38 protein-coding genes, 1 tRNA gene, 1 pseudogene and 1 riboswitch (1 of these 41 only partly in view) are annotated in these 42,872 nt (G+C 39.0%); of the genes and pseudogenes, 15 read left to right on the top strand and 25 right to left on the bottom strand.

Annotated features, from left to right (window positions below; all coding sequences use genetic code 11):
• Positions 1-377 precede the first annotated feature (377 nt).
• The 4 genes from selD to ACW2QC_RS12030 all read left to right on the top strand — a co-directional run bounded on the left by selD (position 378) and on the right by ACW2QC_RS12030 (position 3,372).
• Positions 378-1,421, top strand: coding sequence for a selenide, water dikinase SelD (gene selD, locus ACW2QC_RS12045; RefSeq protein WP_457544221.1), 1,044 nt, complete (start codon positions 378-380; stop codon positions 1,419-1,421).
• Positions 1,422-1,449: 28 nt separating this feature from the next.
• A complete protein-coding gene (mnmH, locus tag ACW2QC_RS12040) occupies positions 1,450-2,502 on the top strand; it encodes a tRNA 2-selenouridine(34) synthase MnmH (RefSeq protein WP_457544220.1) in 1,053 nt (350 codons plus the stop codon).
• Between the two features lie 75 nt (positions 2,503-2,577).
• Positions 2,578-2,970 (top strand): hypothetical protein, encoded by a 393-nt coding sequence (locus ACW2QC_RS12035; protein ID WP_457544219.1) that lies wholly within the window; start codon positions 2,578-2,580, stop codon positions 2,968-2,970.
• 66 nt (positions 2,971-3,036) lie between these two features.
• Positions 3,037-3,372: an ASCH domain-containing protein gene (locus tag ACW2QC_RS12030; RefSeq protein ID WP_457544218.1), complete on the top strand. Its 336-nt coding sequence runs from the start codon at positions 3,037-3,039 to the stop codon at positions 3,370-3,372.
• A gap of 199 nt (positions 3,373-3,571) precedes the next feature.
• On the opposite strand, the gene ilvA is transcribed toward ACW2QC_RS12030, so the two are convergent.
• From ilvA to ACW2QC_RS11985, 9 genes are all read right to left on the bottom strand, one after another.
• On the bottom strand, positions 3,572-4,519 hold the full coding sequence (gene ilvA, locus ACW2QC_RS12025; RefSeq protein ID WP_457544217.1) for a threonine ammonia-lyase: 948 nt from the start codon (positions 4,517-4,519) through the stop codon (positions 3,572-3,574).
• A gap of 52 nt (positions 4,520-4,571) precedes the next feature.
• Positions 4,572-5,162 (bottom strand): 3-isopropylmalate dehydratase small subunit, encoded by a 591-nt coding sequence (gene leuD, locus ACW2QC_RS12020; protein ID WP_457544216.1) that lies wholly within the window; start codon positions 5,160-5,162, stop codon positions 4,572-4,574.
• Between the two features lie 11 nt (positions 5,163-5,173).
• The gene (leuC, locus tag ACW2QC_RS12015; RefSeq protein ID WP_457544215.1) at positions 5,174-6,580 is read right to left on the bottom strand and encodes a 3-isopropylmalate dehydratase large subunit; all 1,407 of its coding nucleotides are present in this window, start codon (positions 6,578-6,580) and stop codon (positions 5,174-5,176) included.
• A gap of 18 nt (positions 6,581-6,598) precedes the next feature.
• Positions 6,599-7,705, bottom strand: a complete 1,107-nt coding sequence (gene leuB, locus ACW2QC_RS12010; protein ID WP_457544214.1) for a 3-isopropylmalate dehydrogenase — start codon at positions 7,703-7,705, stop codon at positions 6,599-6,601.
• A 25-nt stretch (positions 7,706-7,730) separates the two neighbouring features.
• Complete coding sequence (locus tag ACW2QC_RS12005) at positions 7,731-9,275, bottom strand: 2-isopropylmalate synthase (RefSeq protein ID WP_457544213.1); 1,545 nt, start codon at positions 9,273-9,275, stop codon at positions 7,731-7,733.
• On the bottom strand, positions 9,262-10,296 hold the full coding sequence (ilvC, locus tag ACW2QC_RS12000; protein ID WP_457544212.1) for a ketol-acid reductoisomerase: 1,035 nt from the start codon (positions 10,294-10,296) through the stop codon (positions 9,262-9,264). Before ilvC ends, ACW2QC_RS12005 begins: the two co-directional genes overlap by 14 nt.
• A 46-nt stretch (positions 10,297-10,342) precedes the next feature.
• Positions 10,343-10,858: an acetolactate synthase small subunit gene (ilvN, locus tag ACW2QC_RS11995; RefSeq protein WP_106495150.1), complete on the bottom strand. Its 516-nt coding sequence runs from the start codon at positions 10,856-10,858 to the stop codon at positions 10,343-10,345.
• On the bottom strand, positions 10,855-12,552 hold the full coding sequence (ilvB, locus tag ACW2QC_RS11990) for an acetolactate synthase large subunit (RefSeq protein WP_457544224.1): 1,698 nt from the start codon (positions 12,550-12,552) through the stop codon (positions 10,855-10,857). The genes ilvN and ilvB overlap by 4 nt, the downstream gene beginning before the upstream one ends.
• Before the next feature lie 632 nt (positions 12,553-13,184).
• The gene (locus ACW2QC_RS11985; RefSeq protein WP_457544211.1) at positions 13,185-14,129 is read right to left on the bottom strand and encodes an MBL fold metallo-hydrolase; all 945 of its coding nucleotides are present in this window, start codon (positions 14,127-14,129) and stop codon (positions 13,185-13,187) included.
• 168 nt (positions 14,130-14,297) lie between these two features.
• Between ACW2QC_RS11985 and ACW2QC_RS11980 the strand changes: the two genes are divergently transcribed.
• From ACW2QC_RS11980 to ACW2QC_RS11970, 3 genes are all read left to right on the top strand, one after another.
• The gene (locus tag ACW2QC_RS11980; RefSeq protein WP_457544210.1) at positions 14,298-14,753 is read left to right on the top strand and encodes a hypothetical protein; all 456 of its coding nucleotides are present in this window, start codon (positions 14,298-14,300) and stop codon (positions 14,751-14,753) included.
• Positions 14,754-14,913: 160 nt separating this feature from the next.
• A complete protein-coding gene (locus ACW2QC_RS11975) occupies positions 14,914-15,483 on the top strand; it encodes a spore coat protein (RefSeq protein WP_457544223.1) in 570 nt (189 codons plus the stop codon).
• 167 nt (positions 15,484-15,650) lie between these two features.
• The gene (locus tag ACW2QC_RS11970; protein ID WP_457544209.1) at positions 15,651-17,645 is read left to right on the top strand and encodes a sulfatase-like hydrolase/transferase; all 1,995 of its coding nucleotides are present in this window, start codon (positions 15,651-15,653) and stop codon (positions 17,643-17,645) included.
• Positions 17,646-17,719: 74 nt separating this feature from the next.
• On the opposite strand, the gene ACW2QC_RS11965 is transcribed toward ACW2QC_RS11970, so the two are convergent.
• Positions 17,720-17,896: a hypothetical protein gene (locus ACW2QC_RS11965; protein ID WP_158701574.1), complete on the bottom strand. Its 177-nt coding sequence runs from the start codon at positions 17,894-17,896 to the stop codon at positions 17,720-17,722.
• Positions 17,897-17,916: 20 nt separating this feature from the next.
• Positions 17,917-19,869: an aconitate hydratase gene (locus tag ACW2QC_RS11960; protein WP_457544208.1), complete on the bottom strand. Its 1,953-nt coding sequence runs from the start codon at positions 19,867-19,869 to the stop codon at positions 17,917-17,919.
• Between the two features lie 157 nt (positions 19,870-20,026).
• Here ACW2QC_RS11960 and ACW2QC_RS11955 point away from each other — a divergent pair, with 157 nt between their 5' ends.
• Positions 20,027-20,824, top strand: coding sequence for a TIGR00266 family protein (locus ACW2QC_RS11955; protein WP_457544207.1), 798 nt, complete (start codon positions 20,027-20,029; stop codon positions 20,822-20,824).
• 46 nt (positions 20,825-20,870) lie between these two features.
• On the opposite strand, the gene ACW2QC_RS11950 is transcribed toward ACW2QC_RS11955, so the two are convergent.
• Positions 20,871-21,740, bottom strand: a complete 870-nt coding sequence (locus tag ACW2QC_RS11950) for a YitT family protein (RefSeq protein WP_457544206.1) — start codon at positions 21,738-21,740, stop codon at positions 20,871-20,873.
• A 192-nt stretch (positions 21,741-21,932) separates the two neighbouring features.
• Between ACW2QC_RS11950 and ACW2QC_RS11945 the strand changes: the two genes are divergently transcribed.
• Positions 21,933-22,103, top strand: coding sequence for a YfhD family protein (locus ACW2QC_RS11945; RefSeq protein WP_457544205.1), 171 nt, complete (start codon positions 21,933-21,935; stop codon positions 22,101-22,103).
• 156 nt (positions 22,104-22,259) lie between these two features.
• On the opposite strand, the gene ACW2QC_RS11940 is transcribed toward ACW2QC_RS11945, so the two are convergent.
• Positions 22,260-22,469: a hypothetical protein gene (locus ACW2QC_RS11940; protein WP_457544204.1), complete on the bottom strand. Its 210-nt coding sequence runs from the start codon at positions 22,467-22,469 to the stop codon at positions 22,260-22,262.
• Positions 22,470-22,611: 142 nt separating this feature from the next.
• Here ACW2QC_RS11940 and ACW2QC_RS11935 point away from each other — a divergent pair, with 142 nt between their 5' ends.
• Both ACW2QC_RS11935 and ACW2QC_RS11930 read left to right on the top strand, forming a co-directional pair.
• Positions 22,612-22,857, top strand: a complete 246-nt coding sequence (locus ACW2QC_RS11935) for a DNA alkylation repair protein (RefSeq protein ID WP_457544203.1) — start codon at positions 22,612-22,614, stop codon at positions 22,855-22,857.
• A gap of 271 nt (positions 22,858-23,128) precedes the next feature.
• Positions 23,129-25,120, top strand: coding sequence for an acetoacetate--CoA ligase (locus ACW2QC_RS11930; protein ID WP_457544202.1), 1,992 nt, complete (start codon positions 23,129-23,131; stop codon positions 25,118-25,120).
• Between the two features lie 152 nt (positions 25,121-25,272).
• Here the strand turns inward: ACW2QC_RS11930 and ACW2QC_RS11925 are convergent, their stop codons facing one another.
• On the bottom strand, positions 25,273-26,172 hold the full coding sequence (locus ACW2QC_RS11925) for a LysR family transcriptional regulator (RefSeq protein ID WP_457544201.1): 900 nt from the start codon (positions 26,170-26,172) through the stop codon (positions 25,273-25,275).
• 111 nt (positions 26,173-26,283) lie between these two features.
• On the opposite strand from ACW2QC_RS11925, the gene ACW2QC_RS11920 reads away from it, so the two are divergent.
• Positions 26,284-27,309: a YeiH family protein gene (locus tag ACW2QC_RS11920; protein ID WP_457544200.1), complete on the top strand. Its 1,026-nt coding sequence runs from the start codon at positions 26,284-26,286 to the stop codon at positions 27,307-27,309.
• Positions 27,310-27,365: 56 nt separating this feature from the next.
• On the opposite strand, the gene panF is transcribed toward ACW2QC_RS11920, so the two are convergent.
• The 3 genes from panF to ACW2QC_RS11905 all read right to left on the bottom strand — a co-directional run bounded on the left by panF (position 27,366) and on the right by ACW2QC_RS11905 (position 30,574).
• On the bottom strand, positions 27,366-28,805 hold the full coding sequence (gene panF / locus ACW2QC_RS11915) for a sodium/pantothenate symporter (protein ID WP_457544199.1): 1,440 nt from the start codon (positions 28,803-28,805) through the stop codon (positions 27,366-27,368).
• Positions 28,802-29,077, bottom strand: coding sequence for a YhdT family protein (locus ACW2QC_RS11910; RefSeq protein ID WP_457544198.1), 276 nt, complete (start codon positions 29,075-29,077; stop codon positions 28,802-28,804). Before ACW2QC_RS11910 ends, panF begins: the two co-directional genes overlap by 4 nt.
• Before the next feature lie 210 nt (positions 29,078-29,287).
• Complete coding sequence (locus ACW2QC_RS11905) at positions 29,288-30,574, bottom strand: S8 family peptidase (protein ID WP_457544197.1); 1,287 nt, start codon at positions 30,572-30,574, stop codon at positions 29,288-29,290.
• 492 nt (positions 30,575-31,066) lie between these two features.
• On the opposite strand from ACW2QC_RS11905, the gene ACW2QC_RS11900 reads away from it, so the two are divergent.
• Positions 31,067-31,139: transfer RNA gene (locus ACW2QC_RS11900), tRNA-Ala, on the top strand.
• Between the two features lie 213 nt (positions 31,140-31,352).
• Here ACW2QC_RS11900 and ACW2QC_RS11895 read toward each other — a convergent pair.
• The 8 genes and pseudogenes from ACW2QC_RS11895 to ACW2QC_RS11860 form a co-directional block, all read right to left on the bottom strand.
• The gene (locus ACW2QC_RS11895) at positions 31,353-32,627 is read right to left on the bottom strand and encodes an MFS transporter (RefSeq protein WP_457544196.1); all 1,275 of its coding nucleotides are present in this window, start codon (positions 32,625-32,627) and stop codon (positions 31,353-31,355) included.
• Between the two features lie 119 nt (positions 32,628-32,746).
• The gene (locus ACW2QC_RS11890) at positions 32,747-33,895 is read right to left on the bottom strand and encodes a winged helix-turn-helix domain-containing protein (protein WP_457544195.1); all 1,149 of its coding nucleotides are present in this window, start codon (positions 33,893-33,895) and stop codon (positions 32,747-32,749) included.
• A gap of 380 nt (positions 33,896-34,275) precedes the next feature.
• Positions 34,276-35,919, bottom strand: coding sequence for a pyridoxal phosphate-dependent decarboxylase family protein (locus ACW2QC_RS11885; protein WP_457544194.1), 1,644 nt, complete (start codon positions 35,917-35,919; stop codon positions 34,276-34,278).
• A gap of 37 nt (positions 35,920-35,956) precedes the next feature.
• Positions 35,957-36,736, bottom strand: a pseudogene (locus ACW2QC_RS11880) (sodium-dependent transporter); the annotation flags it as partial.
• A gap of 170 nt (positions 36,737-36,906) precedes the next feature.
• A complete protein-coding gene (locus ACW2QC_RS11875) occupies positions 36,907-38,100 on the bottom strand; it encodes a methyl-accepting chemotaxis protein (protein ID WP_457544193.1) in 1,194 nt (397 codons plus the stop codon).
• 54 nt (positions 38,101-38,154) lie between these two features.
• Positions 38,155-38,865, bottom strand: coding sequence for a hypothetical protein (locus ACW2QC_RS11870; RefSeq protein WP_457544192.1), 711 nt, complete (start codon positions 38,863-38,865; stop codon positions 38,155-38,157).
• A gap of 56 nt (positions 38,866-38,921) precedes the next feature.
• The gene (locus ACW2QC_RS11865; protein WP_457544191.1) at positions 38,922-39,290 is read right to left on the bottom strand and encodes a hypothetical protein; all 369 of its coding nucleotides are present in this window, start codon (positions 39,288-39,290) and stop codon (positions 38,922-38,924) included.
• 127 nt (positions 39,291-39,417) lie between these two features.
• Positions 39,418-39,504: riboswitch (cyclic di-GMP riboswitch) on the bottom strand.
• A gap of 565 nt (positions 39,505-40,069) precedes the next feature.
• Positions 40,070-40,993 (bottom strand): phosphotransferase family protein, encoded by a 924-nt coding sequence (locus ACW2QC_RS11860; protein ID WP_457544190.1) that lies wholly within the window; start codon positions 40,991-40,993, stop codon positions 40,070-40,072.
• A gap of 184 nt (positions 40,994-41,177) precedes the next feature.
• Here ACW2QC_RS11860 and ACW2QC_RS11855 point away from each other — a divergent pair, with 184 nt between their 5' ends.
• The gene (locus ACW2QC_RS11855) at positions 41,178-42,530 is read left to right on the top strand and encodes an MFS transporter (protein ID WP_457544189.1); all 1,353 of its coding nucleotides are present in this window, start codon (positions 41,178-41,180) and stop codon (positions 42,528-42,530) included.
• A gap of 24 nt (positions 42,531-42,554) precedes the next feature.
• Positions 42,555-42,872, top strand: the 5' portion of a protein-coding gene (locus ACW2QC_RS11850; protein ID WP_457544188.1) for a hypothetical protein. Its footprint extends 123 nt past the window's final position; 318 of the gene's 441 nt are visible here — the first part of the coding sequence; the start codon lies at positions 42,555-42,557; its stop codon lies beyond the right edge, outside the window.

The following is a 42,872-nucleotide window of genomic DNA, read 5'->3' as shown; positions in this document are numbered from 1 at the left end:
TGTTTTTTCCGCGAGGCAGGTTAAGTACGCGACGTCCTGGGTCTCCGATTACTCGACCCACCGAAAACATTTGTCGCAACACCTGCACTAGCACGTCCTGTGCGTCGAAGGCTGAAGCCGTGCCCGCGGAAAGCGAAGTATTCTGCCGAAGCGGAGTTCAAGCACAATCATCATTAGAAGCGGAAAAAAACGTCATGAAAGAGAATTTTCACTACTGCGCATTTTATATCAAATACGAAATTAAAAAGCAACAAACATTATGAATAGAGCCTTTTCGAACCTTTTAAAATGCAGGGAAACGGCATATAGATGTGCTGTGTGTTAAAATTAATTTATCTCGTTATATAATATCGTGTTTAATGGAAGGATGATCACAAATGGCAAACTCAATAAAACTTACTTCACTTTCATCCAAAGGAGGCTGCGGCTGCAAAATAGGACCCGCAGATTTATCCCAGGTGTTGCGTTCTTTGCCCCCAACCGTTCAAAATCCCAATTTACTTGTTGGGCTAGATACGAGTGATGACGCTGGTGTGTATAAACTAAACGATGACACAGCATTGGTGCAAACTGTAGACTTTTTCACCCCGATTGTCGATGACCCTTATTCATTTGGTCAAGTTGCTGCAGCAAATGCGATTAGCGATGTATATGCAATGGGTGGAACGCCGATAACCGCACTTAACATCGTTGCTTTTCCGATTTTCACATTAGATAAAAGCATTCTAGCCGAAATTTTGCGTGGTGCCGGTGATAAATTGGCAGAAGCTGGCGTAGCACTTGTTGGCGGGCATTCAATTGATGATAAGGAACCAAAGTTTGGACTCGCTGTTACTGGAACCGTTCATCCTGACAAAGTAAGAACCAATACTGGCGCAAAACCTGGTGATAAACTTATTTTAACGAAACCGATTGGTGTAGGTATTTACTCAACTTCAATTAAAAATGATTTACTCAGTGAGGAAGAAGTTAGCCGTGTCACAGAGGTTATGACAACACTGAATAAAACAGCCTCGGAAACAATGGGAGCATATGATGTGCATGCATGTACAGATGTTACTGGCTTTGGACTACTTGGTCATGCATCAGAAATGGCGCAAGGAAGTAACGTAGAAATCCAAATCAACGCGGGGTCAGTACCTATTTTGCCACGGGTAAAGGAACTTGCTGAATCAGGCGCCGTACCTGGTGGAACAAAAAATAATTTTGACCATGTGAAAGATATCGTAACCTTCCCTGAAACTATGGACCAAATCGATAAATGGATGCTGTGTGATGCAGTAACATCTGGCGGACTTTTCATTTCGGTTGCCGATGAAGATGCTGATTCACTCCTTTCCGATTTACTGGAAAAAGGTGTTGAAGCTGAAATAGTCGGGGAAGTTGTCGATGGAAATAGCGGACAGATTACTGTTCGATAGTTTTAATTGTAAGGAAGTGACATATTCGATGTTTCAAGATATAGCATTACAGGACCTATTCGCTTTGCAAAACAGAGAAAAACACACATTAATTGATGTCCGTTCACCAAAAGAATATCATGATGCAACGATACCAGGTAGTATTAATATTCCTGTTTTCACCAATGATGAACGGGCCGAAGTAGGTACGATTTATAAGCAGGTAGGACCAGAAGCTGCAAAAGAACGGGGACTTGAAATTTTTTCCGCAAAGCTACCTGGTTTCATTGCGGAATTCCGAAAAATTGAAACACCCAAAACAGTTTTCTGCTGGCGTGGAGGAATGCGGAGTAAAACAGCAGCAACCGTTCTTGATTTAATGGGAGTCAAAGCATCCCGATTAACTGGCGGCTTTCGAACTTATCGCCAATGGGTAGTTAATGAGTTAGATAAACAAAATTTCAAACCTAACTTATATGTGCTAAACGGCTATACAGGGACAGGTAAAACAGCAATCCTAAAACAGCTTTCCGAAATTGGTTATCCTGTTCTCGATCTAGAAGGAATGGCCAGTCATCGGGGATCCATTTTTGGACAAATCGGCCTTGAACCAAGCAATCAAAAGAAATTCGAGTCACAATTAGTCCAAAAAATGCTAGACTACCAAGATGCACCATTTGTATTTGTGGAGGGTGAAAGCAAACGGATTGGCAAAGTAACGCTCCCAGATTTCCTTTATGAAAAAAAGGAAAAAGGAATGCAACTTTTTATTGACCTACCAGTTGAGGAACGGATCAATAATATACTAGATGATTATCAGCCATGGAATTCTCCCGAAGCGTTCATTGAAGCATTCCAGATTATTAAAAAAAGGATTCATACACCGATCGCTAAGGAAATCGACGAGGATTTACAAAACGGTGATTATTCACAGGCAGTTAAACTATTGCTTGAGTATTACTATGATCCACGATACGAGTACGCTGCTCAACAATATCCGGATAGCAAAAAAGTGCATATCCATGCAAATAATGTTGATGATGCTTTGCAAAAAATTGAAGATATTATGAACCAGTCATACCCCAAGCGCGTGCAAATGTAATCTTTTGTTCATTTTCCATTCATATTCATAATCTATTCTAATAGATATGGAATTATAGTAAAGGAGAGATTACTTTTGTCTAAATATAGTAAAGTTTTACTACGATTTTCAGCTTTATTTGCTGTAATTGGTGCCTTTTTAGGTTCGCACATGGCTGGATCAGGCAGTTATCAATTCAAAACAGTACATGCGCACATTCTAGTTGTTGGGTGGTTAACCCTATTTGCATGGGCTGTATATTATAAGGTTTTCACGCCCGTTAGAACAATCATCGCTACACTACATGTTTGGTCAGCAATTATTGGAGCAGCTGGGTTAACCATTGGGATGTGGCTGTATTACTTGAAACCTTTTAATCTAAACGAAACTGTTGATACGGTCTTCTTTATCATCGGCGGATCCATATTACTATTAAGTTTTATTTTCTTCTTCATACTCACTTTTATGAAGACAGAAGAAAAACAATAAAAGCTCCAATAATGTGTTTCACGACTTCTCACAAGGGAATATCATACTCAAAAGGAGCGGATATAAATGGATAACAATAATCAAACATGGCCGGAAAAATATGATATAAATAAGCTCGTTTCCATTGAAGAGGATATTGACAAAATAATCAAAGGTGAAAAAACCTCTGTACGCCGAAATGATCGATATGCAGATCCTGGTGATTCGGTGACACTGGATGGTCATCCATTTGTTGTTGAAAAGGTTTACCCGCAAAAACTTGGTGATGTAACCGAAGAAAACGCGAAACAGGAAGGCTACAAAAGTTTGGATGAATACAAACGGGGACTCACATCTATTCATCATGGAGCAGTCTGGGATCCTAATCTGGAAGTCTGGGTACATGAGCTAAAACATGCATAGATTAACCGCTGCTTGAGGTAACCTTATTTATATATGAAGGTTACCTTATTTTTTACTACATAGAATTAAGATGACAGCCTATCCAGCAATCGATTAAACTAAGGATAAAATTTGATAAATATGGTATTTCGTGGGGACTAAACTATGTAAAATAATTAAAATGCCTGTCAGCCGACTTTACGGTAACAGGCATTTTATTTTATGCTGGAAAACGCATCTTTTCAGCCAATTGCTGAATCGTTGGCAATGTATTAATATCCATATTTCCGCCACTAACTATGATACCACAATGCCTTGACTTTATTTGTCTTTGGTATTTAAACAGCGCAGCTAAAGAAACGGCTCCGGCACCCTCTATCAACGTTTTATTGCGTTCTAGCATATAAACGATAGCAGAAGCAATTTCGTTATCTGTTACGGTAACAATGTCATCTACATATTCCCGTATAAGTGGTAAAGTATTTTTTCCAGGTTGTTTAACTGCGATGCCTTCAGCAATTGTCGATACAGCGCTCGAATTCTTTCTTTTGTTAGTGTGATAGCTCTCGTACATGGCAGGTGCTCCACTTGCTTGAACCCCGATAACTTTGATATTACGATTCACATGTTTAGCAGCAACGGCTATCCCGCTTATCAGACCACCGCCACCAATCGGGACAACGATCGTATCCATTCGATCTTCTTGCTTGAGCATTTCCATTGCCATTGTACCTTGACCTGCCATAACATCATAATCATCAAATGGATGTATATAAACAGATCCGCTTTGCATCTGTCTTTTCATGGAGGCTTCATATGCTTCTTGAAACGTCTCACCTGTAAGCACGACGTCTGCACCATAATTCCGCGTTGCATTCACCTTAGCGAGTGGTGTCTTTTCCGGCATAAATATTGTCGCATCGGCACCTAATTTAGCTGCCGCATGAGCAACACCCTGTGCATGATTCCCTGCCGAAGCAGTGATAACTCCCTTGTTTAATTGGTCTTGTGACAGTTGCATTAACTTAAAGCTTGCCCCCCTAAATTTAAATGCACCTGTTTTTTGTTGGTTTTCCATCTTAAAATAAACCTGTTTGCCAACTAACTTATTAGTCGTTGTTGATGTCAGTAATGGTGTGCGGTGAACGATGGGAGTTAAACGTACCATCGCAGTATGAACTTTTTCACCTGTTAAGCAATCCCCAATTATTTCACTCTCCTTAACATGATTCTACTGTTTTTTCGTATGCACCAATCTTATCCTCATGCTGCAATGTCAATGCTATTTCATCCCAGCCATTTAACAATTTTTCCTTATGATATACCGGAATATCAAAATGCACCTCATTTTGATCAGCATCTATTATTTGTTGATTTTCCAGATCCACCTGTAATACTAGCTTGAATACCTCTGCTTGGCGCATCCATTGATTTAGCTGTTCTTGCTTCATTTGTATCGGTATAATCCCATTTTTCAAAGCATTATTATAAAAAATATCAGCAAAGCTCGGAGCGATAACGACTTGAAACCCATAGTCCAACAATGCCCATGGTGCATGTTCTCGAGAAGATCCACAACCAAAGTTCTCCCCTGCTATTAATATGGATGCATCATCATATTTAGACTTATTTAAATCAAAATCTTCCCGCTTATTTCCATCATCATCAAACCGCCAATGATAAAACAAAAATTGACCAAATCCAGTTCTCTCAATCCGTTTTAAAAATTGCTTTGGTATAATTTGGTCTGTATCAACATTCGTACGGTTCAACGGATAAACAAGTCCTTTATGTTCTTGAATAGCTTCCATTCCTACCCCTCCTAATGAAGCACTCCAGCAAATTGGCGGACATCTACAAAGTGGCCTTCTATCGCAGCGGCTGCGGCCATTTCAGGACTTACTAAATGTGTGCGTGCGCCATTCCCTTGTCTCCCTTCAAAATTACGATTGGATGTTGATGCACACCTGCCCCCAGGTGGAACAATATCATCATTCATCGCTAGGCACATACTACAACCAGCCTCTCGCCATTCAAAACCAGCCTGTTTAAAAATGGCGTCCAGCCCCTGTTTCTCTGCTTGCAATTTAACACTAAAGGAACCAGGTACAACGATCGCTCTCACGTCCTTGTTAACTTGCTTCCCTTCGACAATTGCTGCTGCCTTTTGCAGATCGCTTAGCCTGGAATTTGTACAAGAACCAATAAAAACATGATCAATTTCAATTGAAGTTATCGGTTGATTTTCCTTCAGTCCCATATACTCCAGTGCCCGTTCAACATCTTCTTGATAATCAACTTGACTTAGGTCTGGTGTGGTTCCATTAACTGGCACACACATACCGGGATTTGTTCCCCACGATACTTGTGGTTCAATCTCTTCCGCCTTAATTGTTACAGTTTCATCGAAGACCGCTCCCTTGTCTGTTGCTAGATCGCGCCAATCATCCGCTAATTTGTCGAACGCATCCTCTTCTGGTACATGGGCTTTCCCTTTTAGAAAATCAATTGTTTTTTGATCAGGACTAATTAATCCTGCTCTCGCACCAGCTTCAATTGACATATTACACACAGTCATGCGCTCTTCCATTGATAGATTCCGAATCGCTTCACCCGTGTACTCCATGACGTACCCAGTTCCAAAACGGACTCCAAACTTAGCAATAATGGCCAAAATTAAATCCTTCGCAGTCACCCCCGGGCCCAGGTCACCTTCTACATGTACATTTAACGTCTTTGGGCGTTCTTGCCATAATGTTTGGGTTGCCAGCACATGTTCCACTTCACTTGTACCGATACCAAAGGCCAATGCGCCAAATGCTCCATGTGTGGATGTATGACTATCCCCACAGACAATTGTTTTTCCTGGCTGGGTTAGCCCAAGCTCCGGACCAATCACATGAACAATGCCTTGATCCGGATGGTACATATCTGCTAAAGCAATGCCATTCTCCACACAATTTTTCCTCAACGTTTCCATTTGCTTTTTAGAAATTTGATCATTTATGACGTCCCGGTTTCTAGTTGGCACATTATGATCCATTGTGGCATAGGTTAAATCTGGGCGCCGTACTTTTCGATTGTTCAAGCGTAACCCCTCAAAAGCTTGAGGAGAGGTTACTTCATGAACCAAATGCAAATCAATATAAATTAAATCTGGCTTTCCTTCTTCTTTGTGCACAACATGTTTATTCCAAATCTTTTGTATGATTGTTTCAGGCTTTCCCATTTTATACACCTCCATCAATTAGACATACATACTACAAATGCTATTTGAGACACTTTTTGTCGTTAGATTCTCCACCACAGTTTCTGTCATTTCTTTTGTACCTACAAGCTTCCCACCCTTCATTTGCAAATCAGCGGTATGATAACCTTGGTCAAGACAAGCATTAACAGCTTCTTCAATTTCAGTAGCTTCCTCATCCATTTGAAAAGAGTGTCTAAGCATCAGTGCGGCGGAGAGAATCATGCCTAATGGATTGGCAATACCTTTACCGGCAATATCTGGTGCTGATCCATGAACTGGTTCGTAAAGTCCAACCCCATCTGTACGTACACTTGCAGACGGCAGCATCCCTAGTGACCCTGTTAATACAGATGCCTCATCACTTAAAATATCGCCAAATAAATTTTCCGTAACGATTGTATCAAATTGAGTAGGCTGTGTTATCAGCTTCATTGCTGCAGCATCAACAAGCAGATGCTCAACTGTTACATCCGGATAATTCTTACTCTTTTCGTTAACAATTTCACGCCAAAGCCGACTTGATTCCAAAACATTTGCTTTATCAACAGATGTTAAATGTTTGTTTCTTAATCTTGCACTTTGAAACGCTTTGTCAATAATCCGTTCCATTTCACTTCGATGATAATAAAGTGTATCGACAACCACATTCCCATCTTCACGTCGTTCACTTGGTTTGCCAAAATAAAGCCCACCTGTCAATTCACGAATGATTAAAATGTCACTTCCTTTAACTACATCTTCTTTTAATGGGGAAGCATGCAGCAAAGGAGCAAAGCCTTTAATCGGGCGCAGATTAGCAAATAACCCCAGCGACTTCCGTATTCCAAGTAAACCTTTTTCAGGTCTTACGTGGGCTGGAAGGGAGTCCCATTTAGCCCCTCCAACAGCACCTAATAAAACGGCATCTGCATTATGGCATGCTTTGATGGTATCTTCCGGCAAAGGCGTTCCATATTGATCAATAGCATCTCCACCAATAGCATGCTGGTGAAATGTAAAACGATGGCCAAATTCACTGGCAATCGTGTTTAACACAAGTTTTGCCGACTCCACAATTTCTTTTCCAACACCATCACCCGGAAGTAGAATAATTTGTTTATTCATACTCTCCCCTCCATCATTAGGTTTTTTATTTTACAGCTTGCTTTTCCTTCGTTGCTTTTTGTTGAATAATATAGCGATTTACAGCATTTAAAAACGCATTTGCAGAGGCCTCGATCACATCTTGTGCGGAGCCTCTTCCATTCATTGGTTCCCCATTAATTACGAGCTGAACGTGTGATTCGGCAAGCGCATCTTTTCCGCGGCCAACAGAATTAAGTTGATAGTCTACAAGTTGCAAATTCTCTTTAATAAGGGCATCCAATGTTTTATACAAAGCCTCAACACTTCCTTGGCCAGTACACGCAGTTTGTACGGATTCTCCATCTGGATTCTGCAACACTACGGTAGCCGTTGGAATGTTAGCAGTACCATATTGGACCTGGAACATTTCTAATTGATATTTATCTACTTTTGAAGTATCTGTTTGTATCTCCATCAAAATAGTAAATAAATCATCGTCCGTCACTTCCTTTTTACGGTCAGTCAAAAGCTTAAATAAGTTGAATGCTTCTTTAAGCTTTTCATCAGAGAGTTCGTATCCAAGCTCTTTGACCTTATCTTTAAAAGCATGACGCCCCGAATGTTTCCCTAAGAATAAAGTATTCGAATTAACACCCACCATTTCCGGAGTAATGATTTCATAAGTGGCCGCATTTTTTAAAACGCCATCTTGATGGATGCCTGATTCATGGGCAAACGCATTGCGGCCGATTACTGCCTTGTTCGCTTGCACATACATACCGGTTAATTTTGTGACAAGGTCACTCGTGCGTTTAATCTCATGTAAATTCAAATCCGTTGTATATGGATAATGGTCAGAGCGGATTTTTAATGCAACGGCGATTTCCTCCAATGCTGCGTTGCCAGCTCGTTCACCAATTCCGTTGATTGTCCCTTCAATCTGTGTTGCGCCATTTTCCACTGCTGCGATCGAATTCGCTACGGCCATCCCTAAATCATTATGACAATGACAGGAAAGTCGAGCACGATCAATATTCGGTACTGTTTCTTTGATATAACGGAACATGTTGCCGTATTCAAGTGGTGTCGCATACCCAACCGTATCAGGCAAATTGATCACTGTTGCCCCGGCATCAATCACACGTTCAATAATTTGTGCCAAAAAATCCAAATCGGAACGAGAAGCATCTTCTGCTGACCATTCCACTTGAGGAAATTTCTGTTTGGCATACGTAACCATATCAACAGCCGTATCAATTACTTGTTGTGGCGATTTCTTTAATTTATACGTCATGTGAATAGGTGATGTTGCTAAGAATATATGCAAGCAAGGATCCTCAGCTCCTTTTAACGCTTCCCAACAAGCATCAACATCGGATTTTACCGCTCTTGCAAGTCCTGTAACGGATGTCTCTTTTATTGTTTCCGCTATCGTTTTTACCGCATTAAAGTCCCCTTTAGAAGAAGCAGGAAAACCCGCTTCCATCCGGTCAACTCCGAAACGTTCCAGTTGTTTGGCTATTTCCAATTTCTCTAGCTGATTAAGATTTACACCTGGTGATTGCTCGCCATCTCTCAATGTTGTATCGAAAATCTTAATTTGTGACATATGTTTTCACATCCTTTTGCTTATTTTGCAATGGCTGTTTTACAAAAGGCATTAACTCACGTAACTCCCTTCCTACTTTTTCAATTGGAAGTTGATTTTCTTTCGTGTTGGTTGCATTGAATTTAGGACGATTCGCTTGGTTTTCCAGAATCCAACCTTTGGCGAATTCCCCTGACTGTACATCTGCAAGAACCTCTTTCATTCGCTGTTTCGTTTCTTCATTAACGACACGAGGTCCAGAAACAAAATCTCCCCACTGTGCTGTATCTGAGATAGAGTAACGCATATTTTCAAGTCCACCCTCGTAGATCAAATCAACAATTAACTTCATTTCATGTAAACATTCAAAATATGCAACTTCCGGTTGATATCCCGCTTCTGTTAATGTCTCAAATCCAGCTTTAATTAAGTTGGTGAGGCCACCACATAAAACAGCCTGCTCCCCAAATAGGTCTGTTTCCGTTTCTTCTTGGAAGCTTGTTTGAAGCACACCCGCTCTTGCAGCTCCGATCCCTTGTGCGTATGCTAGTGCAAGCTCTTTTGCATTACCAGTCACATCTTGTTCTACACCGTATAAGGATGGGACACCTGCGCCCTCTTCATATGTTCTACGTACTAAATGACCAGGCCCTTTTGGTGCTACAAGGAATACATCCACATCTTCAGGTGGAACAATTTGACTAAAATGAACATTAAACCCGTGAGCAAAGGCGATCGCGTTTCCAGCTTCTAAATTTGGTTTAATACTTTCATTATACACAGCCGTCTGTAACTCATCCGGGAGCAATATCATCACTACATCTGCTTGCCTAACCGCATTAGCAACAGTTTCAACCGTAAAACCATCTTCCTCAGCCTTTACCTGGGACTTTCCTGGTCTTAGTCCAACAACCACATCATAGCCACTATCACGAAGATTTAATGCATGTGCATGCCCCTGTGATCCATAACCCACTACAGCAATTTTCTTTCCTTGTAATACCTCTTTTTGAATATCCTTTTCATAAAGTACTTTTGCCATGTTAAGCATCCTCTCTATTTTTAATAAATTTAAAGTGTTCTAATAATTAAATAGACAAATAATTAATTTCCGTAACATTTTGTTGCTGCCCTCTTAGGAAAGCAGTCATTCCTGTCTTTGTTAATTCCTTAATTCCATAAGGTCTTAATAAAGTAATTAGGGCCTCAACTTTATCTGGTTTGCCGGTTACCTGTACCGTTAAACTATCCTTACTGACATCAATAATCGATGCACGAAAGGGGGATATTACACCCTGGATTTCTGCCCGCACTTGACCACTACCTACTACTTTGATCAGGGCTAGTTCTCTGGCCACCATAGCTTTATCGGTAATATCTGACACTTTAATCACATCTATTTGTTTATTAAGCTGCTTTGTCAGTTGCTCTAATTTTTGATGATCACTCACATCAACAACTAACGTCATCTTAGATATACCCTCAGTTTCTGAACTTCCTACAGATATACTTTCAATATTAAATTGGCGCTTTGACAACATTCCTGTAACGCGATTAAGGACACCACTTCGATTCTGGACGGTAGCTGTTATAATGCGTTTCATTTTGTCACCCCGATCATTTCGTGAATCCCTTTACCAGGGGCTATCATTGGATAAACACACGCTTCCTTTACCACCCGACAATCAACAACGACAGGTCCTTCATAGGTGAATATATCCTTTAGCATATCGTCCACGTCCTCTTCACGATTAACCTTTATCCCTCGAATGCCATAACTTTCAGCGAGTTTTACAAAATCAGGATTCGTTGTAAATACCGATTCAGAATATCGCTTCTCATAAAAGCTTTCCTGCCATTGTCTTACCATTCCTAGTGCTTGGTTATTAACAATGATAACTTTGACTGGTAAATTTCTTTCTTTCATAATAGAAAGTTCTTGTAATGTCATTTGAAATCCACCGTCACCGACAATTGAAATAACTAACTCTTCTGGTGCACCTAATTGCGCTCCAATCGCTGCTGGGAAACCAAATCCCATCGTTCCAAGCCCACCAGAGGTAACCCATCTATTTGGTTTGTTAAATGTGTAATATTGTGCCGCCCACATTTGATGTTGCCCAACATCTGTTGTAACAATTGCATCACCTCCGGACTTTTGGTATATCTGTTCAATTAACCATTGCGGTGACATTAAGTCTGTTGACCGCTCATACCAAAACGGATAAGTCTGTTTACTGTTTTGTAATTTATCTAACCACTCTTTATGGTCTGGCATTGAGATTGAACTGTTTGCTAAAGCTGTTAACCCCTGTTTTGCGTCAGCAACGACCGGTATCTCAGTGTGTACGTTCTTGCCTATTTCAGCTGGATCAATATCTATATGTGCAACTCTAGCCTGTGGGGCGAAGTGTTCCAGTTTCCCAGTTAACCGATCATCGAATCTTGCTCCAATATTTAGTAATAGATCACACTCATATATCGCCATATTAGCAGCGTAACTTCCATGCATTCCGGCCATTCCTAGAAACAATGGATTGGATCCAGGGAAACCTCCCAAGCCAAGCAACGTATTTGTTACGGGTAATTGATAGGTCTCAACAAATTCCTTTAGTTCAGTCGAGGCCTTTGCAAATAAAACACCTGCACCCGCAAGCACCAATGGTTTTTTTGCCTTAGACAACGCATCTGCCAGTTTTACCATCTGTAATGAATTCGGCTTTGTTGTTGGCTGATATCCAGGTAAATAAACACCACTTTCAAATTTATTCGATGACTCCGCTGTGGATATATTCTTAGGAATATCTACTACAACAGGACCAGGTCTTCCTGTGGTCGCAATATGAAATGCCTCGTTGATAACCTTTGGCAATTCGGATAACTGCTTTACCTGGTAGTTGTATTTGGTAATAGGTGTAGTAATCCCCATGACATCAGATTCTTGAAATGCATCTGTTCCAATCACACTATTGGCTACTTGACCTGTGAATACAACCAGTGGTAACGAATCCATCATGGCATCAGCAATTCCAGTTACCAGGTTTGTTGCTCCTGGCCCAGACGTTGCAAACACCACTCCAGGTTTGCCGGTCACGCGAGCATATCCTTCTGCTGCATGAATGGAGCCTTGCTCATGCCTTGAAAGTATATGTTTAAAAGGCGCCTTACTACGATATAAAGCATCATAAATAGGTAATACAGCCCCTCCCGGATAACCAAATAGTGTATCTACCTCCAACTGTTCCAATGTTTCCATAAGTAGATCAGCACCAGTTATCGTTTTCTCTTTACTAATCATTTCTTCATGCTTTACCTCCGTTTTCACTTACACCATACCTCCTTAGCATCTATAAATTAAAAAGGCCCTTCTCACACCCAAAAATCCTCACATGTTCAGAATTTTTTGGGGTGAAAAGAGCCTTCTTTTTCACGGTACCACCCAGGTTTGCAGCATCCTTACGAATACTGCCTTACGAGGCTGTAATCAGCCTGCTTTGATAACAGGTGCACTAGGGGCACCTGGCTAAGCCTAATTAGAATTTGCCAAAACTCTGTTCAACTTAGCACTCAGGGAAGATGTCGGAATAAGATGTATTTCTAGGCTTCCAGCAACCCTAGATCTCTGTGAATACAAAATACTTAAACCTTTATTCCCGTCATCACGTTCAATATATTGTTATCGCTTGAATAATGATATTGCGAATTATCATACAACGTTTTATCAAAAGGGTCAACATGTATTTTTCATTTTTTTGATACTTTTGATAAATCAGAAATAATTGGATGCGCTTACATCGTTTGTACATTAACATCAAGACAATTTAGAAAAAAATAAAAATATTTTTTGCAAATAAAAAAGCAACGAATTCTTAAGAAATAGAATACATCACTTTTTCGTTTGAGTACTATTATCGATAAATAGCCTCCTACTTATTTTTCTTTTTGAAAATAATCTATTATACCCAGTGCACTAACTTGCATATCAACACCTAGTAATTCATAAACATCATGGCTGTCATCTACATGTAACATTTGCAAATGATTCTTTACACGTTGCAGCATTCTTTTGGCAAGTTCTTGATATCCTTTTCCTTGCCGAAAGACCTCTTCCCCTTCATGTTCGAAAATGGTAAGCCATTCTGAAGCTTGCCTTAACGCATCATTCACCTTCTCCGTCATACCAAAGTGGCCATAATAAATCCTGTCAACACCCATTTTTTGTATAAGCTCTATCGCATTACGCATTGCAACAGGGTCAAATTGATTTGGCGATGTAGAAGGCAAAAATAAATCAACACCATCACGGATTAATTGTTCATACCGGATGCCAACTGTATCACCGGTAAAAATCCCATTACTGATGGGGTCATAAATACTAAAATGATGTTTAGCATGACCAGGAGTATCAAAAAATGTTAACGTACATTCCGGGCCAATTTTTAGAGTGTCACCTTCCCCCCTAACCAGCAATCTATCCTTTGGTACAGGTACAATGGGTTCAAAAAACTTCTCAAAGCTATCTCCATAAACTTCGCGCGCACCAGCGATTAATCGTTTTGGATCAGCGAGATGCCGCGCCCCTTTCGGATGAACAACTATACTTGCATTTGGGCATTCTTTGATCATTAAACCAGCGCCACCAGCATGATCCAAATGAATATGTGTCACGATTATATATTTAACCTGATCTAACGAAAACCCAAGCATTTCCAATCCCTTTTTAATATGCTTTATCGATGGACTTGGCCCTGTTTCTACTAATGTCAATATGTCATCATCAATAACATATGTACCCGTACGTTTCGAAACACCTAAGTCAAAACCATCAATCAAGAAAATGCGTTCGTCAATTTGAATAGGTTTTTGATCGTTCATTAAATCGCTCCCTTAAAATCATCTGTTTTTTGATAATTATACAACAATTTATTCCGATGGTTAAACTATTCGCCATTATTACACCTTGGTCTAAAAATGTGTATAAAATTTCCCATAGTTAACATACTAAGGAAAATAACCCAATTAGTTATACATAGGAGGATCAAAATGAAAAAGTTTTTCTATTGTACATTTGCTTCTTTACTTATCATTACAACCGGATGTGCTTCAAACGGTGATGAGCAGTCAGAAAGAAATCAGGATCAAATCAATAAAAATAACACCGAGGACTACATCCAGACAAGTGCAAGCATTTCTTCTGAGATAAACAGCAGCATCGATAAAGTTTTAGCCACTTTGGAAGAACTGAAAAACCAAACAGAACAATCACCAGATAGCACAACAGATATTCAAGCGATCGGTAAAAAAATAGAAGAAAACTGGGATCAAATTGAAAAAAGGATAGAGGAAAAATACCCAGAATTTTATGAGGACATTGAAAGAAGCCTCTATCCTCTTATAGCAGAAGCCAAAAAAGATAGACCTAATGTAGTTATGGTCAAGCAATTAACGGACGAAACAATCCAAAAAGTAGAGGGTTTTAAAGAAGTAATTAGTTCTTAATCAAACATTTGATCAATATTAATGCAGGGTTGCCTTGACTCTTGCCTATGAATAATTTCCACTGTAAGAGTAAAAAATAACGCTGATCAAATTTTTAGGAGGTTTTTTCGTGTTAAATCAAAATCAAAACCAACAACAAAACCTGCAAAGTTCACCACAAATGCCATCACAACAGGATTACGGTGGACATGATATGTTTGATGCACATGAAGCGTTATCGACTTTAACAGGCGGACTTGAACAATACCTATTATATGAACAACACATCCAAGATCAAGAGTTAATGGCAATGGCGCAACGACATCGTGCATTTTGTACACAGCTATATAATACAATTGTGGAAACATTTAAAACGGGTCAAGATCCAACAGTAAAAACACAGTCCTACGAGATGCAGCAGAACAATAATGTTGTATATGGAATGCAACCATCAGCACCAAAGTCACCAAGTCAGTCTGTCAATGAGTTGAATGATGAATGCATATCTGGTTTTATGCTGGGGTCACTGAAATCAACTGCATCTGCATTTACTATGACAGCATTGGAAATGACCAATCCCGTCCTAAGACGTATTTTTGCTGATAGCATTCCAAATATGATTGAAATGGCCTATGAAGTATTTTTGTATCAGAATAAACATCAATATTATCAAGTGCCACAACTTCAGCAACAAGATATGCAGACATTCCAAAATAGTTTTGCACCTGTTCAAGGACAAATGCCGCATTAATGTTTTTCAAGCTACCTGTCAATTACTATTGGCAGGTAGTGTTTTTTTACCACTGTTATAACCTTTTGGTAACTTTTGTATAGCACTTGCATTAATCCTCAAATTGGTTTAAAATACCGTGAATGAGGCTATAAATTATTAATAATAAAATTTGAGGTGAAAAAACAATGAAGAATATACCTTCATCCAAAATGGGGTTCTTTTTTGTTGCGGTTATTTTACTATGGATAAAATCTTATTTAATATATGAGTTTGAATTTAATTTAGATATACAAAATGGTTTACAACAATTTCTATTATTTATTAATCCATTAAGTTCCGCATTAATTTTCCTAGGTATCGCCCTATTTGCTAAAGGAAAAAGAGCGGGAATATGGACAATTATTATCGACTTTCTAATGAGCTTTCTACTTTATGCCAATGTTGTATATTATCGCTTTAACAACGATTATATAACACTACCAACATTGACACAAACAGACAACTTCGGAAGTTTAGGTGGTAGTATTGCTAGTTTAGCAGAATGGTATGATGTATTTTACTTTTTAGATGTTATCATCCTAATTGCATTATTCGCTTGGAGCAGACATAGCTGGTCGATAAATCGCATGCCTGTTAGAAAGCCGTTAATCGTTATGGCAGTTGGCGTAATCGTCTTTACAGTAAACTTAGGCTTAGCAGAAATTGACCGGCCACAATTGTTAAAAAGAACGTTTGACAGAAACTATATAGTAAAATATTTGGGTTCATACAATTTTGCATTGTATGATGCGGCACAAAGCATCCATTCATCAACCCAACGCGTATTTGCAGACAGTAGCGATATTACCGAAGTGGAAAATTATACAAAAAATAAATATGCTGAACCAAATCAAGAACTTTTCGGTGTTGCTAAAGGAAAGAACATTATTAAAATTCATTTAGAATCATTTCAATCGTTTTTGATCGATTACAAATTACATGGTGAAGAAGTAACACCATTTCTTAATTCATTGGTTCATGACCAAAGTAAAAACTTTACGTACTTTGACAATTTCTTCCACCAAACAGAACAGGGAAAAACAGCTGATGCAGAATTTATTTTGGATAATTCAATTTATGGATTACCACAAGGGGCTGCTTTCGTAACGAAAAGTAACAATACGTATCAAGCACTTCCAGCAATACTAAAACAACAACAAAGTTACACATCAGCAGTATTCCATGGTGATAATAAATCGTTTTGGAATCGTGATGAAATTTACAAACAATTTGGTATCGATAAATTCTTTGATTCCAGTTATTATGACATGAGTGAAGACAAGGTAATTAATTATGGTTTGAAGGATAAGCCATTCTTTAAAGAGTCAATGCCAATGCTTGAATCATTAGAACAACCATTTTATTCACATTTGATAACACTAACGAACCATCATCCTTATTTAATTGATTCAGACGAAACTTCCATAGAACCTGCAGAAACTGGCGATCCTTCTGTTGATAGGTATTTCCAAACAGCTCGTTATTTGGATGAATCATTAGAACAGTTCTTTAACGATCTAAAAGAATCAGGATTATACAAAGACTCTGTTATTATGATTTACGGAGACCATTACGGTATTTCGGAAAATCACAACAAAGCAATGAAACAAATTACTGGTGAAGAAATTACACCATTCAAGAGTGCTCAGCTTCAACGTGTACCATTTATGATTAAAGTTCCTGGTGTTAAAGGGCAAGGTATCAATCATGAATATTCAGGAGAAATTGATGTAATGCCAACGTTACTTCACCTAGTAGGAATTGATGCTCAAGATTATATCCAATTTGGTACAGACCTGTTTTCAAAAGATCACAAAGACTTTGTAACGTTCCGCAATGGTGACTTTATTACACCAGAGTATAGTAAATTATCAGGAACTTACTACGCAAATGACACTGGAGAGAAAATGGAAAAAACAGAAGAAATGAAAGAACAAAATGAACAAGTCCAACATGAATTGAAGCTTTCAGATAAACTACTGTTTGGTGATTTATTAAGATTCTACACACCAAATGATGATTGGGAACCCGTCGATTCTTCGGAGTATATGTATGGTAAAAATGCAACACAACCTGAGGATGGGACTGAGACTGAAACGGATCAACAACAGACAGACGAATCCGAACTAAATGAAAAATAAAACCAAAAAGAAGTAATCATTGGAGAGTTCTCCGATTGATTACTTCTTTGTTTATCTTTTTCTGTCCTAGTGTCCTAGTCCAGCAATCGGTTATTTTCATCGGTCGACATTAGTCTGGCACCCTTTGATGCATCATCTTGACTAAGGATTCCATCTCCTCCACAAACACTACAATTATATTGCCATCCTTCATCATCTGCTAACATCCCTGTTCCTTCACAAGCTCTGCATGTATTTTTGCGATCTACCATGTTTGTTATTTCCTCCTTTTCTAAGTTAACTGCTGACGGTCCTTAGCCCAATTAATTATTCCACCTTTTAACATTATCTCAACTTGACGTTCAGACAACGTATGTTTGACTTTAATTTGTTGATCCTTTCCTTTTACGTTAACTTCAAATTCATTGCCTTGAGCTATTTTGTTTTTCAGTCCTGAAAGTTCTAGAACATCCCCTTGGCTTAATTTGTCATAGTCTTCTTCATTTACAAAGGTAAGTGGCAATACGCCAAAGTTAACAAGGTTTTGCCAATGGATACGTGCAAAATCCTTTACTAATGCAACACGTAAACCAAGATACCTTGGTGCCAGTGCTGCATGTTCGCGACTAGAACCTTGCCCATAGTTAAATCCGCCAATGACTGCATGCCCACCTTTATCAACTGTCTCTTTTCCACGCTTATAATATGTCTCATCAATAATCTCAAATGTAAATTTACTTATTTCCGGTAAATTACTTCGAAACGGTAAAACACGAGCCCCGCCAGCAAGGATTTCATCAGTCGAAATATTGTCACCCATTTTTAACAGAATTGGCAGTTCCAAATTATCCGGAAGTCCATCCATTTTTGGTATGGAAGCAATGTTAGGTCCTTTGTGTAATTCAACTTTTTTCGCTTCTTCAAATGGTATTGGTTCATCTAATAAATTTACATCAACGGTTGGCTTACTCGGATCCTTTACTTTCGGATACTTGAAATCCAGCGTTCTTGGGTCCGTGATTTCCCCCTTTAACGCAGAAGCTGCAGCAGTTTCTGGGCCGCATAAAAATACACTATCCTCTTTTGTACCCGATCGTCCCGGAAAGTTTCTTGGCGTTGTCCGTAAACTATTTCTGCCAGTTGCCGGAGCCTGCCCCATTCCAATACATCCGTTACAACCTGCCTGATGTAATCGTGCGCCTGATTGAAGCAAGCTTGCAATGTGACTTTCTTTTACTAAGTCGGTCAACATTTGTCGTGAAGTTGGGTTTATATCAAACGAAATTCCATCAGCTATGTGCCTGTCATTAACCATCTCAGCCGCTACCGCAAAGTCACGAAAGCCTGGATTTGCTGATGAGCCTATATAGGATTGATAGATAGGAGTTCCAGCAAGTTCGGCTACAGGTACTACATTTCCTGGGCTTGAAGGTTTTGCAATTAATGGTTCAACTTCAGCAAGATTAATTTCTTCATGAATATCATATGTTGCATCCTTATCGGCAACAAGTTCGATCCAGTCATCTTCCCTGTCCTGTTCTTTTAAAAACCGTTTTATTTCTTTATCAGACGGAAAAACAGTTCCAGTCGCACCTAATTCAGCGCCCATGTTTGCAATTACATGTCGGTCCATAGCACTTAATGTCTCAACGCCCGGGCCATAGTATTCAATAACTCGACCAACCCCACCTTTCACATCATGACGGCGAAGCATTTCCAAAATAACATCTTTTGCACTTACCCAATCAGGCAATTCACCCGTTAGCTTAACGCCCCACACTTTTGGCATTTTTACGTAAAACGGTTCACCAGCAATGGCTAATGCAACATCTATTCCACCAGCCCCCATCGCCAGCATTCCCATACAGCCATTCGCACAAGTGTGACTATCTGACCCAAGCAATGTCTTACCTGGCCTAGCTAGTCGTTGCATGTGAACCGGGTGACTTACACCATTACCCGGACGGCTATAATGGATGCCAAATCGCCTTGTTGCACTTTGTAGAAACAAATGATCATCCGGATTTTTACTATCCACTTGAATAAGATTGTGATCAACATATTGTGCAGATGCTTCTGTTTTTGCACGATCTAATTCCATCGCTTCCAATTCAAGCATAACCAATGTCCCTGTTGCATCTTGTGTTAATGTTTGATCAATTTTAAGACCAATTTCCGCCCCAGGTGTCATCTCTCCCGAAACAAGGTGATCCTTAATTAACTTTTGCGTTATGTTGAGTGGCATGTAACTACCTCCTAAGTAAAATAACAATGAATTATGTTCTTAACTACTAGTATATGAAGTTTTTTAAAAAATTATTTGAAGGAAATATAACAAAAAATTGAATCCGAAATAATTTTGAACCGTATCATCTATTATCAAGAAAAAAGGGGATGGAAAAATGAATAACCACGACATTGATTACAAACTACATGGTGATGATATGCAATTTGTTGAGGTCGAACTTGACCCACAAGAAACAGTTATTGCAGAGGCAGGAAGCTTAATGATGATGGACGAGCAAATCCGTATGGAAACGATTTTTGGCGATGGATCTAAAAACCAGGGAAGCGGATTAATGGGAAAACTACTTGGCGCTGGAAAACGGGTTATTACCGGAGAAAGTCTATTCATGACCACTTTTACGAATGAGGGCGCTGGGAAAAAGCACGTTTCTTTTGCTTCCCCTTATCCAGGCAAAATTATTCCCATGGATTTAAGCGAGTTAAATGGAAAATTAATTTGTCAAAAAGATGCATTTTTAGCGGCGGCAAAAGGAGTGGCTGTCGGTGTTGAGTTCCAACGTAAAATAGGTACGGGATTCTTTGGTGGTGAAGGATTTATTATGCAAAAACTTGAAGGAGATGGAATGGCCTTTGTACATGCTGGAGGAACCATTCATAAGAAAGTACTTGAACCCGGGGAAGTATTGAAGATTGATACCGGTTGTCTTGTCGCTATGACTGGTAATGTGGACTATAACATCGAATACATCGGTGGCGTTAAAACAGCATTATTTGGTGGCGAGGGGCTTTTTTTCGCTACATTGCGTGGGCCTGGAGAAGTATGGATCCAGTCTCTTCCATTTAGCCGACTTGCAAGCCGTGTATTTGCCGCAATGCCGGAAAGAGGTGGCTCTAAAGGGGAAGGGAGCATTGCTGGAGGACTATATGGACTATTAGGGGGAGACCGCAAGTAACACTATTTAGGGGAACGACTATTATTTTCTTCGTTCCCCCAACTTATTACAATTTTTGCCCATAATATTTATCTAATGAGAAACCACGACCAAGAATTTCAGAGGCATTAATAAACACAACAAATGATGTCGGCGCTTCCTGTTGTAGAACGCGTTTTAAATAAACTGCCTCTGTCTGTTCCGCAACACATAATATCATCGATTTGCTTTTATTCGAATATCCTCCTACCGACCGGACTTTGGTTAATCCTCGGTCAATCCCATCACGAATAATCGATTGGATCTTTTCTTCTTCCTCCGTAATAATTAAAATTAACTTTGTTGATGACGTTTGTAATTGCACCATATCAATTACTTTACTCGTTATATATATGCACATTAGCGCGAATAACGTAAGCTCCAAATTAAATACAATGATGGAGGAGACAACGACTATCCCGTCCACAATTAATTGGGAGTAACCACTTGATAAGCCCGTGAATTTCTTGACAATCTGAGCAATGGCTGCTGTTCCACCAGTTGAACCATTGCCTTTGTAGACAATCCCAAGGCCAATCCCAAGTATAATCCCACCATATATCGTACCTAGCAATGGATTTGTAATCGTGTACGGAAAATCCGCACTAAGAAATATTACGAACGGCACCCAAAACGTACCCACTAGCGTTTTCCCACTAAAATCCTTTCCTAATGTTAGCCACCCAATAATGAATATCGGTATATTTATCAGGAACTGTGTATATGCTGGACTTAAATCATACATTTCATAAAGAATGGTACTTACACCCGAGATACCTCCTGCAGCAAGCTTTGATGGTAATAAAAATATGTTATAGGATAGTGCAACAAGGGTGGCACCAATAATTACCTTTGCATAATCGTAAATCACTTGTTTAACATTTTGCTGTTTACTCATCTTGTTCTAATCCCTTCTCCAACAAAAAATAGCTCTCCGTTGGCAATGCCCCGAAAAGCGCTCACATGGATTAATTGTAAATTTGTTTCGTGAACCTGTCAATTTCTTGCAAACCTAAATTGTTTGTATGATTAACCTGAAATGTACGCAAGCTATAATTGTAAATTCTATATTTCATAAGGGGTGTAAGGCATGGGAAGAGATGAGCATAAATCAAGAAAAAATAATTACCTGGCACAAACACCAAAGAATCAATTGTCCGATGGAATAGATGTAGAATTTGCCGAAGAATTTGCGGATGAAGAAGATAAAAAAGCACAAGCTAGAAGTAAGGCAGCAAGTAATCGTGTAAAAAGAAGCTAATTATGTTGTGGCCAAATATGGTAAATCCATACTTGGCCACTTTTTGGTTGATGTTGATGTTCTCGGGCTGATGTTTTCGCTCTTGGGACGATATTTTCGTTCTCGGGCGGATGTTTCTGTTCTCCCTCCGATGTTTTTGCTCTCGGGCGGATGTTTCTATTCTCGGGACGATGTTTTCGCTCTCGAGCCGATGTTTCTGTTCTCCCGCCGATGTTTTTGCTCTCGTGACGATGTTTTCGCTCTCGCGCCGATGTTTTCGCTCTCGAGCCGATGTTTCTGTTCTCCCGCCGATGTTTCTGCCCTCGGGACGATGTTTTCGCTCTCGCGCCGATGTTTCTGCCCTCGGGACGATGTTTTCGCTCTCACGCCGATGTTTTCGCTCTCGCGCCGATGTTTCTGTTCTCCCGCCGATGTTTTGCTTCGGGCAATTCTTGTTTCATCACACTACTACATTATTCCCTTGTATACCTTTTCCAATATAGAACAAACTAAATATGGAGGTGTTTGTATGGGAGAAGCCTATCGATGTCCAAATTGTAAAACGAATCGTTCGCGCTTTAATATCATCGAACAAGTAGCAAAGCCAGTAAAACTGGACGCACAAACCGGAGAGGTAATGAATGACTACACAGATGGTGGCTTAGAAGTATTTCATGTCGCCTATAATGGACCAAACTATAGAGTTCAATGTGGGACATGTGGATTGATAGAAGATGAGAAGACATTCATCAAATACGCCCAATACAATCAATAACGGTTAATCTATAATTCCTATGACTGCAATCTAATCCACTTATTTGTTACACTGTATAGTAAGAAGGAAACGGAAGTAGAACGTTACTTAAAACCATTGATTTACAACTATTTGCACGAGTTTTAGGGATCAACATAAGGGCAATTCCTTCTAATACCTTAAGTGGGATTTGTCCTTTTACATGTGAAATCTACGTAGATTCCGTTACTTTACATGTGGAAAGCGGTTTCATATAATAGTGATAATCGTACGTGAATGCAGGAGGGATTGGATGGGAAACATTAAAGAGGGAACATTACTATGGGAACCCAATGATGAACAAAAAGAGGCGTCAAATATTTATGCTTACATGAAATGGCTAAAACAACATAAAAACCTGGACTTTGCGGATTATCATTCTCTATGGAATTGGTCAGTTGACGAACTCGAATTATTTTGGAAATCTATTTGGGAGTATTTTGATATCCAATCAGAAAAGCCATTCGAGGCAGTTCTAACATCACATAACATGCCCGGTACTAAATGGTTTCCAGGAGCAACGATCAATTATACGGAACACGTTTTTAGAAATTTTATCAATAATAAACCAGCAATTATTCATTCCTCAGAGATAAGGGCAACCTCTGAAATTACATGGAACCAACTATATCAGGAAACAGCTGCACTTCAACAAACATTGACGAAACTGGGTGTACAAAAAGGTGATCGTGTTGTGGCATATGTGTCCAATATCTATGAATCTGTTGTCGCATTTCTTGCCACTGCTAGTTTAGGAGCTATTTGGTCCAGTGCATCGCCCGAATTCGGTACGCAGAGTGTAATTGATCGTTTTAAGCAGATTGAACCAAAAGTAATGATTACCGTTGATGGATACCGGTTTGGAGGCAAAAATTTTGATCGATTAGCGGTTGTAGAAAATATCCAAGCAGAACTGCCAACGCTAGAGGCAACAATTGTGATACCCTATTTAAATGAAAGTCCGGATTGTAGCCGGCTTAAAAATGTTACATTATGGAATAAGGCAACGACTAATTCCGAGCCGTTAAATCTTACTTATGAACACGTACCGTTCAATGATCCACTCTGGGTACTATTTTCTTCAGGAACGACAGGGAAACCTAAGCCGATTGTACAAAGTCAGGGTGGGATTTTGCTTGAACATTTAAAAGCGCTAACGTTCCATGTTGACTTGAGTGAGAATGATCGTTTCTTCTGGTTTACCACAACCGGATGGATGATGTGGAATTTCCTTGTTGGTGGGCTTCTAACAGGGAGTACCATTATTTTGTACGACGGAAATCCCGGATATCCAGACAAAAACATGCTTTGGAAGTTTGCTGAACAAACAAAAATGACTGTTTTTGGTACAAGTGCAAGCTTTATTACAGGATGTATGAAAGATGAAGTCACACCCGGAGAAGACTTTGATCTAAGTAACTTGAAAAACATTAGTTCAACCGGATCCCCACTACCACCGGAAGGATTCCAATGGTGTTATGACAACGTTAAAGAAGACCTTTTGATTGCATCTTCAAGCGGCGGAACTGATGTATGTACAGCATTTATTCTGGGGGCACCAATCTTGCCGGTTTACGCAGGAGAATTACAATGTCGTGGACTTGGTGCGAAAATTGAAAGCTTCAACGATAACGCCGAGGCCCAAATAGAAGAAGTTGGCGAACTCGTGCTAACGGAGCCATTCCCTTCGATGCCGATCTACTTTTGGAATGACCATGATGGTAGCCGCCTGCACGATAGTTATTTTGATGAATTTCCGGGAATCTGGCGACATGGGGATTATCTAAAAATAACTGATCGTCATACATGTGTGATTTACGGCCGATCAGATGCAACAATCAATCGTGGTGGTGTCCGAATTGGCACGAGTGAAATTTACCGAGCAGTCGATCAGGTACAACAAGTAGCTGATAGTTTGATAGTTGATATTCCTGATCGTAATGGGAATTCATTTGTACCATTATTTGTTCTAATGAAAAATGAAAAAGAATTAACAGAGGAAATTAAACAATCCATAAAAAAGCAAATAAAAGAACAATGCTCACCACGGCATGTCCCAACAGCTATATATCAGGTTCCTGATATTCCAAAAACTTTGAATGGGAAAAAGCTTGAAATTCCAATCAAAAAAATACTAATGGGTAAATCAGTTGATCATGTAGTAAATAAGGGTTCATTAGCCAATCCGAATTCATTGGATTATTTTGTCCAGTTTGCTAACGAGCGATTGGAAACAAATAATTAAGGTGATCGAATTATTTTGAGTATGCCTACTATAAAGTCTCTCCCACAATTATTGTGGGAGAGCTTTTTTTACAAGGTAAATTATAAAATTTCGCTCTAATTTGCTTTCGGCATAATGAGCCACGTCAAGTTCCAGTGCTGCCGCTTTTGTTATTAATGACCAATAAACGTAGTCAACATCTTATCATGACGTAATAATCCGATAAACACTTCTAAAGCCTTTGTCTGAAAGGGGGATTTTGTGATGAATGAAAATTGTCTTGAAAACGGCAATTCCTCCATTTGTATTAGTTTCAAATCCCCATTTCGTAGTTCTTTTTGGATTGCCCATTGCGATAATAGACTAACCCCTAGCCCAGATTCTACTGCTTCTTTAATTGGCTGGGTACTGCCAAAATTCATTCGCTTAGCTGGAAAAAAATCAAAATGGCAAAACATTTTTTCAGTTGCTTCCCTTGTCCCAGAACCGTTTTCGCGAACAATCCACGTTTGATGTTCCAAATCCTTTATTGTTACATATTCCTTGTGTGTCAGCTTATTATTTGCGGAAGCAACGACTACCATATAATCCTCAGCAAATTCCTCCACAGTTAATTCTTGACCTTTAAAATGACCTTCAACAATCCCCACGTCTAACTGGTGACTCGATACTAAATCAGCAATTTCTGACGTATTACCAATTGTAACCGCAGGCTGAATTTCTGGATAAGTTTCCAGTAATTTAGCAATAATACGTGGTAGTATGTATTCTCCAAAAGTATAGCTTGCACCAATTGAAAGCGGACCATTTGCTTTATTCACTAAATCGTCGACAAGGTGTTGCATGTTTGTATAAAGGCCAAGGATCTCCTTAGCATGATGATAAACAATTTCCCCTGCTTTATTTAAACGGACGTATTTATTCGTTCTTTCTAAGAGTCTTGTACCAATATTGTCCTCAAATGTACGTATATACTGACTGACAGCAGGTTGTGTCATGTGAAGTTCTTCGGCAGCTCTGGAGAAGTTCTTCTTTTCTGCAACTGTTATAAATACTTGTAAATGCTGATCCATTCCAATACCGCCTTTTCCAATTATTATATCACTTTACTTATTATCACTATTATAATGATTTATTTTCCTTATATAAAAAAATACATTAATCTAAGGATAGGAGGTGTCGCAATGACGTTAGAAAATACAACAAAATCCTTAAGTTCTTCCGCAACTGGAAAATGGCTTGGTGGAGTTGCATTTACTTTTTTTATTGCATTACTAGGATATCTATTAGCAATGTTACCCGGATTTGATCGTGTTGGACAATTGGCATGCGCCATTATCATCGCTGTTATTTATCGCCAGTTCTTTGGCTATCCCGAGGCAATTCGAGCAGGGATTGCCTTTTCATCAAAACGCTTACTACGAGCAGCAATTATTTTATATGGCCTAAAATTAAACATCGATACCGTTCTCCATGATGGCTTAGGATTACTTGTTCGAGACGCTGGTGTAATTATTTTTGCTATCTGTTTGACCATTTGGTTAGCAAAAATTCTAAAGGCGAACAAAATGATTTCACTGTTACTTGGTGTTGGAACAGGGGTTTGTGGTGCAGCAGCAATCGCAGCCGTTGCACCGATTGTTAAGTCAAAAGATGAAGATACGGCAATAGGGGTTGGCATTATTGCGCTAATGGGAACAATATTTGCCATTGGGTATACCATCTTAAGACCATTTTTGCCATTATCCGCGATCGACTATGGGGTATGGTCTGGTTCTAGTTTACATGAAGTTGCCCATGTCGCACTCGCAGCTGCCCCTGGTGGTGAGGATGCGTTAGCAATTGCCCTACTTGCAAAACTAGGCCGTGTATTCCTGCTTGTCCCATTATGTTTTATTTTTATTTATATTATGAAGCGAAAAAACAAAGGCACCGAACAGACGGATGCTAAAATTGAATTTCCATGGTTTTTAGTTGGTTTTATTATCTTAAGTATTTTGGGGAGCTATGTTTTTGGTCACTCGATTCCAGTATCCGATGATGTTATGAATGTCGTTTTCAGCATTACAACTTGGCTATTAACCGCTGCCATGGTTGGGCTTGGACTAAATGTAAGCCTTAAAGATTTACGTACAAAGGCCCTGAAGCCACTGTTAGCAATGGGAATTACATCAGTATGTTTATCCATTATCGTTTACTTTATTGTATAGACATTTTCAAAAAGCGTTCTCACCAACCTATGAGAACGCTTTTTGGATATGCCCTTCTAGCCGACTTCCTCGATCATCCTTTTTTGTGTTGCCATGCTTACAATGACATAAGATATGAATGATATGACAATTGGAAGTACAACCGAGTGTAGTCCAAATGGTTTTGGATAGAAAGTGTCCGATAGAATATATAATACGATTCCAGTTACCATGGAAGAAATTGCGCCATATTTATTCCCCTTACTCCAATATAGCCCCATAACAATTGGCCAAATAAATGCTGCTTCCAGACCTCCAAAAGCAAATAAATTTAACCATATAATTAAATCAGGAGGATCTAAAGCCATGCAGAAAACAATAATGCCCAAAACAGCAGTAATACCCATACTTAAACGTTTGATCCTTCGATGTGATGCTTCTGGTTGAATATAATTTAAATATAAATCTTTTACAATTGCTGAACTGACTAATAGTAACAGTGAGTCCACTGTTGACATAATTGCGGCCATTGGTGCTGCCAAAACGACACCCGCAAGCCAGTTTGGCAAAACTTCCAACGCAATGAGTGGCATTACTTTATCGCCAACCTCGATGCCAGGTAAAATCGGCCTAGCGAACACACCAATTAAATGCATGTTCAGCATGATAAAGCCAACGACAATGGTTCCAATAATAATTGCGCGATGCATGGATCGTGCATTTTTATAAGACATTGCTCGGACAGCTATTTGCGGAAGTGCCACTACCCCGACACCAACGAGTATCCAAAATGATGATACATATGTTGGTGTCAAACTTCCATCCGCTCCAAACGGCGTGATTAAATTTGGGTTCTCTGTACTTAAATCTGTTATGATCGACGATACCCCGCCTCCAGCGATAACAGTTGCAATCAACAAAACGAGTGTCCCAACTAACATGATAACCCCTTGAATCGCGTCAGTTAACGCAACAGCTTTAAATCCGCCAATTGTTACATAAATTAATACAGACAAAGCAAAAATAAATAACGCACTCGTATAGGGTATGCCTAGCAATGATTCAATTAACCGTGCACCACCAATCCACTGAGCCGCCATCGCAGAAAATAAAAATATAATGATGCTAATAGCGGATAACAAGACAACCCATTTCGATTGATAGCGTTCTTTTAAAAAGTCAACCATCGTTACTGCCCGATATTTACGGGTCATGATGGCAAATTTTTTACCAAGTACCATTAAGACAAAATACCCTGTTACTACTTGCGTCATCGCCAGTAATACCCAACCAAGGCCCTCTGTATAGGCTGTGCCAGGTCCGCCTATAAAACTACTAGCACTGCCGTATGTAGCTGTCATCGTCATCGCCAAAACAAAACCGCCAAGATTACGATTACCGAGAAAGTACTCCTGCAAAAACGTGTTCGAAGTTTTTAAGGACTTCCCAGCCCATACACCAACGACAAAAATGATTACCAACAGACCAATTAACGGAACTAACGCCTGCACGTTCATTTACTTTCTCCTTCTTCATCAAATGGAATAGCAACAAACCACTTTTTAACCACAATTGTTACAAGTACTGCCATCACAACAAATCCGAGTACACAGCTATAGAAAAACCAGGCCGGCAATCCGAAGACATACGAATACTCAGCTGGGCCTTTCCCTCCAAGTCCATAGGCAAATCCGAACCACCAAATAAAATTAAAAATAGCAAGTCCAACACCAATTAACGCTTCCCTGTTGGCGATTTTATAGCGATAATCATCGTTATGTTCTTTCATTTTTTATCCCTCTTTTCGCGACAATGCTACATTATACCTAAAAATTATATTCACTATTAATATAACCGAAATGCCCTACCGCTGTAAATGTTTGAAAATTGCATATCTTAATGCAGCAATTTGCTTTTTCATTATTTCTAACAAAAAAGAAGTCCCAGATGATTGCAAAGTGCAATTCTGAAACTTCCCCATTTCATTTAAAAAATTCCATTATCCTTCAATTAATTGAGCGGCGTCTAGATAGCCATTTCCTTGAACATTGGGAGGTTGTCCTATATCTTCACACGCATTAATGAGCTGTTCCTTAACTTGATCCGGGGTTAGATTTGAATTATTTTGAAGAAGTTGTGCAACTACACCAGCACATATTGGTGTTGCCATTGAGGTTCCTGATAAAGAGAAATAGTTTGAATCGACACGTGCTCCTGCATTTGTTTTATCGAGATAGGATCTTGGGGAACGTAAAGATATAATATTTGCACCTGGTGTTAACAGATCTGGTTTCATTAATCCATCAATTGTTGGGCCACGGCTTGAGAAATTTGCTACTATATCATCTGAGCGATCAGCTGTGTTCTTATCGTTAGCGGCACCTACCGTAATAACTTTAGGGCTTATCCCAGGACTTGCAATCGTTTCCGAAGAAGGTCCCGAGTTACCTGCTGCAACACAAACAACAATTCCATTATTCCATGCCTCCTCGACAGCTTTTACAACAGGATCATCTTCAGCGGATTCTTGTGCATCAGAGCCAAGAGATAATGAGAGAACGTTAATATTATACTGTGATTGATTTTGAATACACCAATCAATTCCTGCAATCACCGTGGAAAGTGAACCAGACCCCATTTTATTTAATACCTTAACTCCAACTAAGCTAGCATCAGACGCTGGTCCTTGGTACAATCCATTTGATGCTGCTCCATCACTCGCTGCATCCCCTGCACAATGGGTACCATGTCCATTATCATCGTATGGTTCGGATTTGTTTTGAACGAAATCTTTAAATCCTATGATGCGTCCTTCTAAATCATTGTGCGGATATATACCTGTATCAACGACTGCAATGGTTACATCCTTCCCTGTATACCCAGACTTTTTCAACTGATCAGAATTAATCGTTGGTGAAGCTACATCAAGCAAAGTTGTGATTTTCCTGTCATAATAAACCTTTTTGATGTGATTACAGTTTTCAAGTAAATGTTCTATTTTTTTAATTGATAATTTAGTAGAACAACAGGAAATTGTGGGGTGCTGATGATGGATTTTACATTTTGCCTTCTTTACATCATTTAGACCGTGTTCAAAATAATCAGGCTGAAATTCAATAACTACAGATAAGCTTTTTGTCTTTTTCCTCACATAATCCAAAGGACGGTGCAAGAAACATGGCAGCGAACGAAAGGGGTGATAAAGCCGGATCAATTCTCTTCTTATATTTTTATCGAGTTTATCCCCCCTACGACGAACTAGTTGAATAATAGAAAGACCAAACATTAACTTAACCTTCCTCTCTTAGAATTTACGTGACAAGATATGGTACGTGAACTTCTAAAAGAGGAGTAATGAATTGGTACAAAAAGATAGAAAAAAGGCAGAAAACTAGAGTATTAGTATTATGTTTTTTACAAGTGGCTTCAATTCTTTCATATATATTAAAAATAGATTGCCCGAAATTTTCACCAGATACAGCCCATTCCGTTTAAAGAAACCCACGTTGAAGCTAACCCCTACTTACTAAATTATAACGAGGATCAACAAATGGGTAATTATCTGGTAACGTAAGAATCCTCCTTTCTAGTAAACTAATAACTCATCAATATATTGTGAAAAAGAACAGACAAATATTTACTCTCTAAAAAAATTTGCAAAATGGTACGAACTATTATAGCAACAAGTCTAGGTTACTGTTATTGCAGAAATGCTTCTAATTGCTTGAAAACGCATATAAAATAGGATAGAATAAATAATTGTTAGGTTAATTTCTACGGGGCATTAGCTCAGCTGGGAGAGCGCTTCGCTGGCAGCGAAGAGGTCAGCGGTTCGAGCCCGCTATGCTCCATCATCCAGCCCCCTTGTCTCTCAAGGGGGCTACGTTTTTCCATCTTTCTCTGATTCCCTTTAAACAAATAATCGAGTTCACAAATCTTCACATTTGAGTTGCGGAATTCAAATACTGTTATAGGAGCCAGGAAAACCCACTGCAGCTATAATAGACACTGAATGGATAACTTCTATGATCTAACAAATGGACTTTTCCAACGGCCAAATTCCATCATACTGCTCCACAATCCCCTTTGGTTTCTTTCAAGGCTACAGCCGGGTTGTTCTGCTTCCAGATAGCCCTTTGTAAGGAGATTCCGACAACCCCGATCATGGTTAGTCCAATACCAATGATTCTAAAGGCTGTCAGTACGCCAAACTGGTTGATCAGAAGTCCGCCAAGCAGTGGACCAGCTATAAATAGGATGCTTAATGTGGAATCCAAAATCCCAGAAACCCTTCCAATCGCTTCCTTTGGTGGTTCCCTTTGAATAAGATAATTTACTGCAGTAAAAGTCATCCCATTGCCAAGTCCGCCGATAAAAGCAAGACCAATTGCTAAAACAATAAAACGATAATTAGCCATGAAACCAAATCCTCCGATCATTATGCCAATGAGCAAACAACCAGTACCGAAGAACCAACCGTACTTCCGGATACTTTCTATTCTGTTCAGAAGCAGGACAACTAGGAGGGAACCGATTCCAATCGCTGAGATTGCCCAGCCTGTCAATTCCGGTCTTTCAGGAAACACCTCGCTGAACAATGTAACAATCTGGGCATCGATCATCTGAATCGTCAGGGTACTCACAATCCCGAACATGATGCTTGCCAAAAGGATCCTGCTTTTTAAAACGATGCCCCAGCCTTCTTTCCATGAAGCGAAAAAACCTGACTGTTCCGGTGCACCATTTTCCTCCATACTTTCCGGATTTTGATTTTTTACATGGATCCGAGTGAGGATAATTCCTGAAAGAGTGAAAGATACGGCATTTATAACAATCGAAAGATCAGGAGAAAAGATAGCTGCTACAGATCCCCCAATAAGTGGACCAACCACCTTTACCAGTTGAAACAGGCTTCCATTAATAGTTACTGCTTTCATAATGTCATCTTCATCGACAATGCTTCTCATTAATCCTTGCTGCGCTGGCAGACTTATCACCCCAACCGTATTGCGGAATAAAAGGACAAGCAGGGCGAGCATGGGAACAGGGATAAAAACAAGCAATAAGGTTAAACCTGCTCGGATCCAATCGGAATGGACGAGGATTTTCAATTTATCTCTCCGGTCTGCAAACACGCCAGCAAATTGCCCTAACAAAATGCTTGGGATGGCATACATGACGGGAATGAGAGCAATCAACATCGGATCCGCCTTCCATGTGTACCGGAATAAAATTAGCACGGCAACAAAATCAAACCAATTTCCCAAATTCGAAAGTGCATTGGCTGAAAAGAACTTTATAAAATTTCTATCTCTCCAAATCGATACATGTTTTTCCATTCGTGATACCTCCTATGATATTTCCGCTATAAACAGCATAACGAGTAAATATCAGAGGAATATCAGAGGATGGGAGTTTTTTGTATTTTCCAATCAGTGTAGGAAATTACCCAAATAAGTTATTTCAAATAAACATCAAGCTGGCTTCTAATTTGGCGCTTCAATTCAGGAAAATTGTATTCTTCAGCATACCTTTTCCATGCTTTTTGGTAGCGAGCGTATAAGTCATTTTTCATTTGAAATTCTTTTAAAAAGAAAAGGATAATATTCAGACTACTCAATATGCCTGGGATGTATTTAGCTTCCTGGAATAGTTCAAATCCTTCATCGAAATAATGTTCTGCTTCGGCTTGTTTTTCTACGGTAAGGCATTTTATTCCTTTAATAACATAAAAGATAGCTTTTTCTCTTAAAAAAGGGTATTTTACGAGCATTTTATCCATTTCCACCATCTTTTTGTCAATCCTGTCAGTATCACTTCTAAGAAAGGCAAGATAGAGCTCTGTAAGGGAAATCAGCGGTATAAAACCTTCCAGATTTTTTTCGTGAATCTCTTTTTCTGATTGTCGGAGAAGATTTTCCGCTTCGTCAAACTGCTTCGTATATATCAAAAACGACAAACGGTTCAGTAATCTTATTTCGAGACGATAGTGTTCTGGCAGTTCTTTTGCAGCCAATGCCCTTGAAAAATAATCAAGGCATTTTTTCTTGTCTGCTTCGATGTAGGAATATATATGAAGAAAGTAATAGCATTTTTCCCAGAAGAAGATTTCCTCCTTCTCTAGGAACCACTTGAAATCACCCCTCATGAAATGGAGATATAGACGACTCTGTAGATCAAGTTCAAAGCCGAACACAGCCTGATTTTCTTCAAGTAGCTTCAAGGCATCTCCCTGGCCGTAGAGATGATATTTGTGAAAGAGCATTTTCACATTAGAGGACACCTCCTCGTCTTTTAACAATGGACTCTTATGCGCCTCTTTACTAAGTATCAATCGGTAGCCCCACCCTCTGACTGTTTCGATGCTAACCACAGAGGACAATGGTTTCAGCTTTCTCCTAACCCGGTAAATATGATCATCTACTGTCCTATCTGTCGGAGCTTCCATTGGCCAAACCGCGTCAAGAAGCTCGTCCCTCGTAAAAATCCGTGATGGGCTTTGATATAAAAACTGAAGGAGCTGAAATTCTTTCGGCAGCAAAACAATCTCTTCGGAACGATATTTTACTTTAAAGTCCCCATTGAAAAACTTTATTTTTTCCATCATTTCACCTTCGTTTTAATGGAATAAATTCCTTACATTCATTATAGCAAACGGACATTTGGTGTGCGGGAAGAAAATATAGTTGAGTATTATGGAGAGAGCCATTATTGACATGTTTCTCCATAAAGAATTTAATAAGGTCCTTTTATAGAAGACAAGACAGGTATGATATATTGTTAAATACATTCTAGCAAACTCAAAACATACCTATCCAGTCGCTCCTCCATCATCTTATCGGTTAATCCCGTCACACCAAAAGCTTCCCAGCCCGGATACACCACAAAGTTTGAGGTATCAGACCCCAACCACGGAAAGCTTGTTACATCATGCCGCCCGTTAAATGAGAATGTGTAATATCTTTAACGCTTTTAGATCCTATAATTCTATTCTAGATTGAAAGCCATGATTTTTGTTTTCATGAAAAATTCTAGGTGTTCTTTTAGAAATCCAACATAACGATCGACCTCATCTATCGTTGAATATGGTGAGATCGTGAAAAATTTATGTGCATATATGGATATTCGCTTGTTTGAATTTGCTGCTTCCACGAGACGCTGCTTTTTTGTATTTCCAAAGAAGACTGTATCTCGTTCTGCACCAATTACTTCTGCAAATTCGTCATTAAATTGATTTATATCCATCATTTCTTCAACGGTTAAAAGCCCGTTCAATTCATCATTCCATTTTGTCATTTCAGGATAAAAGCGGAATGTTGTAATCGGGGAAAGCTCATTCGTGATCGCTACATTCGAAACTTCTTTTGTTAGCCTCTCTCTAAAGGCAATATTGACGCGAATATAGTTGGCTAAAAGCTCTTGATAGCCTTCCATACCAAATGCTAATAATGAAGCATAGATCGCCAAAGCACTTCCCATTCGCGAGCATTCGAGTGTATAACCTGTATGATAGCTTCCATAACCGCGATTCCCAACATACGGTGTTTCTGCTTCATCTAAATCAATGTACTTCAGGTTCTCCCTGTTTTTAATTAAAAATAAACTTGTAATATAAGGTGTTTGTCCTAACTTATGGAAATCAAAGACCATACTATCTGCAAGCTTGATATGTTTAAACTTCTCTTGATAGGATTTCAATACCTCATTAACATTGTCTTCAAATTGCAGAGAATTACTTTCAAAGTCGTAATCATTAAAGAAGGTATACATACCCCCCATAGCTGAGTCAGCGTGGATATAAATTGGACTTAAGCAGTGCTTACGTTCCAGCCCATCCGCTATTCGCTTAATCTCCTCAATGTCATCAATCCCAAATGTATCGGTTGTTCCCATTGTGGCAAGGATATAAAGCGGAACGCCACCTTTTGCAATAACATGCTCCATTTTTTCTTTTAAGTCTTCTAGATTCATGGAATGATCATGATTCACTTTCACGCGAATCATGTTTTCTACACCAATCCCAGTTGTTTCTACAGATTTATACAAACTGTAGTGGGATAGCTCTGAACAGAAGCAATAAAGATTTTCCGGTACTCCCGTCTGATTAGAGGCCGGCGCATAACGGGCAATGGCCAGACGCAATGAGTTGAAGGCAGCCCCTTGTCCTCCCCAAGTTGTATATCCGGAACTTAGATTTTCATCGTATCCGATTAGTTTTGACAGCATGCTTGTGACTTCGACTTCTGCGGTAGCCGCTGCTGAACCTTCCACATCCCAAATATTGTTCCCATTGACAAGCACCATTACTAAATTCCCGATAATACTGGCTATATTCGGAAGGGGCGCTGCATTAGCTACATAGTTTTGATTGACATACCTATGTCCTTCTACTAATTTTAGAAGTTTCTTAATCACTTCCTCCATAGAAACTCCCGTTTTCGGAACGTCTGCCCTATGAATAATAGAATTATAGTAATCCTCTGTGTACTCTGGCATTTCGCCTAGCGTTAGTTTGTTAGGATCCTTTAATTCATCTATTTTCGTTAAAATCGTCTTAAAGTAGGACAATAGTTCCTCCCTTTGAAGGATATTCCCGTCCATACTAGGAAACAATTTTTGTATTTCCTTCATTGTTTGACCTCCTTGATGTTTTTACTAGAAGTAATTTTTATTTAAAGCAAATTAGAATCCAACCAGATAGCCCTATTGCATCTAAGAAAACGACGATGATAGCGATCGGAACTATGTATTTTAATAGAAAATAACAGATGGAAAAAAACATATCCTACATTCGATCCTTGTTTTAATTCTGTAAACAAATCTTCCTTTGAAACTTTTCGAGATACAAAAATCGCGATTAATAATGCACCTAAAGGCATTAAGAGCATTAAGATATTACTGACAGCATAATCCATCAAGTCAAAGATCGTCTTATTAAAAAGTTGGACATTTGCCAGCACACCGTACGAAATACAGGATGGGACTCCAACGATAAAAATAAGAATACCAATCAACCAAGTACTTTTCTTGCGCTTTCTGGGATCATTTTTAGTAACTGCTGCCACAATAATTTGAAACATAGAGAATGCTGAAGTGAAAGCAGCAAATAAGAATAATATTAAAAACACTAAAAAGAAGAGCATCCCAAAAGGCATCTGTTCAAATACTGCCGGTAAAACAGAGAATATTAAGACAGGTCCAACATTCGGTTCAATTCCAAATGAGAAAGCCCCCGGGAAAATGGCTAAGCCTGCTTATAAGCAATGACAATATTTAAGATAATGATAGAAATGGCAGATTGAGGTAGATTTTGAGTCTTAGGTAAATAAGAAGCATATGTAAGCATTATTACTGAAACACCTAATGATAGGGTGAAAAATGCCTGTCCAAGTGCAAGTAAGATACTTTCAGATGTCAGCTTTGAAAAATCTGGTACAAGTAAATATTTCTTTAGGCCCGCGGCTTTGAGTCCCTATTTTTCATTGAGTTTGCTATTTTCGAAGGATATTACAAAATACTTTTATTAAAATGATTTTCATCCCTATAAAGTTACAAAATAAAGCTTCTCACAAGTTTGATCAACCTATGAGAAGCATTCTTAATCTTTATCAACATCCTTTATACTGCTACACTGATTTTATCTTCAGCCTCTTGATCCACTTTGGTTTCCTCTATTCCAACACCATCTAATAGTAATTTGTTGACATCATTCTTTAACTCTTTAAGCCCCTTTGCTTCCTGAACTAGTTTTTGTATTGTTTGTAGTTCATCATCGCTAATTTCTATTAGCTCCTCAAACATTTCAACAGATTCCTGAGAGATAGAAGCTATCTCTGCAATTGTTGCTGTTATCTGTTGAGAAGCAGAAGATAATTCTTCTGTACTAGCAGAAGAATTTGCATTATTTTCAGCGATAACCTTTGTAGCAGATAGAATCTTTTCGAACATAGTTCCAACCTCTACAAAGGTCGTACTTGTATCTTCAAATTCTTCTGTTCCCTGTTGCATTGATTTTACAACTATTTCAGTTTCTTCTTGTATATTCTTTACAATATTTGATACTTCAGAAGAAGACTGACGAGATTGTTCGGCCAATTTTCGAACCTCATCAGCAACAACCGCAAATCCATTACCGTGTTCACCTGCACGGGCCGCTTCTATTGCCGCATTCAATGCCAATAAATTAATTTGTTCTGAAATCCCTGTGATCACTTTTACAATAGTGCCGATTTCGTGAGACTTTTCTCCAAGTTTATTTATTGCATCAAATGTTGTATTTACCGTTTGATTAAACTGCTCCATTTTTTCCAAAGAGTCCTTTAACTTTACGTTTCCTTCTTGCGTCAATTCTAAGGTAGTATTCGATTGTTCCGAAATTTGATTTGATCTCGCAGAAAGATCTTCGATAGACTGTGTCATTTCTTCCATAGACATTGCGCTTTCTTCTGTAGCTACCAATTGTTTCTTTAATCCTCTACCTACCTCATCGATTGCGGCTCTTACAATATCAGCTTTCTCAGTTGCATATTCACCGATTTCAGTAAGATTTTCTCCTTTTTTATGTACACTTTTTGAAAATGAAAGAAACTTTTCTCTTACACGACCAAAGAATTCAATTAGTTGATTAAATACAGCATGATCAGAACTTTTTTCATCAACCTTACTACTGATATTACCTGCTGATATTTCTTTCATTCCATTTATGATTTCTTTATTGATATGAGGATGATGCTTTAGTGAAAAATATAGGTAAGCAAAATATACTGTTGTCCCTAATAAGATAACAATAATACCTAGCATTATAACTTCCATGATTAATTAATCCCCTGCTTTTTTAATTATTTGATTAGACCTGTTATGAAATTTTTAAAGCTCTTTAATAAGTATGTATGTTCCATCAGCTATATTTGAAGGAATATCCTTTAACCTACTATTATCCTGATATTTATGGACAATATAATTTCCTTCCAAATCTTTATATTTCTCCATATTATGATATTTCCCCATCACACGTATCGATTTCGGGTTTGTTGCTTCACCCAAAACAGCCTTCAATCCTTGTGAAGATGCCTCTGTTATCAGTCTATTTCCTAATTGCTGAATAATTTCGTGACGGTCATGTTCAGCTACTACTCCTAACATAAATAGGTGCAATAACTCTCCATCTTTGAGTTCTTTTCCGCTTCGCTTTTTATAATCTTCCATGAAACGTTTATCCACATCCTCCAAAACATGCAGAATGATGTTCATATCATAAAAAGAACCTTCAAATATATCTTCCCCGATAATCTCTGGTGCATTTGTATCTCCAGCAAGTACACCAACAACATTATTATTACTATCTTGAGCGACTGCGCAATATCCCTGCTCTACTGTTGAGTCTAAATAATCCTTAGTAAACTTATAGAAATCTTCGTAACCGATATTTAATTGACCTACCATCGGTTCCTGTACCCATTTTCCTGAAACATCCACACCAATAAATGAACGTGCTAGACACTCAGCTGCCCTCTGAATTAAATCTGTTTGTTCCTTCGTTATAATTTCATATGTATATAATTCTAGTGTTGTTTGCACTTGTTGACTTCCTTTCACATTTTAAAGTAAAAATCCCCTGATTATTGGAATCCAAGTTACATAGAAGAAGGTACATGATCGATAAATGTACCTGGAAATTCTATTCTTTCAAGTGCATTCCTAACTTGCACTTGAGCTATTTTAGATGAAGGCTTTACTACAAGAATATCCTTAAAACCTAAGCTAGAATAAAATTGCATCGTTTGCTCCAACTGCGGTACAACTTTTGATGGAACCGGAGTTTGGTAAGTAGCATCGACAACAAATGTATAATCTTGTCTTGATACTTTATTAATCGTATCCTGTAAATCTACCATATAACCTTCTACATCTTCCTCTCTCATTAATCCATGCACCTGTACATGTACTTCCTTCACGGCTTCATTAATTGCCATTTTATATTTTCTTTTATCTACAACTACCATCTCTATCCTCCCTTTTTCCTATAGTCTGCCATACTTCATTGTTGAGTTTGTACGGTTTTCCGTAAGAGCCTAAAATAGGCTATCCCAGATGCAGATAGGGATAACCAAATAATCGCTTCTTATAATTATTGGCAACCCGACTATCATTATCCATAAGGATTTTAGACTCGCAGCTTTGCGTCCTTACCTTTCGATAAGTTTGCCTTTATCAATTTTTCACAAAGATAGTACTAATGTCATGCTTATATATTACTATAACATTATAAACATATTGTCGTTTTTTGTCTATATTGGGATTTTTATCTTGAAAAGTTGGATGCATAAGAATAAGACTTATTTCGTTTTTCATAAGTTATGGAAGAAATGGTTTAGGATTAGAAAATGAGTGATTTAAGTTTTTCTGATTGTCGGAGAAGATTTTCCGCTTTATCAAACTACTGCGTATATATCAAAAACAATAAACGGAAGCTCCTCCCTCGTAAAAATCCGTGATGGGCTTTGATACAAAAACTGAAGGAGCTGAAATTCTTTCGGCAGCAAAACAATCTCTTCGGAACGATATTTTACTTTAAAGTCCCCATTGAAAAACTTTATTTTTTCCATCATTTCACCTTCGTTTAAATGGAATCAATTCCTTACATTCATTATAGCAAACGGACATTTGGTGTGCGGGAAGAAAATTTAGTTGAGTATTATGGAGAGAGCCATTATTGACATGTTTCTCCATAAAGAATTTAATAAGGTCCTTTTATAGAAGACAAGACAGGTATGATATATTGTTAAATACATTCTAGCAAACTCAAAACATACCTATCCAGTCGCTCCTCCATCATCTTATCGGTTAATCCCGTCACACCAAAAGCCTTCCAGCCCGGATACACCACTGGCGGACCAAAAAGGATATCGATCAATGAAACGTAATCCCAATACACATCATATGTAAAACTATTACCTTGATCCTTCTGATACGCCGCTAAAAATTTGTCTGCTGTTTCTACATCATATAGCATTGCTAGATTTAACCTACAGTGTCCAACATCGATGCCAGCTGGTCCCCTACACGCATTTACCCAATCGACAACACCACTAACTTTCCCATTGCGATACAAAACATTGGTAGGGTGATAATCCCGATGAATGAAGCAATCCTTAATTGGCGGGCGTGGACCTTTTACGATTTCAATTGCTTTTTTCCATGCTTGCGGAAAGTTAGTCCACAATGGCATTTCTAATGATGGAATATCATTATAAGTGAAATACGTCCAATTAAAGTCATCTGGATCTATAGCATGAATTTTGCCAAGTGCCGCTGCCAAACCCTTCAGCCATTCATTCCAATCATTCGGTTTCAAGTTAACAGAACCTTCGACCATTGTCATTAGAACAGCTGGCACCCCACAAATTTCGCCCTTCTCTTCAAATGCGATTATTGCAGGTGTTGGAATGTCCGCTTTCGTAGCAAGACGCAGACTTCCCGCCTCATGCAAAGCTAAATCAGGTTCATCCGACAGCCATTCCTTATTGTCAAATAAGCGTAATACCACATGTTCCACACACTGGTTGACCTGAAGGGAAATCCGATATAATGTTGACGATGTACTCCCTTTCAATTGTTCGGTCGTGATTACTTCAGCATTATGGTCAACCGCATTTACTACCCAGTTTCGTATATCCTCGGTTAAATTGATACTGTTTTTTATCATGTTATCCACGCTCCAAATTAAGATTCACGCTTTATTAGCCCCGGCTTCGGCCCGATGTTGTGCGACTCTCCGGCCCATGTACGAGTCCCCCCGGGAAAACCTTTTGAGCAAAATATTTTTGACTTCCCCTGCTTTGGCATATGATTAAGGTTATTCGAATTTATAAAAAAAATAGGTGATCAAAATGGCACAAACAATACGTAAACCGTGGCTGCTTGTTTTAACAATTGGCCTTGGTACACTGCTTAATCCACTAAATTCATCGATGATTTCGGTTGCACTAACTCGGTTACAGCATGAATTCACCTTAACGTTTGCAGATGCTTCCTGGCTTATTTCCATATTTTATTTGGCAAGCGCAGCAGCACAGCCTGTAATGGGAAAATTGAGTGATATGTTCGGCCCAAAACGTTTATTTTTAACTGGGTTAATTCTTGTTGCAGGTGCTTCTATGTTAGCACCTTTTTCGCCAAACTATCCATTTCTTCTGGGCTGCCGCGCGCTTCAGGCTATTGGCAGTTCAACGTTGTTTCCTAGCGGGATGAGTATGGTGCGAACAAATATTACTGAAGGGCAAGGGAAAGCATTGGCTACTCTGTCCATTTTCGCGTCCACTTCAGCAGCTTTCGGTCCTTCAATCGGTGGTTTTTTAATTGCTTCATGGGACTGGCAATCAATTTTTATCATTAACTTTCCTTTTATTGTTCTTTCTTTTGTAATGGCTATTTTTATTTTACCGACAAAAGGACAGGGAAAAATAGATGTAAAGCGAATTGATTTCATCGGGATCATTCTTTTTATTGTGTCGATGATTGGTTTGATTTTATTTCTGCTTTCCCTGGAGAATAATATCCACTGGTCAGCATTGGTTGTCTTTTTAATTTCATCGGTTGGCTTTTATTTTTATGAGAAAAAACAGGAGGAACCTTTTATCGATCTTGCATCACTTAAGAGAAATACCAATGTTTCATTCATCTATTTACAGTTCACCAGTATTAATCTGATTTATTACTGTTATTTCTTTGGTTTTCCTACATTTTTGCAACAAGTTCGCGATTACAGTGAGGAACATACAGGATTAATTATGCTTGCACTGGCAGGTTTCAGTGTCATTGTTGCCCCAGTTGCAGGTCGAATGATTGACAGGTATGGATCGAAATTACCGCTCGTGATCGGAGCCTTTCTACTTTTAATCGGCACAGCACTGTTACTCACATTTCAGCAGGAGTCATCATTGTGGTGGTTTTTAATTATCATGTCGATACTTGGTATGAGCAACGGATTTAATAATATTTCGATGCAAACAGCCCTTTATGAACAAGTTAAGCCCGAAGAAACCGGCTCAGCGTCAGGTCTCTTCCAAACAAGCCGTTACTTGGGTTCGATTCTTTCATCCTGTTTGCTTGGCCTGGCATTTAACAGCCATTTGGATATAGAACATTTGCATATTGTTGCAGCAACCAGTCTTGTTTTCTGTATGCTCGTGATTGTACTTGCGCTTAGATTACCGGGACAAAGGCATTTGGGCAACCGCTGATGGTGTGAGCTGGGACTCTCAGCATTGGCTCTCTTCATTATAGTTGGTTGCGGGGTTGCTTTTTTTATCGGGTTGGCTTTTCGCATTTCGTCCGGAGACTTTTCGCTTTTGTCCGGCGACTTTCCGCTTTCGTCCGGCGACTTTCCACTTTCGTCCGGCGACTTTTCCCTTTTGTCCGGCGACTTTCCACTTTCGTCCGGCGACTTTTCCCTTTTGTCCGGCGACTTTCCACTTTCGTCCGGCGACTTTTCCCTTTTGTCCGGCGACTTTCCGCTTTATTCCGGCGACTTCCCGCCCTCTTCCGGCGACTTTCCCACTCATCCAGCAACTTCCCACAGCAGT

The sequence above is a fragment of the Virgibacillus sp. FSP13 genome, assembly GCF_054048505.1.
This window is presented reverse-complemented; position numbering and strand designations above follow the sequence as displayed.

Coding starts and splice junctions, on each gene's coding strand:
- selD (WP_457544221.1), top strand. CDS start 378: ATGGCAAACTCAATAAAACTTACTTCACTTTCATCCAAAGGAGGCTGC.
- mnmH (WP_457544220.1), top strand. CDS start 1,450: ATGTTTCAAGATATAGCATTACAGGACCTATTCGCTTTGCAAAACAGA.
- ACW2QC_RS12030 (WP_457544218.1), top strand. CDS start 3,037: ATGGATAACAATAATCAAACATGGCCGGAAAAATATGATATAAATAAG.
- ilvA (WP_457544217.1), bottom strand. CDS start 4,519: ATGGTACGTTTAACTCCCATCGTTCACCGCACACCATTACTGACATCA.
- leuD (WP_457544216.1), bottom strand. CDS start 5,162: ATGGAAGCTATTCAAGAACATAAAGGACTTGTTTATCCGTTGAACCGT.
- leuC (WP_457544215.1), bottom strand. CDS start 6,580: ATGGGAAAGCCTGAAACAATCATACAAAAGATTTGGAATAAACATGTT.
- leuB (WP_457544214.1), bottom strand. CDS start 7,705: ATGAATAAACAAATTATTCTACTTCCGGGTGATGGTGTTGGAAAAGAA.
- ACW2QC_RS12005 (WP_457544213.1), bottom strand. CDS start 9,275: ATGTCACAAATTAAGATTTTCGATACAACATTGAGAGATGGCGAGCAA.
- ilvC (WP_457544212.1), bottom strand. CDS start 10,296: ATGGCAAAAGTACTTTATGAAAAGGATATTCAAAAAGAGGTATTACAA.
- ilvN (WP_106495150.1), bottom strand. CDS start 10,858: ATGAAACGCATTATAACAGCTACCGTCCAGAATCGAAGTGGTGTCCTT.
- ilvB (WP_457544224.1), bottom strand. CDS start 12,552: ATGATTAGTAAAGAGAAAACGATAACTGGTGCTGATCTACTTATGGAA.
- ACW2QC_RS11985 (WP_457544211.1), bottom strand. CDS start 14,129: ATGAACGATCAAAAACCTATTCAAATTGACGAACGCATTTTCTTGATT.
- ACW2QC_RS11980 (WP_457544210.1), top strand. CDS start 14,298: ATGAAAAAGTTTTTCTATTGTACATTTGCTTCTTTACTTATCATTACA.
- ACW2QC_RS11975 (WP_457544223.1), top strand. CDS start 14,914: ATGCCATCACAACAGGATTACGGTGGACATGATATGTTTGATGCACAT.
- ACW2QC_RS11970 (WP_457544209.1), top strand. CDS start 15,651: ATGAAGAATATACCTTCATCCAAAATGGGGTTCTTTTTTGTTGCGGTT.
- ACW2QC_RS11965 (WP_158701574.1), bottom strand. CDS start 17,896: ATGGTAGATCGCAAAAATACATGCAGAGCTTGTGAAGGAACAGGGATG.
- ACW2QC_RS11960 (WP_457544208.1), bottom strand. CDS start 19,869: ATGCCACTCAACATAACGCAAAAGTTAATTAAGGATCACCTTGTTTCG.
- ACW2QC_RS11955 (WP_457544207.1), top strand. CDS start 20,027: ATGAATAACCACGACATTGATTACAAACTACATGGTGATGATATGCAA.
- ACW2QC_RS11950 (WP_457544206.1), bottom strand. CDS start 21,740: ATGAGTAAACAGCAAAATGTTAAACAAGTGATTTACGATTATGCAAAG.
- ACW2QC_RS11945 (WP_457544205.1), top strand. CDS start 21,933: ATGGGAAGAGATGAGCATAAATCAAGAAAAAATAATTACCTGGCACAA.
- ACW2QC_RS11935 (WP_457544203.1), top strand. CDS start 22,612: ATGGGAGAAGCCTATCGATGTCCAAATTGTAAAACGAATCGTTCGCGC.
- ACW2QC_RS11930 (WP_457544202.1), top strand. CDS start 23,129: ATGGGAAACATTAAAGAGGGAACATTACTATGGGAACCCAATGATGAA.
- ACW2QC_RS11925 (WP_457544201.1), bottom strand. CDS start 26,172: ATGGATCAGCATTTACAAGTATTTATAACAGTTGCAGAAAAGAAGAAC.
- ACW2QC_RS11920 (WP_457544200.1), top strand. CDS start 26,284: ATGACGTTAGAAAATACAACAAAATCCTTAAGTTCTTCCGCAACTGGA.
- panF (WP_457544199.1), bottom strand. CDS start 28,805: ATGAACGTGCAGGCGTTAGTTCCGTTAATTGGTCTGTTGGTAATCATT.
- ACW2QC_RS11910 (WP_457544198.1), bottom strand. CDS start 29,077: ATGAAAGAACATAACGATGATTATCGCTATAAAATCGCCAACAGGGAA.
- ACW2QC_RS11905 (WP_457544197.1), bottom strand. CDS start 30,574: ATGTTTGGTCTTTCTATTATTCAACTAGTTCGTCGTAGGGGGGATAAA.
- ACW2QC_RS11895 (WP_457544196.1), bottom strand. CDS start 32,627: ATGGAAAAACATGTATCGATTTGGAGAGATAGAAATTTTATAAAGTTC.
- ACW2QC_RS11890 (WP_457544195.1), bottom strand. CDS start 33,895: ATGATGGAAAAAATAAAGTTTTTCAATGGGGACTTTAAAGTAAAATAT.
- ACW2QC_RS11885 (WP_457544194.1), bottom strand. CDS start 35,919: ATGAAGGAAATACAAAAATTGTTTCCTAGTATGGACGGGAATATCCTT.
- ACW2QC_RS11875 (WP_457544193.1), bottom strand. CDS start 38,100: ATGGAAGTTATAATGCTAGGTATTATTGTTATCTTATTAGGGACAACA.
- ACW2QC_RS11865 (WP_457544191.1), bottom strand. CDS start 39,290: ATGGTAGTTGTAGATAAAAGAAAATATAAAATGGCAATTAATGAAGCC.
- ACW2QC_RS11860 (WP_457544190.1), bottom strand. CDS start 40,993: ATGATAAAAAACAGTATCAATTTAACCGAGGATATACGAAACTGGGTA.
- ACW2QC_RS11855 (WP_457544189.1), top strand. CDS start 41,178: ATGGCACAAACAATACGTAAACCGTGGCTGCTTGTTTTAACAATTGGC.